We start from the raw sequence: 56,071 nt of genomic DNA, 5'->3' as shown, positions 1-56,071 counted from the left end.
GTGCTGGTCCTGAAGCCGGGCGTAGAGGACGGCCTCGACCGCCGCCACAAGACGAGCCGGCGCATCCTCCGGAACCCCAAGACGCCTGGCCGTAGCGTCGACCAACGGCCATGGGGCCAGCGCCATCAGCGCGTAGGGGTGCTCCCGGATCCGCGTGGCACCCTCTGCCCCCCAGAGCCGTACGATCCTGCCGGCAAGGCGCACGTCGAGCCGGTTCTCGACGAGCCAGACGACGATGTCGTTCCTAGCCAGGTCCTCAAGCCAGGCGGCGACGAGCGTTGAGGCAGCTCGATCACCGACGACCGGGATGAAGGGGGTCGGATCCCCTTGGGCCAGCAGGCGCGGAAGGTTCTTGCCGAACGCATCCACCAAACGCGCAGCCTTGGCATAGCCGATTCCCTCGAACGCGGCCGTCTCGGCAAGATGCCGGATGAGCGTTGCGTCCGCTGTCTCGGGACCCGCAAACCTCTTCCTATCCGATGCCGGCGGTGGCGAAGGGGCAAGCGGGATTGCCGGCTCACGAGAGGTCTCCCTCACATTCGCTGGATCCGTGGGGGTGCCATCCACGGATTGGCTCCCAGGGACGATCACTCTTCACTCTCTCCGAGCGACCGGGGAAGTGACGAGACCCATCGGCCCGTGTCCGCCATGTGTTCCTCGACGTGACGAACGCGGCGAAGGCGTTCGCGTAAGCCAACGACTTCCGCCCGTAGGGAAGCGTTTTCCTGCTCCAGCTTGTGAATGCGGCGGTCGCGCTGGTCGGTGGGGCGAACCGGAGGCTTATCATCCTCGGCTTCGGCGACCTCACGGTCCAAGCCGAGCTCGGCTTCGGCCTGCGCGAGCATCTCCTTGGCGACCGAATTCTTGTAGAGCACCTGCCGATCGAAGCCGCAGGACAGCGCAACCGCACTGACGTTCACACGCCCCTGCCTTACGGGGAGGCTCATCTGCTGGGCTGCCAAACCATCGAGGTAGGCCTTCAGACGTCTGACATTTTCCGCGCCGGCTGCGGCACCTGAGAGTATGTCCTCCATCGCTCGATTTGGCTCTCAGATGCTCTTGCGGTCAATCGGCGGCAGGGCCTTCTCCAGCTCCTCGGGCTTCAGGCCGCGGACGGCGGCATTCCGCAGCATGACGAGGAAACGCTCCTCGTAGGCGCTGAGAAGATCCTTGAGCCGGGCGATCTCTACATCCCGCTCCTGAATATCCCGTTTCAAAATGACGATGGCCGGGTCCCGGGGCACCTTCGCCTTACCCGAACCCAGCTCGCGCTTCCGTTTGTCGTAGGCTTCCGAGATCCTAGCGTTGCCGGCAAGCGACTGGCGCGTCCAGCCCCCTCGCTCCCTGCGCGCGATGTCCTCCGTCAAGGCTTCCCATGTCATCGGTTGTAAGGACCAGGACCGGATGACCTCGCAGACACGTCCGATCGCAGCGTCGTCCAGGCGCCGTCTTGGGCCTGTCCGCGGGGCCGGTGCGCCCTTGCTTCCTTTCGGGATCTGGGGCTTCCGCGCCATCCGTGCCGTTCTCACCAAGGGGACGTTTGAGCCGCCTGCGTGCTGATAGTCGCAATCCCTGGACGGCGGCAATGATCGGCCCGCGCGAACCTTGGTCAGGTTCACGTGGGCGACATGCTTACAGCGGGCGGCATCCGGCATCTTCAGCGTCGCTCCGCTAGTTAGTTGCGGGATCGACAGTGGTGCGTCGCTTTCCAGTCGGGCGTCGCTTTGCCCTTGGCGGCTCCTCCGCGCTTGCGGCCCGATTCTTCACCCGCTTTCGCGATGGGGTGCATTCGGGTGCTGACGTCACCGTCAGCGTGGACGCCGCTGCGTCGTCGAAATCTTCGACGACCGCTGCAGGATTTTCCTGGGTTCCGTCGAGATCCCCAAGCCTAGGAAGATCCATCTCCCCCTCGGCTCCCGTTTCGTTTCTCGGGTCCACGGGCGGGAGCCCTGGGGATGCCGCCGCAGGCGGCGTCCTCTGGAGGGTATCCGAAAGGATGCCCTCCATGGCTGGCTTAACGTCTTCTCCGCTTCCCTCGACCTTCGACTTGTCATGCGCGGGACCGGCGGTATCGGGCGAATTGCCGGTCGGGATCGGTCCCGCCGGGACCGTGGCTCTCGTCGTCCCAGGTTGGATTGCCTTCACCTTCACGGGCGACGGGACGGGCGGGGCATTATTCCATCCGAAATAACGGGCGATCGCGTTGAGCATCGGTGCACCTCCTTGCGTGGAGGTCCAGTGTTCCTGGTCATCCCGATGCCTCAAAATCCGACGGGATCCGAGTATCCGGACTGGCCATGGAGGTAATCCCACCTTCCGCACGGCAGACCGGGATCTGACCGCAATCGGGCGCGAATCGGTCGGTTTCGCCGAACGGATCGGGACCGTTGGCGGATAGCCGCGCGTGGCGCTCGCGGCCGTTCACATTCGGCGTGCGAACGCCCCGGCAGCACGTTCCACCTTCGCTATCGGCCCATCCGATAGGTGGAACCCAAAATTATAGTTGGCATCCCACTTGGAACAAATCGTGAACGTGCTCTCATTAACGCCAAGCTGGATTCGCCCGGCCGATTTGGAGCATCGCGATGTCACGCCCGTCCGAGAGGCTTCCTCAAGCCGGACGTCCGCATCCGGATCCGACCGCAGGGGGCGGCCAGACGCCGACAGCGGTCCCACCGCGGACCGGGCCTGCGCCCGGCCGATCGAGCAGCATGTTGTCGTTGGCGACGGCCACCCGTGACTACGCGCGCTTCGTCGAAAACATGACCTTCGACCGACTGCCGCTCTCAATCCTCGCGCGTATCAGCGAGCCGATGGGCCCCGAGATCTGGGCCTGGCAGTACGCGCTGCGTCTGACGCGGGGATCACCGTGGCGGGCCCGGCCCTTGATCGATGAACGTGTTGAGCGGGCCCTGGCCACACGCTCGATGATCGAGGGCATCGAGACATGGACCAGGGCGATGGCGGTGCTCGACGAGCGCGTCGAGCAGGCCCGCGTCTATGGCTGGCCGATGCCCCAGCCACTCGCTGTCCCGGACGAGATCCGCGCCGCCCTCCAGGCACGCGATGCAGCGGCCCTTGAGCGGATTCGGCGCAGGCGCGGCCGTACCGGCGAGGGTGAGACCGGCACTGCTGCGGTCCCGGACGATGCCGTCCATCGCCCCCCCTTTCCTGGTCGCCCGGCCTGAAGTCCCCGATCGGGGACGAATGCAACACGTTGGACGAGACGATGACTTCCCCCAGACTTTTCCCTTCCCAGAGACCTGTTCCGCCCTCCGAAAGTCGGCCCGTCGCAACCGCCCCCGGGAGGCTCGAAGGCGGGCAGCGACCGGCCAGGCGGCCACCCGGCCTGCCTCTGCGTTTCGTGACGCGGATGTCCGGCGAGCTCGGTAGCGCGATCGCCGAACACGCGCGTCGCGAGGGCATCACCGCGGGATCGTGGGTGAGGCGGGTGCTGCTGGAACGCGTTGCGATGATCTCGGCGGTCGACGCCCGAAGCGGCAGGCCCGTTCGTCGCCCGGACGAGGATGCCGCCGCGATCTCGGCCGCCGTCCGCGAACTCGCCGCCGTCAACGCGGCCCTATCAATGGCGGACGTCGCCGCCGCGCGGCAGAGTTTGACGACCGTGCGGGAGATATTGATCCCCCTCGTCATCAGGCGAGCCGCTCGATGATCTCGGGGGCGACGCGCGGGCAGGGCCTTGGCAATGCCTTGGCCAAACACCTGCTGAACGCAGAGAACGACGAAGTGTCGGTCATCCCGGCCCGTGGGCTCGGGAGCGCGACACTGGCCGGGCAGATCCAGGAGTTGGTGGCGGGGTCGCTTGGCGGCCGCACCGACAGACCGATCTATCACGTCCACATCGATCCCGATCCGGGGATCTCCGACAACCCTTCGGCCCGGGCGAGGTGGTGGGCGTTGTTCGAAAATGAATTCGACCTGGCCGGGCAAGCGTATTGCGGCGTCGAGCACCTCAAGTCGGGCAGGCTCCACGAGCACCGCGTCTACGGCCTCGTTAAGCCGTCCGGGAAGGTCGTCGACCTGGCCTGGGATTTCGCCCGCCGGGAGAAGTGCAGCCGCATCGTCGAGCACGAATTTGGGCTATCCCCGGTCGCGTCGAAGCATGCCAGATCAGTCCTGAGCCGTTTGCGGGCCGAGGGCCGTGCCGACGTCGCGGCTTGGCTGGAAGCCTCGGGCACGACGGCGTCGGAGAGGCCGATCGCCCCGCTGACGCCGCAGGAGCGCCTGATCCAGGATCGTACCGGGATCAGCCTCGACGACCTGCGGCGGGCGGCCCTGGTGGCCTGGCGGGCAAGCGATGATGCCGCCTCGTTCGTGGCCGCCCTGAACGCCTCGGGGCTCGACCTGCGAGAGGGGCGGGTCGGCGCCGTCATAGTCGATGCAGCCGGCACGGCCCATCTCGCTACACGGCTTCTGGGAGCGGCTGCACGGCGTCTCGAAGGGACCCGTATCCCGGCGGCCGTCGTGCGCGCACGCCTGGCCGGATTCGAACCTAAGGAAGCACGACATGGAAGCCGAGATCGTACGACGCCTCGACCGGCAGGACCACGTGCTGAGGGCCATCTTGGCGGCGCTGGCGCCACCGGAAGCCGAGACGGAGGGGTCGAGCTTCGACGACCTGGTGGAAATCCTAGCCGACCTGACCGTGGCGGTGGCGGACGTGACGGCCGCGATCCAGGCGCTGCGCTCGGACGGCTCCAGGCGCTTCCAGCCGGTCGAACCGTGATCCTGCACCGGCGTCTGTCCCGCCTCGACATCACGCTCCCGCGGTACGCTGCGGATGTCGGACGCGCACGATCCGCGGCACACCGGCTGGAGGCCGAACGCGCATACGAAAACCGCCGGGCATGGCTGTTGTTCGGCCTGCGGGATATCTGGGGCTTGCCGCTGACCTGACATCGTGTTTGGCCGGTACTCTTGACCGTCCGGGATCGACCCTGCTCGGTCCACCAGCCCGTCCGCAGCAGGGGGGACGCCGTAACGGAAACGTGTCGCCTGCCGCATTTAACAAGGGTTGATAGCCTCTGGCGGCCATGCCACATCGCGGCATGTCCAGCACACCCACGCGTTGCGTATCACTGACTTCGGAGTTGGAGACCTACCTTCGGGCACAGGTCGCCTCGGGGCGCTACGCCAGCGCCAGCGAGGTCGTGCGCTCGGCCCTACGGCAAATGATCGACCGCGAGGGCACCATCCTCGTGCCCCGCCCCGAGGTAGTGGGACCGAAGGCCGGGCAGAAGCAGGCCTGACGCGAGATGGCAACCAACCCGAACGCGGTGACCGACACCGCCCGCCTCGCCGCGCTTGCCGCGCACGACATCCTCGACACCCTGCCAGAGCAAGGTTTCGACGATGTCGTGCGTCTCGCGACCCGCCTCTGCGCCACGCCGGTCGCCCTCGTCAGCCTGGTGGCGATCGACCGGCAGTGGTTCAAGGCCAACGTCGGCTTCCCCCATTGCGAGACCGACCTCGACAGTTCGGTCTGCAAGTTCGCCCTCGTCGAGCCCGACCTTCTCGTCATCCCGGACCTGACCGCCGATCCGCGGACCATGGTCAACCCACTGGTCACGGGCGAGCCGCACATCCGCTTCTATGCGGGCGCGCCCCTCCGCACCCTCGAAGGACACGTGCTGGGCTCGTTGTGCGTCATCGACACCGTGCCTCGGCCGGATGGACTGACCCTGGAGCAGGCCGACGACCTCAGGGCGCTCGGACGCCAGGTGGCGAACCTGCTGGAGATGCGCCGCGCCGTCGAAGGCCGTGACCAGGTCCTGGAACGGCAGCGGGCCGAGCTGCGGCAGGCCCGGCGCATCGAGGTCCTGGCCAAGGCCTCGCAGGCCCTGCTGACCGCCGCCGATCCCGCCGCCGTCCTCGATCCCATCCTGTCCGCGAGTGCGGGCACCCTCGGGTTCGACCGCAGCTACATCTACGACATCTGGCAGGACGGCCGGCACCTGCGCCTCACCCACTCGCTCAACGCGACCGATGAGGTGCAGGCTTTCCTCCATCGGATGCCCTACGGCGCACCGCTCTGCGGCATCGTCGCCGAGCGGGGTCGGCCGCTGTTGCTAACCGATGTGCAGAACAGCGAGGAGCCCGCCTACCAGACCGCCCGCGGCATCGGGTTGAACGCCTACGCCGGCTTCCCGATCACGAGCCGCGGCGGCCTGCGCGGCGTGATCTCCTTCGCGTCGACCCAGGTGCCCTCGTTCGACGCCGACGCGCTCACCTTCTTCGAGACGCTCGCCCGCCTTATGTCGGCGGTCTACGAGCGGCTCGACGGCGAGAAGGCCCTGCGCGAGAGCGAGGTGCGTTATCGGACCCTGTTCGAGAACATCGACGCCGGCTTCTGCATCTGCGAGGTGAGGTTCGATGGGGACGGACGTGCCGTCGACCATCGCGTGCTGTCGGCGAACCCCGCCTTCGCGAAGCACACCGGCCTGACGGACGCCGTAGGGCGCTGGGCCAACGAGATCGCACCAGGCATCGAGCAGCACTGGCACGACGCCTACGGGCAGGTCGTCAGGACGAAGCTGCCGATGCGGTTCGAGGGCGAGGCGGTGCCGCTCGGGCGCTGGTACGACGCCCATCTCTTCCCGGCCGGCGATGACCGCGTGGCGATGCTCATCGCCGACATCACCGAGCGTCGACAGGCACAGGACGCCCTGCGCGAGAGCGAGGCGCTGGCTCGGGAGAACGTCGAGCGCGTGCAACTCGCGCTCGCGGCCGGCGCCATCATCGGCACCTGGCATTGGGACCTGCCCTCCGACCGCTTCACCGTCGACGAGGGCTTCGCCCGGTCCTTCGGTCTCGACCCCGCCCTTGGACGTACGGGCATCCCCCTCGCCCAGATCGTGGCGACGGTGCATCCCGATGACCAGGCGGGTTTGGCCGCCGCCATCGAGGAGGTGATCGCACGCGGCGGCGCCTACGCCCACCAGTACCGGGTGCGCCGAGCCGACGGACGCTACTACTGGATCGAGGCGAACGGACGTGTCGATCTTGCCCCGGACGGCACGGGGCTGACCTTCCCGGGCGTGCTGATCGACATCGAGCGGCGCCGCATGGAGGGCATGCTGATCGAGCTGTCCGAGAGGCTGCGCACGCTGGACTCGCCGCAGGCGATGGCCCTCGCGGCGGCCGAGACGGTCGGCCACGCGCTCAGCCTCTCGCGCGCAGCCTACGGCGACGTGGACGAGCCGGGCGAGCACATCGTCATCGCACGGGACTGGCTCGCGACCGGCCAACGCAGCGCGGCCGGATCCCACAGCTTCGCCGACTACGGCACCTTCAGCGAAGCGCTGCGGCGCGGCGAGGATGTCGTGGTCGCGGACGTCGCCGAGGACCCCCGCACCGCCGGCCAGGTCGATAGCTTCCGAGGACTCGACATCGGGTCCCTGGCCAACCTGCCGCTGATGGAGGGCGGCCATCTCAAGGTCGTGTTCTGCCTCCACCGCGACCGTGCCCAGGAGTGGTCCGCCGAGGAGTTGGCCTTCGCCCGTCGGGTGATGGACCGCACCGAGGTCGAGATCGCGCGGCGCTCGGTCTCGAAGCAGCTCCGGGAGAGCGAGACGCGCTACCGCACCCTGTTCGAGAGCATCGACGTCGGATTCTGCATCGTCGAGATGAAGTTCGACGATGCGGATCGAGCGGTCGACTACCGCATCGTGGAAGCCAATCCGGCCTTCGAACGGCAGACCGGCACCAAGGTCGCCGGTCTTTGGGTCAGCGAGTTCGCCCCGGACCTGGAGCGGCATTGGTTCGACACCTACGGGCGCGTCGCGCTCACGGGCGAACCGGCGCACTTCGAGAACAAGGCGGACGTGTTCGGGCGCTGGTTCGACGTGCGGGCGTTGCGTATCGGTGATCCGGCCGACCACCGCGTCGCGATCTTCTTCAGCGACATCAACGACCGCAAGGGCATGGAGGAAGCGCTCCGTCGGTTGAACGACACGCTCGAACAGCAGGTCCAGAAGCGCACGCAGGAACGCGATCGGCTCTGGAGCAACACGCAGGACATCCAGGTCATCGTCGACGGCAAGGGTGTCTTCCAGGCCGTCAATCCGGCCTTCACCGCGATCCTCGGTTGGACATCCGAGGATGCGGTCGGCAAACCCCTGTTCGAGTTCCTCATCCCGGACGACGAAGGCTTGACCGACCGTGCGCTCCAGCATGCCCGCGTCCAGAGCCTGCCGGTCATCGAGAACCGTTACCGCCACAAGGACGGGGGCTTCCGCTGGATCTCGTGGGTGGCTGCGCCCGATGGTGACCTGATCTACGCGAGCGGCCGACACATCACGGCGGAGAAGGAGCAGGCCGAGGCCCTGCTTACGACCGAGGAGGCCCTGCGTCAGTCGCAAAAGATGGAGGCGGTGGGCCAGCTGACCGGCGGCTTGGCCCACGACTTCAACAACCTGCTCGCAGGGATTTCCGGCTCGCTGGAGCTGATGCAGAAGCGCATCGACCAGGGACGGTTCACGGATGTCGATCGGTACATGACGGTGGCGCAGGGGGCGGCCAAGCGGGCCGCGGCGCTCACCCACCGCCTGCTTGCGTTCTCGCGCCGGCAGACGCTCGATCCGAAGCCCACGAACGTCAACCGGCTCATCACCGGCATGGAGGAGCTCGTCCGACGTACTGTGGGACCCCAGATCCACATGGAGGTGGTCGGAGCGGCAGGGATATGGCCCGCACTGATCGACCCGGGCCAGCTTGAGAACGCGCTCCTGAACCTCTGCATCAACGCCCGCGACGCGATGCCGGAAGGCGGGCGCATCACGATCGAGACGGCGAACAAATGGCTCGACGATACCGGCGCACGCCAGCACGACATGGCACCGGGCCAGTACCTCAGCGTTTGCGTGACCGACACCGGGACCGGCATGTCGCCGAGCCTCATCGCGAAGGTGTTCGAGCCGTTCTTCACGACGAAGCCGCTCGGGCAGGGCACGGGGCTCGGCCTCTCGATGGTCTACGGCTTCGCCAAGCAGTCGGGCGGGCAGGTTCGGATCTACTCCGAGGTCGGGGAGGGCTCGACAATATGCCTGTACCTGCCGCGTCACTACGGGGAGACCGACGAGGACGATCTCGCGCAGAAGATCGACGAGGCCTCGCGCGCCGAGCAGGGCGAGACGGTGCTGATCGTCGACGACGAGCCGTCGGTGCGCATGCTGGTCACCGAGGTGCTTGAGGATCTCGGCTACACCGCGATCGAGGCGGGAGACAGCGCCGCGGGGCTGAAGGTGCTCCAGTCCGACGTGCGGATCGATCTGCTCGTCACGGATGTGGGCCTGCCCGGCGGGATGAACGGCCGTCAGATGGCCGACGCGGGCCGTGAACGGCGTCCCGGCCTGAAGGTGCTGTTCATCACGGGTTACGCGGAAAACAGCGTCATCACCAATGGGCACCTCGACCCCAGCATGCAGGTGCTGACAAAGCCTTTTGCGATGGACGCCCTGGCCTTGAGGATCAAGGATCTGATCCGGACACCTTGACCACGGTGACGACCGAGAAAGTCCGCTCGAAGGACGATGAACACCGCCACGGTCCACCCGATACGGTCATGCGGATACCGTCCGTAAGAGGATGGTCTAACGAACGTTTCCGCTCACGACCCGACCTTGCCGTTCAAGCTACCCTACGCCATCCGCCGAAAGCGGTCGTTCGTCGATCCGTGATGTCGGCAGCAGCGCCACGTCTGCGGGCCTTCGCCTGCAAGCGGGAGATGGGCTGCTTCCGGTGCAGCCGTGAGCCCTGATGCAAATGGCCTCGATGGCGTCTGGTCGAAGTCGCCCACTCGTCCAAGGTCGAGATCCAGCTAGGCGGCTTCCTGCCGGGGGGCTGAAACTTCTCGGGGACCGACTCCGTATCAATAGCCGAGGATAGGATCGCGCCCAGGCCAAAAGCCTTGATTTGAGCGCGGAATATCTATTGCTAAATTATCATAGTATAGGAAAGTAATTCTTTATTTGTGAGGAACAACGATACAACCATGCTGTTGTAGTGTGGGTTGGATAAGATGTTCACCTCCACAGGAGATCCTACATGAAGAAGTTCACTCTTGCGCTGACCGCCTTGACCGCTCTCGGCGGCATCGCCCTCGCCGCCGGTTCGGCCACGGCCGCCCCGATGTCCGTCAACGGCATGCAGTCCGAGAGCGGCGTCACCCAGGTCCGCATGGACCGTGGCGAGCGGATGATGATGAAGAAGCGCATGATGCGGAAGAACATGATGAAGCGCCGCATGATGAAGAAGCGGATGATGAACCGCGGGATGTGATCCCAAGCGCCATGCGCTTTCGGAGGCCCCGGCATGGGGCCTCCACCCCGATGGCCATGACTTCAAGGAAGACCGTTTGGCCAGCACCTACCTGACCCGTTCCGCGCCCGAGACCGGCGAGGTCGAGCGCCGTCGTTGGATGTTCCGGCACCCTGCCGTCATCCGCGTCACGCACTGGGTCAACGCGGTCTGCCTGCTGGTCCTGCTGATGAGCGGCCTGCAGATCTTCAACGCCCATCCGGCTCTGTACTGGGGCAACGTCTCAACCTTCGATACGCCGCTGATGGCGATGTCCTCCACCGAGGACGACCCGCCCAAGGGCGTCACCACGATCTTCGGAACGACCTTCGACACCACCGGCTGGCTCGGCTCCTCGGTCGGTGCGAACGGCGAGCCGGCCGACCGTGGCTTCCCGGCATGGACGACCCTGCCGAGCGACCAGGACCTCACCGGCGGTCGTAGCTGGCACTTCTTCTTCGCCTGGGCCTTCGTCCTGAACGGGCTCGCCTACCTCTTCTACGGGTTGGTCAGCGGACAGCTTCGGTTCCGGGTGATCCCGTCGCGCGACCAAGTCCGGCACTTCGGCGCGTCGGTGTGGGAGCACCTGACGCTGCGCTTCCCCCAGGGCGACGAGGCCAAGCGCTACAACGTCATCCAGAAGCTCACCTACCTCGTCGTGTTGTTCGTGCTCCTGCCGGTTCAGGTGCTGGCCGGGCTCGCGATGTCGCCGGCGATGAACGCGGCCTTCCCGTTCCTGCTGACCCTGTTCGACGGGCGCCAGTCTGCCCGTACGATCCACTTCGTCGTAGCAGCGCTGCTGGTCCTGTTCGTCGTCGTGCACGTCGCACTCGTCCTGCTCTCCGGGTTCTGGAACAACATGCGCGGTATGCTCACCGGCTGGTTCGTGATCGAGCGCAAGGTCGAGCCGGTCGCCGTCGCCGCGGAGCCCCGGTCATGAACTCCCTTCCGAGCCGACGTGCTCTCCTAAGGGGAGCGTCCGCCACGGCCGCGGCGGCCATGCTCGGCGGGTGCGACCGCCTAGGCAACGCGGACTGGTTCCAGCGCACGCTCAAGACCGGCGAGGACGCCAACCTGTTCGTCCAACGCCTGCTCCTGACCGACCGGACGCTGGCGCCAGAATACGCCGAGTCCGACATCTCGCCGTGGTTCAAGCCGAACGGCACCGAGGATCCGCCGGACAAAGACTACAAGGCCCTGGCAAAGGGCAAGTTCGCCAAGTACCACCTTGAGGTCGGCGGCCTCGTGGAGGTACCCTTCCGGCTGTCCCTGGCCGAGCTTCGCACGCTTCCCGCCCGCACCCAGGTCACCCGGCACGATTGCGTCGAGGGCTGGAGCGCCATCGGCAAATGGACCGGCGTGCCGCTCGCCGACCTCCTGTCCCGCGCCAAGCTGAAGCCCGAGGCGCGCTACGTGGTGTTTCATTGCGCGGACACCATGGACCAGGGCAGTGCGCTCGAAGGCGGCGGAGACGGTGAGGATACCGACGAGGCGCCCCCCGCCGGCAATACCAACCCGGCCATGACTAAGCAGTCGGGCGGAGGGGAGAGTAGGAAGGATTCCGGCGGCCAGCAGGCGCCGGAGGACACCGCGGCCAGCGGCGGGACGCCCGTCCGGTACTATGAGAGTATCGACCTCGTGGACGCGTTCCACCCGCAGACGATCCTCGCCTACGACATGAACGGCAAGGCGCTTCCCATCGCGAACGGCGCCCCGCTGCGCCTACGGGTCGAACGCAACCTCGGCTACAAGCAGGCCAAGTACGTAATGCGCATCGAGGTGGTCGAGAGCTTCGCCCATTTTGGCGAGGGCAAGGGTGGCTACTGGGAGGACCAGGGCTACGCTTGGTATGCGGGTATCTGAGCCGCTCGCGTGCAGCCGGCTTCGAAAGGTGAACTCGATCATCATCTTACGGGCGGCGGCGGACAATGAAAACTTAGCCGATCAAAAGGTCGTTAGCCCCATTCTCCGTCCAGAAGCGGACGGGCAGAACCCCACCCAATTCGGTCGTTCCCCGCGTGTCCGGTAGACGGTCGTCCAACGGACACGCGGGCCTCGCCCACCGGGATGAAGTCCTCCCGAAGGAAGCGGTCGTCTCATAAGACCCGTACGCTGATCCTTTCAATGACGGGGGGCCAAACGTACACTCCCGAGCATGACGACGATCCTCATCGGCTACGCCCGTTGCTCAACCGACCGGCAGGACCTGACTGCACAACGGGCGGCGCTTGAAGGCCTGGGGGTCGCCCCTGACCGGATCTACACCGACCACGGGCTAACCGGCACGAACAAAGCCCGCCCCGGCCTGGCCCAAGCGCTGGCCGCCGTCCGGACCGGCGACACGCTGGTGGTCCCGAAGCTCGACCGTCTCGCCCGATCGGTCCCGGATGCCCGCGGCATCGCCGACGCCCTCGTCGCCCGAGGGATCAAGTTGGCCCTTGGGGCGAGCATCTACGATCCGACCGATCCGATGGGGCGGATGTTCTTCAACATTCTCGCGACATTCGCCGAGTTCGAAAGCGACCTGATTCGTTTGCGAACCCGCGAGGGCATGGCAATCGCCAGGTCCCGGGGTAAGCTCCGGGGCAAGCAGCCCAAGCTGTCCGACAAGCAACAGCGGGAGCTGCGGCGGATGCACGACACCGGTGAGTATGCGATCGGCGACTTGGCCGAGCTGTTCACCGTCTCGCGGCCCACCGTTTATCGCACCCTTGCACGGCAACCGACCGTCCCTACAAAATCGTCTGCCTCGCCGCCATAAGCTACCGGTTGGTCCCTGCGGCCCGCCGCGATTTGCCCTATGTTGGAAAAGGATAGGGATTGCGTGCACCCGGTCCCAGTCGAAGCGCTTTCAGGCTTCGATCCCAAATGCAGGCTCCTCAATGTCCGGGCACGTAGCCTGGCACTCCTTCCGGAACAGGATCGTGATCAGCCTCGCCATTCGCCTCAAGGAGTTGGACGACGAGGATCTGGAGGAGTTCATCGAGCTCTTCGCCGACCGCATCGGCCGCAATTACCACGGTGTCTACCGAATGGGTCAGGCCAACGACAAGGGCCGTGACGTCGTCGGGTTCATGACATCCGCGAAGCACGAGGGCCCCTGGCACCTCTACCAGTGCAAGCGAAAGACCAAGGGTAGCGCCCTCGGACTGCCCGAGGCCCTCGTCGAGCTCGGCAAGCTGTTCCACCACCACCTCGGGGGTGCCTACGCGACCTTGCCGACCGAATACATCTTCGTCGCCCCACGCGGCGTCGCCGGTCCGTTGAGGGACCTGATCCTGAACCCGTCCAAGCTCAAGGCCAAGCTGCTCGATGAATGGGATGACCACTGCCTGAAGGGCATCACGGCCCGCGGCGGCATCAAGACCCCTCTGACCCCCCAACTCAGGGCCGCCATCGAGGGCTACGACTTCGGGCAGATCGAATACCTGGCGTCGCCCGGCATCGTGAAGCACGCCGCGGCCGGGCCTGCGCTGACCAAGGTGCTCGGCGTGTTGCCCGGGGACGCCCCTGCCGGCGTGGCTCCGGTGGCGTTGCAGCCTGAGGAGATCCGATACATCGACCAGCTGCGGCGGGCTTATGGCGAGGCCCGCGGGGCGACGTTCGCGACCGTCGAGGCCGTCCTGTCCGATTCTGAGTTCGGCCCCGACCTCGGCGACCAGCGCACGCGCTTCTTCGAGGCGTCCGTCTTTAAGCGTTTCCACAGGGACAACACCCATCCGGCCGCGCTCGCGGCTTTCGAGACGGAGATCTATCATGGCGTGATAGGCCTCCATCGCCGTAGGCATCCCACCGGGTTCGAGCGGCTCTGCGCCGTGATGGACCATGCGTCGATCATGCCGGCTGCGATCGGAGGCAAGCTGGCACGGGGACCCGTGCGACAAGGCGTGTGTCACCATCTCGCCAACGAGGGAACGATGAAGTGGATGCCATGAGGCTCGACGGGTTCGGTCACCTCTATAACTCGACCTTGGAGACGGGCATCCGGGCGGTGATCGTGCTTGAGCACCTGCGTCCGGTGAGAGCCGACCTCCCCGAGATGGTGCTGTTCGACCACGTCGTCGTGCATACCGGCGATCATGGCGGGCCGCCGAGCCTCCACACCGCCGTCCCCGGCAGGATAGGCGAGCTCCTCGTTCGACGCCGCTTGGTCGAAGACAGCCTGCGGTTGATGCAGCAATGCCATCTCGTCGCTGAGGCGCACGATGCGGACGGGATCACCTACCAGGCAACCGACGAGGCGGCGGCCTACATGGAGCTGCTGGAGACGCCGTATTCCGAGCACCTCAAGCGTTGCTCTGCCTGGATCGGGGACGAGGTGTCACGACACACGAAGGTCGGCTTCAAGGAGCGCGTACGCGCACGGATCGGTGATTGGGCGGAGGCGTTCGAGGTTGCGACGGGGGCCGCTCGGCGAGCTTGAGCATGTCCCCTCCACGCTTCATCCTGCGTCGGTTGGCTCTGACCGGCCCCGACGTACCCGTCACGGATCTCGCTTTCGTTGATGGACTGAACCTAGTTTGGGGGGCCTCCAGCGCGGGCAAGTCGTTCATCCTCGCGGCCCTCGACTTCATGTTCGGAGGCGGCTCGCCCCTTCCCGAGATCCGGATGCTGGCCGGCTACGATCGCGTCTGGCTGAGCCTCGACCTGCCAACGAGTGGCCGGGTCACGATCGCCAGGCCGGTGTCCGGCGGTAACTACGTCCTGTACGAGGGCGACGTAGACCTCAGGGCTCCCGGACCGCACGTCCGTACCCTTTCTGCCGATCACAAGGCCAAGACACCCACCCTCTCGGGCTATCTTCTGAACGAGCTTGGCATCGTGGATCGACGGATCGACCGAACGCTGTTGGCGGAGAAAAGCGCCTTCACGATCCGCCACTTCGCCCCGTACGTCCTTACGGACGAGACGAGCATGATGGCCGAGTGGACCCCGATCCAGCTGGACCGGCACTCCGGCGACACACTCGACAGGAACGTCTTCAAGTTCCTCCTGACCGGGATCGATGGCTCTGCCACGGTCGCCACGGAGGACGCCAAGACACAGCGCAGGGGCAACGCCGGCAAGCTGGAGCTCATCGACGAGCTCATAGGCGAGGCGAACGTGGAGCTGCAGGCCTGGCCGGACAGCGCGGACCTCTCCGACCAGGAGGAACGGATCTCCGTGACCCTCGCCTCGGTGGGAGCCGAGGCTTCCTACCGGCAGGAGAGGATCGACGCGTTGCGGGCCAACCGTCGGATCGTCCTGGAAGAGGCGGCCGCGCTGCAGGACCGACTTTCCGAGATCGTCCTGACGCTCGGCCGCTTCGACCTGCTGGCTTCGGTCTACGATAACGACATTACGCGGCTCGCCGCCCTGGCGGAGGGCGGCGCTGCGTTACTCGCCGGCTCGAAGCGGACGTGCCCACATTGCGGCGCAGCACCGGAGGATCAACCACGGATCCATGGTCTGGAGGAGGTCGAAAAGACCTACACGGCGGTCCAGGCCGAGGTTGCCAAGGTTCGCTCGGAGCAGGCCGACCTGCAGCGGACGATCGCGACCCTGATCGAGAGGCGCGAAGACCTCGACGCGTCGATCGTCGAACTCGCGGACCGGGTCCTCAAAATAGAGGCGTCCATTGTGGCCGAGCAGCCCCTAGAGAGCTCAACCCGTGCTTCCTATGAGCGCCTCGACCAAGCGCGGGAACACATTCGGCGGGGCCTATCGGTAGTTCGGCGTATCGAGGACTTGCAATCGCGCCGGGTCGAGATCGCGGCGTTCAAGCCGACCACAGTGGCTCGCGGAAGCGTCTCGGCAGGCGTCGCCGGCCCGGTCGGAGATGAGTTCGCGGAGGACGTTCAAGCCGTGCTGCATGCCTGGCAGTTTCCGGGGGCCCCGCGGGTTTCATTCGATGCGAAGACCCACGACATCCTGCTGAACGGCGAGAACCGGCGCGGGAACGGCAAGGGCGTCCGCGCCCTGATGCATGCGGCATTCAAGATCGCCGTGTTGGTTTACTGCCGTCGGCACGGTCGGCCTCATCCCGGGATCATCGCCCTCGACAGCCCGCTTTTGAGCTTCCGCGACCCCCATACGTCCAAGCACGGTGAATTGTCGGAGGACGAGAAGGTCCTGAACGAGACCCAGCTCAAGCACCATTTCTACGAGTACCTGATCCGTACCTCCGGCGACATCCAGTACGTCATCATCGAGAACGATGCGCCCCCGATACCGCTGGGCGACGACGCGTCGATCACGGTGTTCGCCGGCGAGAGGGGCATCGGCGACCGGAAAGGATTCTTCCTCGTCTGACATCCGGCTCGGACTGGGTCCGCATCCCGGGAGCCGGGCCGGCGTACGTCCCCCTCGGGGCTGGCGGGGCCCTAAGGCCAGGGAATTGGCTGTCGGGTCCCTGTCGTGGCCGATCCAGACAGATCGAGGCAAACTCCTTCCATACGAACGAAGGGGTTCACCGATGAGCGAGACGGACACAGACCAACTCGACCGCTTGCTGACCAGCCGTGAGATCGGCGCCGTCGTAGCGGCCCTTCGCGACAATCGCGGCTGGACGCAGGAGACGCTGGCGGAGATCGCCAAGGTGACGGTCCGCACGGTGCAGCGGGTCGAACGCGGCGAACCGAGCAGTACCGATACGCGAAGGGCCCTAGCAGGCGCGTTGGAATTTCAGGTTCTGGATGCCTTTAACATGCCCTGGCCCCTGCCGAACTTCGAGCGGATCAGGGCGGAGCACGAGCGGCTTCTGCGCGAGACAGTCGAGGTCGAAATCAAGCCCATCGTCGGCGGCCGTCAGCTGCGTGAGCTCGCCGACCTGGCCGAAGGCTGGCAACATTCCCAGCTCGTCGACATGTCACCCTCCGCGGAGCAGGCACTGGCAACGCTGCGCGATTATTTCCAGGACTACGGCGACGTCCACGACTGCTACAGCGAGACCCAGAAGCTCGGCGTCAACTCCGATTTCCAGGAGCTGATCGACACCTTAGCTGCCGCGGGTATCGGCTTGTGTGCCGGAACGCGTCGCGTCCGCATCGGCGGCTCAGGCGACGATGGCGCTGTCTCGGCTACACTCATCCACCTGGTGGCGGGCTCGTTGGACGACCTGCCGAAGGCCATACGGGTTCCACGGCGCATGTCCATGCAGTGGTAGCCGCGGATGGTCCGGCGATGAGGGATAGACGGACGTCGCTGAGCCTACGCTACTGGCGCTGGCGGGACGTGAACCAAGGTCCCTTCGGGGACGGCGACGTCCGAATGAACGGCGACGATCCTCTCCAGCCCTGACACGACTCGACGTTGGGACTCGACCCACCTCGCTGCCCCATAGGTCTCGTCGGCAGCCTCTTCCTCAGCCCGTCCGAGCAGGAACTTGGTCTCGTCCAACAGACGCACCGCTGCCTCACGCTGCCTCTCATCTCCCTTGAGGACGACGTGCTCGCCGCAATCGGCGCAGGCACCATGGTTCGCACACGGTGCGAGGCTCCAGTCGTGGATGCACAGCCCGATGTCCGTGACGTGCGCCGTCGCGATTTGCGCCTCAAGGAACCGGGATCTGTCCCGGGGCGCCAGGCGCGCGTGCGCCTGCGCCAGGGGACCCTTGATCTGGCCCGCCTCGACCAGGTCCCGCAGCCGTGAGGCGAGCTGCGCACCCGAGACGTGGTCGTAGGCAGCGTTTTGCGAGACGTCCTTACGCCCCGACCAGCGGGCGATCTCAAGCTGGTTCATGCCGCCGTGCTGAGCCAGGGTGTTCAGCCAGTGGCGGAACTGGTGGCTGTTCATCCGGATCGGCTGGCCACCCGCATCCGATTTCCCGAACCGGTCGAAAACCGACCGTGTCTCGCTGTGGCCTCCGATGAAGCTCGCGATCATGCCGTCGGTTACGAACCGGACCGAGCCAGGGATCGTAGCGCGGTCGGCGTGGGTGAAGTTCGCTGGCGTCAGAAACATGTACTCCGACAGCTCCAATGGGATGTCGGCCGGTGGTGACGGGATCTCGGCCCGGATGGCGGCAGCCACGTCCCGCCGCCGCACCAAGATCGCTTTGGTGCCATGGAGCGGGATGTTCCAGGTTCGGCACCACTGGAGCCCCGCCGACCGGCCGGCGAACCCAAGCGCGGCGCCGACTTCCTGCGGGGGCATCATCGTTTCGAGGTCAGCGTCGATGAAGCCCGGGACCATGATCCGCCCGGGGTTCGCGGCCATCCAAATCACCGCATCACGAGTAGGCTGCGTGATGCGGCGAATGTCCGCCACGGCCCTGCGGGCGACGTCGACAAGCGGCGTTGGGATCCACTTCGGCAAGGGTGGGGCGCCCTTCTCGCCATAGTACCGAATGCCATAATGCACGACCGGCTGCCCGTCCGCCCCGAGGACGGGCTTCCCGTTTTCGTAGGCGGCTTCCTCCACCTCGCAGTCGGCGGGGATGCTCAGGAGCTCGTTGATCCGCCAACCGCCGCAGACCAGTAGCTCGATGGTCCGCATGCGAAGGACGTCGACATCCTCGGTTACCAGGTTGGCAATCTCGGCCAGCGCGTCGAGGGCCGCGTCGCTCGGCAGCTTGGCCGCGCGACGCGCATCAGCGTCCTTTCCGATTCGCGCGTTCGTATCGTCTATCCGCGGGTTCGGATTCCGGAAGTCGATGCGAACGCGGGCCGTATTATAGCGGTTGATCCAGTCCGCGATCTCGACCAGCTTTTTGCCGAGGGCGTAGGCCGTTGAGCCGGCGTCGGCCTTCACGGAAGCACGCGCAGCGGCATCGAAATGATCAGGGAGGAGCAGGCACGGGTCGTAGCCAATGCTCTCCATCTCGGCGTGCAGGTAACGTCCGGCACGAAGCAGGGTGGCGTGGTCATCAAGGTGCTTCGGAGCCGCATCTTCGCGCAGCCGGACGATGGCCTTCAGGAAGGCGCCAAACGGCTCCCGGAGCGGCTGGCGGTCCTCCTCGCTACGGGACCCGGCCTTGGATTCGGTGAAATAAAGTTTGTGCACCTGCGCTCGCCCGCTGGACGCGCGTTTGGTCTTAACGAGATCGACGCTCCACACCGGGGACTCGAACACGATCGAGCCGAAGGCCCCGGCTTTGCGAGCTTTCTCGATCATCCTGGTTAGGTTGGTTTGAGCGCCTGTGTGCCGAGCGGAGGTTAGTGCGTGCAACGTCATGCGACCGCCCTTCCGCTGATTGCCTCTATCCGCGTTATCACGTCCCCGATGGCGAGAATGGTCGCGTCATGCAGCGACACCATGCGTCCGTCCTGGCCCGCTGCAGCGCGGCGCTCCCTCTCGAAGAGCAGCGTCTCAAGGATCTTGTCGTGGGGGCCGTCCATCCATGGCTGGAACTGGTGACAGGTGTAGCAGGCAACCGGGGCGTAGAGGCTGCAGAACGAGTGCTGACCGCAGGTCCCGAGCCCCTCTGCCTTCCCGCTCGACCGGTCCTGAACCATGATCCGGCTGCGTGGGTCGTCGCCCCGGGCCGCCGTCGCCTCGCTGCCGACCAGCTTGCCCAGGAAGGCCTGAGCCACCGGCCCGAGCGTCAGGGCCATCGCCCTGTCGAGGGACTCGACGATGTCGCTCTTGATGTCGAAATACACCTGAACGTTTTGTAGGTCGGTGTGATCAAGGGCCTCCGCGAGGTCTCGCCTGCTGGCCCCCTCGCGGACCAAGCGCGTTGCGAAGGTGTAGCGCAATCGGCGGGTCGTCACATGCATTGCTCTGCCAGTGCGCGGCGAGATAACGCCTAAGCGCACTACCGCCGAGCTGACAAGTTTGGTAAATTCCTGCGCATAAGTATGCCATCCGTATTCTTCCAACGGGCCGTCGCTTAAACGAAGGCGTTTTCTTACAAAAACCGGTCTTCCACGTCCGTCATCGGGAAGCGCGTCTGCTTCCCGATGACGGCGGTTTTCATCGATCAAATCAAGAACGACTTTCCCGATCTCCAGGGTCAGCTTACGCGTGCGAAACTCGGCCCTTGGAGCATCCGCACCTTTCTTCATTCGAGGTATCCGAATCTGAACGAAGCGTTGCCCCTCTTCATCCGCGACTTCGATGTCTTCCTCGCGCAGCAGGGCATATTGGATTGGGTTCGCGCCTAACGCGACACAGAGCCAAAGCGCTGCTCGCTCCGCCAACGGCATTGAGTTTGCCTGTGCGCTACCTCGAAGCGCGTTAAGCAGACCGACGATTTCAAGGTCGCTAAGAGGGCCTTCATCTGGGTCAAGCGAAAAGACCGCCTGACCCTTTCGGTTGCCACCAACTACCTTTTCGGAAAGCTCAAAAGCTGTTTCAGCGGAGAACGAGGTGCAACCAAGATCCACACAGTCTCGATACCAGTGCCTTACATAATGCAGCAGATAGGACTGTTGCTTTAAAGCAAGGCGCAGTTCGCTAAAGAACTTTGACGGGATCTCCGCTCTCGCTTCGTCGGACGCAACGAAGCTCTCGGAGTTTTTCAAAAATGTGAGGGCGTGGAATGCGTTTCTGACATGGGCAGGCGAATGCGTCTTGATCAGCCTCGCGATGTGCGAGGCGGTCGCTGCGAGTGTGTCTGGCGAGCGGATTGGAATGTTGCGCCAAGCCAAGACAGAGCGTTTGCCAACATCGTTGAGACGCCATTCAATGCCGTTAGCATCAACTGGTAAGCCAGCTAGATCGAGCAGGATTCCCTGCGAAGGAAATTGTGCTTCAGGGGCAGCAGCAGCGAGTTTCAACGGTTGCGGCCCTCCACGCTCTTCTCTTGCATGCGCTGTACGACACGATCAGCGCTTTCACGGGCATGTCGATTCTTGTAGCGCTCGCCCTGCTTGGAGCCCTTCTTCCAACCGAATTTGTAGTTCCGGGCCTGTAATTCCTCAGCGTCGGACAGACCCAGCTCGGCTGCCGCTTCGGAAAACCTGTCGTTGGAGGTGTGGCGAAGGATGTGGGGATAAACCTCGGTACCCAGCTCCGGCACCTTCTCGGCTAAAAGGTCGTACATGTCGTTGACGGTCCGCACGCCAAGCGGCGTCCCCCGGCGGGAGACGAAGCAGTACGGGGTCCTCTTCGCCCCGGGATACCGATCCGCGTCCGTCCGATGGTCGACCATCCAGGTGTGGAGCGCACGAGCTAACTCCGAGCTGATCTCGTCGTCGTGGGGCTGTGTCTTCACCTTGGGCTCGATCTTCCGCGTATCCTTCCGGTCATCCGGGTCCCGGATGATGCGTACCCTCGGCTGCCCGCCAGCCAGCATCAAGTGCTCGCCCTTCAGCTTCAAGGCCTCTCCGCGACGCATCCCGGTCTCATAGTAAAGGAGGAGGAGCGCATAGTTCCGGTGGCGGTGTCGACGCTGGAACGGGTTGCGATCGCTGTCCGGCCTGATGACCTCAAGGAAGAGCGATCGGGCGGCTTTGCCGAGCCCCTCCTTGTCAGGGCTGCGTGGCTTCGGCAGGTTCGCGACCATCTCGCGCTCGAACCATTCCAGCCGCTCGCGGGCCTCAAGGATCTTAGGGTCATCCACCCGGATGCGCTGGATCGCGGCGCGGGCGAACCAGGACAGGTAATCCCGGACCATAAGGCAGCGGTTGAAGAGGGTGCCCGGCGCCACCACGACCTTCTGCGGCTTTGCGCGTCCCTTCTTCGAGGATCGCGGCTTACGCTGAACGGCGCGCAACGTGTCGCGCAGGTCGGCCACCTCAAACGGGGTGAGAAGTTCGAGCGATTGCACCCGCACTCTGAGGTCGATGCCGCGGCGCGCCGCCCAATTCAGGGCGATGATCACTGCGCGCAAGTGAGCCTCGTTCGAACTCGACGACCCCCCACGCTCTCGCAGCACGACCATGCCATAGACGTTTGGATCGTACGCCAACATGCCGGACGCCTGGGCTATGGCCGGGCAGCGCTCACCGTTCTCGAAGATGATTGTCTTTACGGTGTAGGGAGCAGTTTCCCGATCCATTCCAGCACCTTGCGCCACTTAGCGGACGTAAAATAGATACCGCATCTTTGCGCCTAAATTTCGTCTCGTTTGTACAAACGATTACGGCCCGGATTTCTCAATCCGGGCCGTATGTTAATGGCATTAGACGACAATCTATGAGTTACCGCACGTCAGAACGGGATGTCGTCGTCGAGGTCGAAGTTCGGCTTGGATCCGCCGCCACCGCCGCCGCCACCGCCCGAAGAGGGCCGGCGCTCGCCGCCGCCCGAGGAGCGGCCGCCGCCGTATTCCCCGCCGCGGTCGCCGCCGCGTCCGCCGCCACCGCCACCGCCGCCGAAATCGCCGCCACGGCTGATCTGGCCGCCGCTCTCCTCGTCCATGCCCATCTCACCGCCGCCGCTGCGGCCGTCGAGAAGAGTCAGCTCGCCACGGAAGCGCTGGAGCACCACCTCGGTGGTGTACTTCTCGGCGCCGGACTGGTCCGCCCATTTGCGGGTCTGGAGCTGGCCCTCGATGTAAACCTTCGAGCCCTTGCGCAGGTACTGCTCCGCCACGCGGGCGAGATTCTCGTTGTAGATCACCACCGAGTGCCACTCGGTCTTCTCCTTGCGCTCGCCCGACATCTTGTCCTTCCAGGACTCCGATGTGGCGATGCGCAGGTTGACCACGGGATCACCGGAGGCGAGGCGTCGTGTCTCGGGGTCGCGCCCGAGATTGCCCACCAGGATCACCTTGTTCACGCTGCCGGCCATGCCGCTCTCTCCTACCGATCGATCTCACTGCGCGCTGCGACCCCGAACCACCGGGACGCCGCCCTGTCATGGGCCTCTCGGCCCCCGGCGGCAATCGCGGTCGGCGGGATGTCCCCGTGACTCTCAGGGCAGCGTGGCGCACGTATGTTCTATCTTTGTTCTGCCATTTCAGCAAGGCACCCTTGGAGGAAGCGCCCTGCGGTCCGCTCAGCGGATCCGGACGATGAGCTTGCCGAAATTCCGGCCCTGGAGCAGGCCCGCGAAGGCGTCCGGGGCCTTCTCGAGACCGTCGACGATGTCTTCCCGATGGACCACGAGGCCCTCGCGCAGCCAGGCCCCGACGTCCTGCAGGAACGCGGATTCCTGCGCGGCGAAGTCCCAGACGATGAAGCCCTGGACGTGCAGGCGCTTCGACAGGATCGCGCGCATCAGCACCGGCACCCGGTCGGGACCGGGCGGCAGCTCGGTGGCGTTGTAGCCGGAGACGAGGCCGCAGACCGGGATACGCGCGAAGTTGTTCAGGAGCGGCAGCACCGCGTCGAAGACCGCGCCGCCGACATTCTCGAAATAGACGTCGATCCCGTCGGGGCAGGCGGCGGCCAGCGCATCCGGGAAATCCTCGGCGCGGTGGTCGACGGCCGCGTCGAAGCCGAGGGTGTCACGCAGGAAGGCGCATTTCTCGGGGCCGCCCGCGATGCCCACCGCGCGGGCGCCTTTGCGCTTGGCGATCTGTCCGACGAGGGAGCCCACCGGTCCGGTCGCGGCGGCCACCACCACGGTCTCCCCGGTCTTGGGCTGCCCGATGTTGAGGAGGCCCGTATAGGCCGTCATGCCGGGCATGCCGAGGATGCCGAGGGCGGTGGTGACCGGGGCGGCCTCGGGATCGAGGCGGCGCAGGCCGCGCCCGTCGGAGACGGCGAAGTCCTGCCAGCCGCCGAAGCCCACCACCGTCTCGCCGACACGGTAGTCGGGATGCTGGGACTCGATCACCTCCGCCACGGTGGCGCCCACCATGGTGTCGCCGATCGCCACCGGCTCGGCGTAGGATTTCGCCGCGCTCATGCGTCCGCGCATGTAGGGATCGAGGGAGAGATAGTGGTTGGCGAGCAGCACCTCGCCCGCCTTCGCCACCGGCATCCGCGTCTCTTCGAGCCGGAAATGCGAGGCGTTCGGCTCACCGTGCGGACGGGCGGCGAGGACGATGCGGCGGTTCACGTTGGTCATGCGGGGCCTCCGGGGGGGTCGCGAAGCGTTTCGCGATGGGCGACGGGTGCGCGGCGGCCGCGCCCGGTCGGGAGATCCCCCGACAGATGGGACGGAAGCGGCCGATGACAATTCCGCGCGGGTCGGGCGACGGGTCCGGGGTGCCCTCCCCGCGTTGTCCCGGGACGGGGACCGGCACGGGAGAGGTCAGGATGGCATGCGGATGGCGGATGATCGGGGCGATGCTGCTCGGCGTCACGGCGGCCCAGGCGGCCGAGAACCCGCTGGCGCGCGACCGCTGGAGGTCGCGGGTGCTGGTGATCTCCGCGCCCGAGGCCGGCGATCCGCGCGTCACGGCCCAGCGCGGCGCGCTGGAGAAAGCCCGCGCCGGCATGAAGGAGCGCGATCTCGTCATCCGCGAGGCCTTCGGCGACACGCCTGAGGCACGGCGCCTGCGGGCGGCCCTCGGACTGCCGGGAGACGGCTTTCGCGTGGTGCTGGTGGGCAAGGACGGCGAGGCCAAGCGCACCGAGACGGCGCCGATTCGGGCCGACGCGCTGTTCGAGACCATCGACGCGATGCCGATGCGCCGGGACGAGCGCCGCCACTGAGGCACGGACGGGCCGCCGACGAAAAAAAGGGGCCGCACGCGGCGGCCCCTCCGAGAACCCGATCGCGAATCAGATCGGGCGATCCGATCAGTAGCAGCGCTCGACCAGCACCCGGCGGTAGCCGTAGGGCGTCCAGCGCACGCGCGGGACCGTGTAGCAGCCGCCGCCGTAACCGTAATCGTAGGCGCCGTAACCGACCGGAGCGTAGCCGTAGCCGTAGCCGTAACCCGGGCCGTAGCCACCGTAGAGGCCACCCGCCGCCAGCCCGAGGCCGACGCCGAGACCCAGTCCGCCGAGGCCGTAGCCGTAGCCCCGTCCGTAGCCGCGACCGTAATAGCCGCCGCGGTAGCCACCGAACCCACCGCGGTAGCCGCCGAAGCCGCCGCGGTAGCCACCGAAGCCGGCATTGCGGAAGCCGCCGCCGCCGAAGCCGCCCCGGAATCCACCGAATCCGCCCCGGAAGCCACCGCCACCGAAGCCGCCGCCGTGGAACCCACCACCGTGGAAGCCACCGCCGCCGAAACCGCCGCGCGCCTCCGCCGTGGCGGGAATCATCGCGAGCGCGCCGATCATGGCCGCCGAGGCCAGAACAACTCGTTTCATCACATCGTCTCCGAAAGAAGCCGAAACGTCCCCTTGGACGCTCAAACGCCGTGGCACCCGGAAGGGTTCATGCGCGTTTTGCCTCTCCCGTCATCGTGAAGCCCGCCACGTCCACGTCAAGGGTCCTGGGTCCTGGTCGAGCGCGCGAGGTCCGGCCCCGGTGACCGCCCTTGAAATCGCCCGGGGTTTCGGGCGAGGAAGCGTGGCCGGCCGCTTCGATCCTCCGGCAGGCGCGGTCGGGGACGATGCGGGTGACCATGGTGCAGGATGTCGTGCGGGCTCGCCTTCGGATGAGCCGCTTCCCGGTTCCCGCCCTGCTGCGCGCCGCCTTGCTGCGCGCCGCCTGGCTCGGTTTCGCCCTCGGCGGTCCGGCGCTGGCCGCGCCGGCGGCTGCCCCGGCCCCGGCCTCGGCCCCTTGCCGGGCCGTCCAGGCGGAGGGCGAGGCCTACACCGTCTGCACGGTCGACCTGCGCCGCGAGCGGGTGCGGCTGTTCTGGCTCGGAGCCGACGGCCTGCCCTATTCCTCGCTCTCGACCCTGGCCGAGAAGCAGGGGGCCGGCCTGCGCTTCGCGATGAATGCCGGCATGTACGACAAGGGCCAGGCCCCGGTCGGGCTCTACATCGAGGACGGACGCGAACTGAAGGGCGTCTCCACCGCCAACGGACCGGGCAACTTTCACCTGAAGCCGAACGGCATCTTCTGGGTCAAGGGCGAGCGCGCCGGCGTGATGGAGACGGGCCGTTACCTGCGCAGCGCTCCGAAGCCGGATTTCGCCACGCAGTCGGGGCCGATGCTCGTCGTGGACGGGCATATCCACCCCAAGATCTCCGCCGACGGCCCGAGTCAGAAGATCCGCAACGGGGTCGGGGTCCGCGACGACGGTCGCACCGCCGTGTTCGCGATCTCCGAGCGCCCGGTGAGCTTCGGCGCCTTCGCGCGGCTGTTCAAGGACACCCTCGGCTGCCGCAACGCGCTCTTCCTCGACGGAAGCGTGTCGAGTCTCTACGCCCCGTCGATGAACCGTTCGGACCTCAGCCGCCCCCTCGGCCCGATGGTCGGGGCGGTGGCGCGCTGAGGACCGCCTCAGGCATCGTCCTCGCGGCCGAAGACCTCGCCCTCCTCCGCCAGCCGCGCATCGGCCTCGTCGCTCCGGAGGATCTGCAGGGCGCGATACTGCTGCAGCAGGCCGCGCAGGCGGATGTTGGCCTCGGTGCAGTCGGCGGGGTCCGGGCTGTCCACCCCGCAGCCCGCGATGGTCTCGGCAGTCTGCCGGTCCACGGCGGCCCGGTCGGCCGCGCTCAAGCCTTCGAGGTCGCCGAGGCCGAGTTCCAGCGCGATTAACTCGGCGATCTCGTGCCGCTTCTCCTCGATCTCGGACATGGTCCCTCCGGCTCCGTTCGCCCCGTCTACAGAACGGTCAGCGTCGCCAGGTCGATCCAGGCCTCTTGTTCGTCGCCGTCGACGTCGCCGTCGACGAACCAACGGCAGAGCGCCCGGTCCCCCTCCAGGGCCACCACCGTCATGGTGGCCTCGTTGTCGTCGGATGCGACGTAGTCGCCGACCTTGATCGCCACGGAATCCCTCTTCGCCTCGCTCTGGGTTGATCTCACGTGCGCTCCGCGCGCGTCCTGGTGTCGGCCGCGCTCCGCACAGGCTCTCCGTCGCGCGCGCTTCGCGCTTGTTCTTGGTCTCACGCGCGCTTGCCCCGTCTCCGTCTCATGCGCGCTTCGCGCGCTTGCCCGGTCTCCGTCTCATGCGCGCTTCGCGCGCTTGCCCGGTCTCCGTCTCACGCGCGCTTCGCGCGCTTCCCCGGCCTTAGTCTCACGCGCGCTTCGCGCGCTTGCCGAACGCCACGGACAGGCGGGCGCGCACGCCCTCCGGGATCTCCGTGCGGGACTCGATGCGGACGGACGGCATCTCGGCCCCGATGGTGCTGCCCGGGTCGAAGGCGAACTGCAGGTGGCGCAGGCCGAGTTCGAGCCGGGTGACGCCGTCCGACTGGGTCAGGTCCTCGCCGAAGACCTCGATCAGCGGCCCGTCCGGGTCGCCCTTCTCGATCTGGATGATGAAGTAGCCCGCCGGCTCCTCCTCGTCGTCGGCCCCCGAGATCAGGGTGATGCCGTTCTCGATGTCGAGGCGGACGCGCTCCACCGCGAAGGTCGTGACGTCGTCGTCGTCGTCCATGGTGCGTGTGTCTCTTCCGGAATGCCCGCCGCAGCGGGGTGGTCGATGCAGAGCGGTCGGTGACCGGGCCCGCCGTGAGGCAGGCTCAGCGCTGTCCGTGCCGGGTGTCGATGAAGAGGTCCTTGAACTGGCGCGGCTGCGAGCGCCAGTACTGCCGGGGGGCGCGCACCTGAGCCCCGAGCTCGGCGGCCGCGTGCCAGGGCCAGCGCGGATTGTAGAGCAGGGCCCGCGCCAGGGAGACCGCGTCGGCCTGGCCCTGGGCCAGGATCGATTCCGCGTGGGCGGCCTCGGTGATGAGCCCGACCGCGATGGTGGTGAGGCCGGTCTCGGCCTTGATCCGCTCGGCGAACGGAACCTGGTAGCCGGCCGAGAGGGGAATCTGCTGGCGTGTGGAGAGGCCGCCGGTGGAGACGTGGATCGCGGCCGCGCCCCGGCGCTTCAGGGCGTGGGCGAGTTCCACCGTCTCCTCCAGGGTCCAGCCCGCGTCGACCCAGTCGGTGGCCGAGACCCGCATCCAGACCGGCTTGCCCGCCGGCACGGCCTCGCGCACCGCCTCGAAGCATTCGAGCGGGAAGCGCATCCGGTTGGCGAGCGTGCCGCCATACTGGTCGGTGCGCTGGTTGGAGAGCGGCGACAGGAACTGGTGCAGCAGGTAGCCGTGTGCCCCGTGCAGCTCGAAGCCGTCGATGCCCAGGCGCAAGGCCCGGCGCGCGGTGGCGACGAAGCCGTCGCGGATGCGCTTCAGCCCTTCCGAATCGAGGGCGTTGGGCGCCGCCTCGCCCTCCCCGTGCGCCAGGGCCGAGGGCGCTTCCGTGCGCCAGCCGTCCGGCGCCTCGGGGTCGATCTGGGCACCGCCTTCCCAGGGGGCGCGGCTGGAGGCCTTGCGGCCCGCATGGTTGATCTGGATCGCGATCGGCACGGGGGCGTCGCCGCGCACCGCGTCCAGGACCCGGCCCAGCGCGCGCTCGGTCTCGTCGGAGTAGAGCCCGAGGTCGGTGGGCGAAATCCGCGCCTCCGGCGAGATCGCCGTCGCCTCCAGGGTGAGCAGCCCGGCCCCCGACATCGCCATCTGCCCGAGATGCATGAGGTGCCAGTCGCCGGCCTGGCCCGCATGGGCCGAGTACTGGCACATCGGCGCGACGATGATCCGGTTCTCGAGGGTGAGATTGTCGAGGCGCAGGGGCTCGAACAGGCGGGCGGTCATGCGGGGCTCCGGCTTGGCTGCATCCCCGCATAGGTGGCGCGTCGGCGCGCGCTTGGCTACCCGTCTCCCGCCAACCCGTCCTTTGCGATCTGTCCCCGGCGACTCGTCCGCGGCGACTCGTGCCCGGCCTCCCGTTCCTGCCTAGCCCGCGCCGATCCCCCGGTTCTTCAGGCTGACGCCGATCTCGTCGAGGACACCGGCATCGTCGATGGTCGGCGGGGTGGTCCAGGGCTCGCCGTCGGCGATGCGCTTCATGGTTCCGCGCAGGATCTTGCCCGAGCGGGTCTTCGGAAGCCGCTGCACGGTCAAGGCCAGCTTGAAGGCCGCCACGGGGCCGATCTGCTCGCGGACCAGGGCCACGAGCTCGCCCTCGATCGCCTGGGTCGGGCGATCCACCCCGGATTTCAGCACGACGAAGCCGCAGGGCTGCTCGCCCTTCAGGGCGTCGCGAATGCCGATCACCGCGCATTCGGCCACGTCGGGATGGCTCGCCAGCACCGCCTCCATGCCGCCGGTGGAGAGCCGGTGCCCGGCGACGTTGATGATGTCGTCGGTGCGGCCGAGCACGGTGACGTAGCCGTCGGTATCGACGATGCCGGCATCCGAGGTGTCGTACCAGCCCGGGAAGGTGGCGAGGTAGCTCGACCGGAAGCGTTCCTCCGAGCCCCAGAGCGTGGGCAGGCAGCCGGGCGGCAGGGGCAGCTTCAACGCGATGGTGCCCATCGTGCCCGCGGGCACCGGCTTGCCGGCCTCGTCCAGCACCGCGAGGTCGTAGCCCGGCATCGGCACGCAGGCGCTGCCGTGCTTGACCGGGAGCTGGCCGAGACCGACGGGATTGCCCGCGATGGCCCAGCCGGTCTCGGTCTGCCACCAGTGGTCGATCACGGGGCGCCCGAGGGCCCGCTCCGCCCAGGCCACCGAATCGGGGTCGGCCCGCTCGCCGGCCAGGAACAGGGAGCGGAAGCCCGACAGGTCGTAGGAGCCGACCCGCTCGGCGCGCGGATCCTCCTTCTTGATCGCCCGCAGGGCCGTCGGCGCCGTGAACAGGCAGGCGGCGCCGTACTCGGAGACCACCCGCCAGAGGGCGCCGGCATCGGGCGTGCCCACCGGCTTGCCCTCGTAGAGCACCGTGGTGCAGCCGTGCAGGAGGGGCGCGTAGACGATGTAGGAATGGCCCACCACCCAGCCGATGTCGGAGGCGCAGAAGTAGGTCTCCCCCGGCGCCACGTCGTAGAGGTTGGGCATCGACCAGGTCAGCGCGACGCAGTAGCCGCCGGTATCCCGCACCACGCCCTTGGGCTTTCCCGTCGTGCCGGAGGTATAGAGGATGTAGAGCGGGTCGGTGGCCGCGACGTCCACGCAGGCCGCCCGCCGGTCCCCGGCCTCCGCCCGCGCCACCGTCTCGGCCCAATCGTGGTCGCGCCCCGGCACGAGGTCGGCCGCCGCCTGCGGGCGCTGCAGGATCAGGCAGGCCGTCGGCTTGTGCGACGAGGCGGCGATGGCGGCGTCGAGGAGCGGCTTGTAGGCGACGACGCGGCTCGGCTCGAGGCCGCAGGAGGCGGCGAGGATCACCTTGGGCGCGGCATCCTCGATACGGATCGCGAGTTCGTTGGCGGCGAAGCCGCCGAACACCACCGAATGGACCGCGCCCAGGCGGGCGCAGGCGAGCATCCCGAACAGGGCCTCGGGCACCATCGGCATGTAGATGACGACGCGGTCGCCCCGTCCGACCCCGAGGTCGCGCAGGACCCCGGCGAGCACCGCCACCGCGCCGTGCAACGCGGCGTAGGTGATGCGCCGCTTCGTGCCGGTGACGGGCGAATCGTACAGGATCGCGGCCTGGTCGCCGCGACCGCCCGCGACGTGCCGGTCCACGGCGTTGTGGCAGGCGTTCAGGGTGGCGTCGGGAAACCAGCGGCCATAGGCGCCGGCCGCTCCGTCGAAGGCGCGGGTGGGCGGGCGGGACCAGTCGATCGCCCGGGCCGCGTCCAGCCAGAACGCCTCCGGATTGCGCAGGGACGCCGCATGGGCCTCGGCATAGCGGCCGGGCAACGGATTCGGGGCGTGGGGCGTAGCGTCCATGGCGTATCCTGCGGAACCGGTCGTGCTGCCGGTTTCTCCGCACTCTAGCCGAATTTCCGGCGACGGACTGCTGCGCCATCCGGCCGAACAGCGTGAACCGCAGACTTTTGCGCCCGCCCTCCGTGCTACGTAGCCGTCGGAAACCAAAACCGCCGCCGCGGGGCCCGGGGGCGCGAGGATGCTGAAACCAAAACCGCCGCCCTGGGGACCAGGGGCGGCGGCGAACATTCGAGAGACGATGAGGTGGGGCCGGAGCGGCCGCTAATGCAGCTGGTCGGATCCGCTTCGCAGGCGGTTCATCTCGTCCTTGAGGTGGAGCTTGCGTCTCTTGAGTTCTGCGATTCGCAGATCGTTCGCCGAGGGTCGGAGGGTGGCGTCGTGGATTTCCTGCTCGAGGGCTTCGTGCTTCCGGGCGAGCTGGGTCAGGTGCGTCTGCAGTGACATGAGCTGTGTCTCCTGTCTCGTTTCGACGCGGCCAGACTGACATATGATCAGCCGGCTGTCGAAGCCTATCGACGGCTAGGCTTGACGGATGTTTGTGCAGGCGGATGGTTGTGCAGGAGGCGCGGCGGGTTCTTGCCCAGGCCGAGCGGCTGTCGCATGGTCTGCCGCGAAAGCGTCCCGGGACATCAGGTGCGATGGCGGTCCAGTTCGATAACGATGCGTCGGTGGAACCCGCCGACGAGTTGGCACGGCTGAAGCAGGAACACCGCGACCTCGACGGCGCGATCGATGCCCTCGAGGTCGGGGTGGTGGCCGACCAGCTGCAGATCCAGCGCCTGAAGAAGCGCAAGCTCTCCCTGCGCGACCGGATCTCGTATCTCGAGGACCAGATCACCCCCGACATCATTGCCTGACCGGGCCTCCCGGCGGGCGGCGGCCCGTGCGGGACGCGCCTTGCGGGCGCGCCATCGCTTTTGTATTCGGCGTTCCAGGGGCCGCCGCGCGTCGCACGGCCCGTCCACCACATGATCGCGAAGGGATCTGACGACCATGGCGGCAGCCTCCCCGGTCGCGATCATTATGGGCAGCCAGTCGGACTGGGCGACCATGCAGCATGCCGCCGAGACGCTGGATGCGCTCGGCGTCGCCCATGACGACCGCATCGTCTCGGCCCATCGCACGCCCGACCGCCTCGTCGCCTTCGCCAAGGGTGCCAAGGCGGAGGGATTCCAGGTGGTGATCGCGGGGGCCGGCGGCGCCGCTCACCTGCCGGGCATGACGGCGGCGATGACCCCCCTCCCCGTCCTCGGCGTGCCGGTGGAATCGAAGGCCCTGTCGGGACAGGACAGCCTGCTCTCCATCGTGCAGATGCCCGCCGGCATCCCGGTGGGCACCCTGGCGATCGGCCGGGCGGGCGCGGTCAACGCCGCCCTGCTCGCCGCCGCCATCCTCGCCCTCACCGATCCCGGCCTCGCCGCGCGGCTCGAAGCCTGGCGCGCCGCGCAGACCGCGAGCGTCGCCGAGACCCCGGTGACCGACCTGCCGTAAGTTCTCCTCCGCCGTGACCTGTAACGTGTCTTGAAAAGCGAATCGCCGTGACCGCCCTCCCCGACATCCGCCCCGGCGCGACCCTCGGCATCGTGGGCGGCGGCCAGCTCGGCCGCATGATCGCCCTCGCGGCCGCCACCTACGGCCTGCGGGTCCACGTCTTCGCCCCCGATGCCGACAGCCCGGCCTTCGACGTCTCGGCCGAGGCCACCATCGCGGCCTACGACGATGTCGCGGCCCTGGCGCGCTTCGCGGCGAGCGTCGACGTGGTCACCTACGAGTTCGAGAACATCCCGGCCCAGGCTGCCGAGGCCCTGGCCGCGAAGGCGCCGCTGCACCCGAACGCCGCGGCGCTCGCCACGACGCAGGACCGGCTGACCGAGAAGCGCTTCATCAACGACCTCGGCATCGAGACCGCGCCGTTCCGTGCCGTGGACACGGCCGAGGACCTCGCCCGGGCACTCTCCGAGATCGGCCGCCCGGCGGTGCTCAAGACCCGCCGCTTCGGCTACGACGGCAAGGGCCAGCGCATGATCCGGGCCGAGGGCGCGGTCGATCCCGCCGCGATCCTGGCCGAGTTCAACGGTGCACCCTGCATCCTGGAGGGCTTCGTGCCCTTCGAGGCGGAGGTCTCGGTGGTCGCTGCCCGCGGGACCGACGGGGCCTTCGCGGCCTACGACCCCTGCGCCAACGAGCATCGCGACCACATCCTGGCCGTCACCCGCGTCCCCGCCCCCGGCATCGCGCCGCAGACCGAGGCGGCCGCCATCGGCATCGCCCGTCGCATCGCCGAGGCGCTCGACTATGTCGGCGTGCTCGCCGTCGAGATGTTCCTGGTGCCGCAAGGTGACGGGCCCGCCCGGGTCGTGGTCAACGAGATCGCCCCGCGGGTCCACAATTCCGGCCACTGGACCATCGAGGGCGCGACGACCTCGCAGTTCGCCCAGCACGTCCGGGCGGTCTGCGGCTGGCCGTTGGGCGATTCGGCCCGGGTCGGCGGCATGGCGGTGGAGATGCACAACCTGATCGGCGCCGACGTCGACGACTGGGCCGCGATCCTCGCCCGGCCGGGGGCGCAACTCCACCTCTACGGCAAGGGCGAGGCCCGGTCGGGCCGCAAGATGGGCCACGTCACCCAGCTGCTGCCGAGACCCTGAGACGCTGCCCGAACCGTCGCCCGAACCGCGGCCCGATTGTGACACCGACCCGGCAACCGACGGTCCCGCCGGCCGTTTCGGCGCGGCGGGTCGGGCGGGTCATACCTTCGCCACATCCGACCGCTTGAGCGGAACCCGTCGCCGACTTTAAGCGCGCATTCACCGCGATGCGGGATGGTGCCGGCGCAACCGGCCCCCTTCATGCGGGGACCGGCACGGGACGCAATCGAATCGGGGGCGGTGTCGCGCGCGACGCCGGGGGGAGCGAGGACCATGACGGTTTTGAAGCTGCGGGCATCGAAGGCGGGGCTGATCGGGGCCACGGCGCTCGTGGCGGCCGCGTTGGCCGGTTGCGAGACCTATGGCGGCGGTGCCACCGCGTCGCGCCAGTTCGCCGTGCTCGAATCCGACCAGACGGGCGCCACCACGGTCAACATCGCCTCGCTCTCCGACGTGATCCAGCGCAATCCCAACGACGCGGCGGCCTACGTGACCCGCGGCGCCGCCTATGCCCGCGCCGGCCAGTTTAACGACGCCATCGGCGACTTCACCAAGGCGGTGCAGATCGACCCGAATTCGGCCTCGGCCTACAACAACCGCGCCCTGGCCAACCGCCAGATCGGCCGCAACGATGCCGCGCTGCAGGACTTCTCGAAGTCGATCTCGGCGGATCCGAACTACGCTCCGGCCTATATCGGCCGCGCCAACGTGCTGCGCGCCCAGGGTGATCTCGAGGGCGCCACCTCCGACCTCAACCAGGCGATCCGCCTGGCGCCGGAATCGGCCGAGGCCTACCACGCGCGCGGCCTCGTCCGTCAGAAGCAGGGCCAGAACACCCAGGCCATCGCGGATTTCGACGCCGCCATCGACCGTAACCCCTTCGTGGCGGCGCCCTACGCGGCCCGCGGCCAGAGCCTGATCGCCACCAACCAGTACGACAAGGCGATCGAGGACTACAACGCGGCGCTCAACGTCAACAACAAGGACGCGACTTCCTGGGCCTATCGCGGCCTCGCCTACGAGAAGTCCAACCGCAAGAAGGAGGCGGTGGAGAGCTACCAGCGCGCCGCGCAGATCGAGCCCGGCAACGCGGTGGCCAAGCAGGGCCTCGGCCGCGTCCAGGGCGGCGTCGGCTCGCTGTTCAACTGACCGAGCCCGCGCGGGGGCTCGGCGTCGCCCCCGCATCCGTCGTGCCGCCGCCTGCTCAGTTCGGCGGCGGAACGGCCGTCGGCGCACGCAGCTGCGTCTCGAGCCCGGCCGCCAGGGCGTCGTAGTCGCGCAGGTGCACGCCGTCCGGCGGCACCGCCTGCGTGGTCAGGCCCGGTGGCCCGTCGCGCAGATCCGCGAAGGGGTCGAAGACCCGGCAGCCCTGCCGCGCGCAGAGCCCGCGCAGGATCGCCGTGTAGGCCGCCACCGCCGCCGGATCGCGCTCCGCCTCGGCCCCCGGCCCGATCGGCGGTACCGCCGCCACCAGCACCCGATCCGCATGCGTCCCCAGCCACGTGAGGAGGCGCGCCGTCGCCGCCGCGAACCCGCCCGCGGTGCGCGCCGACAGAGGGTCGGCCCGCCGCAGGATGTCGTTCGTACCGACGAACAGCACCGCTGCTCCGGCCCGGACGGGGACGCTCAGGCCTTCGATCTCGCCCGCGTAGCGACGGGCCGAGGTGCCGCCGATCCCGCCATTCACCACGTCGGCCCGGCCGGCCAGGGCGTTCCCGAGGAGCTCGGCGTGCGAGTTGCCCGCCAGGAACAGGAAGCCCGGCCGCGCCGCCGCCAGCGCCGCCCGGATCGCCGGCAGGCGCGCGGCGAGGTGGGCATCGGCGATCTGGCGATTGCGCCGAACCGCGTCCTCAGTCCCGGGGATGCGTCCGGCCCCCGGCACTCCGTGTCCCAGCAGCCCGGTCCCCAGCAGCCCGGCCCCCAGCAACAGAGCGCCGAGCGCTGCCGCGCCGAGGCCTTTGATGAGCAGGCGGCGCCGGGGCCCGGATCGCGGGCGGGTGTCGTCGGAACCGCTCATCCGTTCTCCCGATGCCGGCCCCGGCATCCGGGGCGTCCGGCATCAGCCCCGAAAGCCGACCGTCGGGCAAGCCCGCTCAGGCGGCCTGGACGGTGGCGAGGAAGCCCGAAACCTCGGCGCTGAGCTGTTCGGACTGGCGCGCGAGGTCGGACGCGGCGGCCAGGACCTGGGACGAGGCCGCTCCGGTCTCGCCGGCGGCCTGGGTCACGCTGCCGATGCTGACGGTCACCGACTGCGTGCCCTGGGCGGCCTGGGTCACGTTGCGGACGATCTCCTGGGTGGCCGCCCCCTGTTCCTCCATCGCCGCCGCGACACCGATCGCGATGCTGCGCAGCTCGACGATGGTCGCGCCGATGGTCCGGATCGACGTGACCGCCTGGCGGGTCTCGCCCTGGATCGTCGTGATCTGGTCCGAAATCGTCGCCGTGGCCCGAGCGGTCTGGGAGGCCAGCTCCTTGACCTCGCCCGCGACCACCGCGAATCCCCGGCCCGCTTCGCCGGCGCGGGCCGCCTCAATGGTGGCGTTCAGCGCCAGCAGGTTCGTCTGGGCCGCGATGCCCGAGATGAGCCCCACCACAGTGCCGATCCGCTCGGCCCCCGCGGCGAGGCCGAGGATGATCGTGTCGGTGGCGGCCGCGTTCTCGGAGGCCCGCTCCGCCATCGCCGCCGAGCGGGCGACCTGGGCGGCGATCTCGCCGATCGACGCGGCCATCTCCTCGCTCGCGGCCGCCACCGTCTGGACATTGGCCGAAGTCTGCTCGGCGGCCGAGGCGACGCTGAGGGATTGCCCGGCTGTCTGGTCGGCGGTGCGGCTCATCGCCCGCGCCGTGGCCTCCATCTCGGTGGCGGCGGAGGACAGGCCGTGGGTCAGGCGCGAGACCTGCGCCTGGAACGCCCGCGTCGCGGCGTCCAGGATCTCGGCCCGGCGCATCTTCGCGGCGCTCTCGATCGCGGCGGCGGCGTCGGCGTCGCGCTTGGCGATCATGGCGTCCTTGAAGACCTGGACCGCCCGGGCCATCGCGCCGATCTCGTCCCGGCGCTGCGCGCCCGCCACGTCGGTCGTGACGTCGCCGTCGGCCAGCTTGGCCATGGTGCCGGTCATGCCGCCGAGCGGGCGCACGACCAGGGCCAGCACGGTGTAGAGGCCGAAGCCGATGGCGGCGGTGGCCAGGGCGACGAGGGCCAGCAGCGCCAGGCGCGACTGGCCCGAGTGGGTCTCGGCGCGGTCGAACTCGGTCTGCGCCTCCCGGACCTGCAGCGCGGTGAGCTTGCTCAGGACGGCGTTGGCCTCCTCCAGGCCCTTAACCAGAGCCGCGTGGGTCGCGTCGAAGTCGGGCGTGCCGCCGGAGGCGAGGCGGTGCAGGATGTCGGCCGCGATCGCGGCATTGTGGTCGATCCGACGCTGCATCTCGGCGGCGAGGCCCTTCTCCTCCGGGGTGAGGTAGGTCGCCAGGTAGGCCGACCACTGGGTCCCGAGACTGGTGAGGTCCGCCTCGATCTTCGCGCGGGCCTGGCCGGCCTCCCCTTGCCGGTTTCGCAGCGCGCGCGACGTCGCCAGCAGATCGTCATAGGCATCGCGGATCAGGCTGAACTGCCGCAGCGGGACGATGCGGTCGCCGAAGACGGTGTTGAAGCTCTGGTGATTCGCCGACAGGGCGAAATTGCCGATCCCCGAGGCGAGGAGCAGCAGAAAACCCATCACGCCAAGCAGCGTGACCAGGCGGCCTTTGATGGTGGTGAGCATGCGGTGATCTGCCGGAAAGACGGTCGGGTATCCGGTCCCCCGTCGGTTCGACGGACGGCTCCGGTTTCATGGACCAACCTTGTCTGCCGAAGTGATGAAGGCCGCTTTATTTCCGGATCGATAGCTTTGGCGTGCCCATAAACATTTTCGTGATGATCGTCCGGGCGGATTTCAGCATTCATTCGGAGTATTGCGTTGTGTTCTATCGATAACCTGGTGCGATCAATGTTCGATACGATGAAATTTCGTGTTCGGCAGTCCGTCGGTGCCGACGATCCATGGTTTGTCGAGCGGAGGACTTGGACATCGCAAGTCCAGAATAGAGGAACATGGAATCCGCAGTAGCCTGTACCGAGAGCGACAGATCCCGGCGTCAGCCGGGCTGCCCGACTCGGATGTCGTCCGCAGGACGGCGGCGCCGATTCTCGGCCGAATCTGTCGGGCCGGCGATCCTCGGAGGGGCAACCTTTCGTCCGCTCTCGCACGGAACCGGCGTGACTGTACGCGATCTTGCGGCGGTCGTGCCGAGCTCTGGGGGCCTGGGCCGAGACAGCGCCTTCGCCGGTCCGAGCCCGGATCTTTCCCGCTCAGGCGTCGCCCAGCAGGCGGTGCTCGCAGAGCATGCGCCGGACGGTGCCGCTGGCCGAGCGATAGACCACGGTCTCGGTCTCGATCAGGCCGGGCCGGAAACGGACGCCCTTCAGCAGGGCGCCGTCGGTGACGCCGGTGGCGGCGACGATGACGTCGCCCCGGGCCATGTCGTGCAGCTCGTACTTCCGGTTCGGATCGCTGATGCCCATCTGGGCGGCCCGCTCGCGCTTGTCGTAGCTGTCGAGGATCAGGCGGCCCTGCATGTGGCCGCCGATGCAGCGGAGCACGCCGGCGGCGATGACACCTTCGGGGGCCGCCCCGATGCCGAGGTAGATGTCCGCCCCGGTCGCGTCGGCATTGGCGGTGTGGATGATGCCCGCGATGTCGCCGTCCGAGATCAGGCGGATGCCGGCCCCCGTCGCCCGCACGGCGGCGACGAGCTGCATGTGCCGGGGTCGGTCGAGAATGATGGCGGTGATCTGCGCCGGGTCGACGCCCTTGTGACGGGCCAGCGCGCCGATGTTGTCGGCCGGGCTGGCGTCGAGATCGACGAGGCCGGCCGGGTAGCCGGGGCCGATGGCGATCTTCTGCATGTAGACGTCGGGGGCGGCGAGCAGGGAGCCGGCCTCAGCCAGAGCGGTCACCGCGATGGCGCCGGGCATGTCCTTGGCGCAGAGGGTGGTGCCTTCCAGGGGATCGACGGCGATGTCGACCTTCGGGCCGTCGCCGGTGCCCAGGCGCTCGCCGATATAGAGCATCGGGGCGTTGTCGCGCTCGCCCTCCCCGATCACCACGGTACCGTCGATGGGCAGCAGGTTGAGCTCGAGGCGCATCGCATCGACGGCGGCCTGGTCGGCCTCCTTCTCGCGGCCCTGTCCGCGCAGGCGGGCGGCGGCGATCGCGGCCCGCTCCGTCACCCGCGCCAGCTCCAGCGTCAGGGACCGGGCCACCGGCGCGCGCGATTCCAAATTGCCACCAGACATGTGAGCCTCGCGCCCCTGCGCCTCTCTCGGGCGCTCCTTATGAACTAAAATGCGCGTGAGGCACTAAGTTTCGACCATGACGCGCATTTTTCTTCGTTCACCCCGGATCGTACGATGTCGGACGCACGGGGGCTATTCGCGCTCGATCCGGATCAGCTGGGGCGCCTCGGCGAGCAGGCCGTCGGCCGCGATGGCGTCCAGGGCGTCCCGGATCGTGCCCTCGGTGGCGGCGTAGGTGATCAGCACCAGGGGGACCGGCTGGCCGGAGCGGCCATGCGGGTCCTTCGAGGCCGCGCTCTCGGAACGGCGCTGCAGGATGCTCTCGATGGAGATCTCGCGCTCGGCCATGCGGGTGGCGACGCCCGCGGCGACGCCGGGGCGGTCGTGCACGGTGAGGCGGATGTAGTAGCCGCCCTCGTGCCGCTGCATGGCGACGCGCTGGGACGGGCTCAGGGCGGCGGCGGGACGCCCGAAGGTCGGGCGGCGGGTGCCGGCGGCGATGTCGGTGATGTCGGAGACCACGGCCGAGGCGGTGGCCTCGCCGCCGGCGCCGGGGCCGATCAGGGTGAGTTCGCCCACCGCGTCCGCGTCGATGGTGACCGCGTTGGTCACGCCCATGACCTGGGCGATGGCGGAGGATTTCGGCACCATGGTCGGATGGACCCGCTGCTCGATGCCGCCGGCCGCCGCCTGGGCGACGCCCAGGAGCTTGATCCGGTAGCCCAGCTCCTCGGCCATGGTCAGGTCGAGGGGCTGGATCGCCGCGATGCCCTCGACGGAGACGCCCTCGGCGTCGACCTCGGTGCCGAAGGCGAGGCTCGTCAGGATCGCGAGCTTGTGGGCGGTGTCGAAGCCCTCGACGTCGAAGGTCGGGTCGGCCTCGGCGTAGCCCAGGGCCTGGGCGTCCTTGAGGCAGGCCTCGAAGGTCAGGCCCTCGCGCTCCATCCGGGTCAGGATGTAGTTGCAGGTGCCGTTCATGATTCCGTAGACGCGCGACACGGCATTGCCGGTCAGGCCCTCCCGCAGGGCCTTGATCACCGGGATGCCGCCGGCGACGGAGGCTTCGTAGGCCAGGGCCACGCCCGCCGCCTCGGCCTGCCGGGCGAGCGCCGCGCCGTGCTTGGCGAGCAGGGCCTTGTTGGCGGTGACCACGTGCTTGCCGGCGGCCAGGGCCGCCTCCACCGTCTGCCGGGCCGGTCCTTCGGCGCCGCCGATGAGTTCGACCACGCAATCGACCTCCCCGGAGGCCGCCAGGGCGACGGGATCGTCGAACCAGGTCACGCCGGCGAGGTCGAGGCCGCGGTCGCGGCCCCGGTCACGCGAGGAGACGGCGGTGACGCGAATCGCCTGTCCGCTGGTCTGGCCGAGGGCCTCGGCCCGGCGGGCGACCATCCGGACGACGGCGGCGCCGACGGTGCCGAGGCCGGCAACGCCGAGGCGAAGGCTCTGTGTCATGGGTGTGTTCCGTCACTCTGTCGCGCCGTGGACCTGTCGCGTCCGGGACCTGCCGCGTCCGGCGGCGCTGCGGGCTCGGCGTCGATCGTCGGAGGCGAATGCCGCGCTCGACGCCGCCCGATCTTCTGCAACGATTTGCCGGGGGGCGCAACAAAACGGCCGGCCGTCCTGGAGCCCCGGCGTTACGATCGGTGCCGACGGTATCGGACCGCGACGGCGATGAGCCCGTAGAGCACCCCGGCATTGAGCAGGTGCCAGACGGCGTGGGTGCCCAGGGGCCAGACCGGGCAGACCGCCCGGTCGAGGGTGCGGAAGCCGAGCGAGACGGCAAACAGCGCGGCCACCCCCAGGAGGCCGAGCCCGGCCTCGCGCCTAGCCGGATCGAGGAGGCCGAGCCCGGCCTCGCGTTTGGCTAGAGTGAGGAGGCCGAGCCCGGCCTCGCGCTTAGCCGTATCGAGGAGGCCGAGGCCGGCGTCTGGCCGGGCCGGGCCGAGGGGGCCCCGCGGCGTCAGCAGGCCGGCGGCGACGCCCGCCAGCGCCAGGATCGCGGGGGCGTAGGCGAGGGAGCCGTTGGTCAGCGCGTCCGTCGACCGGCCCGTGAGCCCGTCGAGGGCGGGCTCCAGGCCGAGGTTGAACGCCGCGAAGGCCAGGGTGGCGGCGAGCGCCGCCCCGATCCCGAGGTCGAAGTAGCGCCGCATCGCCAGCAGAAAGTAGGCGTAGATGAAGAGCGCGATCGGGATGACGTCGGCGAGCAGCGACCAGCGCACCGCCAGGGTGTGGAACAGGAACGAGCCGACCCCCACCACCGCCACCAGGGCGCTGAGCAGGAGGGCCGGCGCATCGCCCGTCCGGGCACGGCGCACGCGCGCCGTCGCCAGGGCGGCGGCGACCAGGAAGGCGCCGTTCGACAGGGCGTTGACCGGCTCCGCCCAGAAGCCGGGATCGCCGCGCTCGCAATAGGCGCAGATCGGCGCCAGCCAGTCACCTTCCATCGGGACCTCGCCTTCGTCTCGCGTCACGCCTTGCCAGCCCGCGGCGAAGGCCCGATGACGGACACCCACGCGCCCCAGCTCCCAGAGACCCCCTGCCCATGCGGATCGCCACCTGGAACGTCAATTCGATCAAGCAGCGCGTCGGTCACCTCGTCGGCTTCCTCGACGAGGCCAAGCCCGACGTGGTCTGCCTGCAGGAGCTGAAATGCCAGGACGAGGGGTTTCCGCGGGCGGAGATCGAGGCCGCGGGCTACGCCGTCGAGACCCTCGGGCAGAAGGCCTATAACGGCGTCGCCCTGCTGGTGCGCGCGCCCCTGGCGATGTCCGAGATCCGCCGCGGCCTCCCCGGCGACGACAGCGACGAGCAGGCCCGCTACATCGAGGCGCTGGTTTCCGGCGAGGGGGTGCGCCCCGTGCGCGTCGCCTCGATCTACCTGCCCAACGGCAATCCCGTCGACAGCCCGAAATACCCCTACAAGCTCGGCTTCCTGGAGCGGCTGCGGCGCCATGCGCAGGGCCTGCGCGAGGGCGAGGAGGCGGTGGTGCTGGCCGGCGACTACAACGTCATTCCCGAGCCGGACGATGCCGCCGACCCCGAGGCCTGGCGCGCGGACGCGTTGTTCCTGCCCCAGAGCCGGGCGGCGTTCCGGGCGCTCCTCGCCGAGGGCTACACCGATGCCCTGCGGGCCTGCGACCCGCGGTCCGGCCTCTACACCTTCTGGGACTATCAGGCGGGAGCCTGGAACCGGAATGCCGGGATCCGGATCGACCACCTCCTGCTCTCGCCGCAGGCCGCCGACCGGCTGACCGCGGCCTCGGTGCAGAAGCACCTGCGAGGCCTGGAAAAGCCCTCCGACCACGTGCCGGTGACGGCCGACCTCACCGACGCGTGAGCGAACGATCCGCGCGCCCGGGGGTTAAGCTCCACCGATCCCCCCAACATGGAGCACCCCCAAACGTGAAACTCTACGGCACCGGCTATTCGCCCTACGTCCGCAAGGTCCTCGTCGCCCTGGCCGAGAAGGGCCAGGCGGTGGAGCACATCCCGCTGTTCTTCCACGCCGAGGATGCGGCGTTCCAGGCGGCGAGCCCCCTCGGCAAGATTCCCGCCTTCGACGATGACGGCTTCCTGCTGGCCGATTCCTCGGCGATCCTGACCTACCTGGAGGCGAAGGTCCCGAGCCCGGCGCTGTACCCGTCCGAGGCCAAGGCCCGCGGCCGCGCGATCTGGTTCGACAAGTACGGCGACACCGAGATGTTCGACGCGATCATCGCCCCCTTCGCCAATCGTGTGGTGAAGCCCAAGATGCTCGGGCAGCCCGGCGACGAGGGCGCCGTCGCCAAGGCCCTCAACGAGGACCTGCCGAAGATCTACGATTACCTCGAAGGGCAGATCGACGGGCCCTACCTCGTCGGGGACGCCTTCAGCGTCGCGGACATCTCCGTGGCCACGGGCTTCCACAACCTGCATCTGGCCGGTGAAGCCGTCGATGCCGGGCGCTGGCCGAAGCTCGCCGGCTACGTCAGCGCCACCCTGGCGCGCCCGTCCTTCGTGACGGCGCTCGCGGCCCGGACGTCGCCGAACTGATCGGCCGAACGGATTGCCCGAACTGGGCGTCCCCGGGCGGCGCGACCGTCGGACCTCAGCGCCGGCGGCGCGCCGATCCGGTGACCTGGGCGGTGGTCTGGGAGGCCTGCGCCATCGCGGCGGCGCGGTCCTCCTCGCTGGCCGTGGCCCAGGCCTTCTCGTAGAGGGCGACGATCCAGTCGTCCTTGCGCCCCTGGGCGGCTTCCCGGGCCATGGAGAGCCACATCAGGCCGCGGGCGCGCTGGGCCGGCACGCCCTGGCCGTTGACGAGGAGCTGCCCGAGCAGGGCCTGGGCCGGGGCATGGCCCTTCTCGGCGGCGAGGTTGAACCAGCGCGCGGCCTGGCGCGCGTCAGTGTCGACTCCGGTGCCGTCGAGGTAGAGCCGGCCGAGATTGTACTGCGCGTTCGGGTCGCCGAAATACGAGGCGGCGTAGTTGAACATGTCGTAGGCGCGCTCGGGATTCGGGCGCACGTAGGTGCCCTTGATCCCGTCGAGGAAGTAGGTCCCGAGTGCCGTGAAGGCGCTCGCGACCACGCCCGAGTTCTGGGCGTCCGGCCCCTCGTCGGTGGTGTCGTCGGCGATGCGCGAGAAGAACTCGAACGCCTTCAGGTCGTCGTGGGGCACGCCGTCGCCCTCCGCATACATGCGGCCGAGCTTCCACAGCGCCAGGGCATGGCCCTGCTCGGCGGCGTATTCCAGGGCGCGGGCGGCCCCTTCCTTGTCGCCGGCATTGTAGTCGCGCACGCCCATGCGCAGGGCCTCGCGGGCGCTGCGGTAGTTGCCGCTGGGCACCGGTGTCCGGGCGGTGGCGTCGAGGGCCGCCGCCGGCAGGGCGCCGAGGAACACGAGCCCGACCGCCGCGGCGAGCCGCCGGCCTATCGAGGCCGGCGGCCGATCCCGGGCGGCCCGTGCCGGCCGCGTGACGCGGCCGTGGGCTGTCCTAGATGTCCGCATAGGTGTGCGTCTCCTCGGCGCCGCCGGGATGGGTCACCGCGCCATTCACCGCCGGACCGACGGTCTGCTGGTACTTCCACAGGTAGCCGGAGGTGGCCGAGTTGGTGCGCGGGCTCCAGGCGGCGCGGCGCTGGGCGAACTCCGCGTCGGAGACCGCCACGTCGAGGGTGCCCTTGATGGCGTCGAGGGTGATCATGTCGCCGTCACGGATCAGGCCGATCGGACCGCCGACGGCGGCCTCGGGCCCGACATGGCCGACGCAGAAGCCGCGGGTGGCGCCCGAGAAGCGCCCGTCAGTGATGAGCGCGACCTTGTCGCCCATGCCCTGGCCGTAGAGGGCCGCGGTGGTGGAGAGCATCTCGCGCATGCCGGGGCCGCCCTTCGGGCCCTCGTAGCGGATGACGAGGACCTCGCCCTCCTTGTAGGTGCGCTTCTGGACGGCCTCGAAGCAGGCCTCCTCGCCGTCGAAGACGCGGGCCGGACCGGTGAAGACCTGCTTTTCCTCCGACATGCCCGCCACCTTCACGATGGCGCCCTCGGGGGCGAGGTTGCCGCGCAGGCCGACGACGCCGCCGGTGGGGGTCAGGGGCGTACCGGCGGAGCGAACCACGTCCTGGTCGGGGTTCCAGTGCACCCGCTCCATGTTCTCCGCCATGGTGCGGCCGGTGACCGTCATGCAGTCGCCGTGCAGGAAGCCGTGGTCGAGGAGCGTCTTGAGCAGCAGCGGGATGCCGCCGACCTCGAACATGTCCTTGGCGACGTAGCGCCCGCCCGGCTTCAGGTCGGCGATGTAGGGCGTCCGCTTGAACACCTCGGCGACGTCGAACAGGTCGAACTTGATGCCGCACTCGTGGGCGATGGCCGGCAGGTGCAGGGCCGCGTTGGTGGAGCCGCCCGAGGCCGCGACGGCGGCCGCCGCGTTCTCGAGGCTCTTGCGGGTGACGATGTCGCGCGGGCGGATGTTCTTGGCGATGAGTTCCATCACCTTCTCGCCCGCGGTCATGCAGAATCTGTCGCGGATCTCGTAGGGCGCCGGCGCGCCGGCCGAGTAGGGCAGCGCGAGGCCGATGGCTTCGGAAACGGTGGCCATGGTGTTGGCGGTGAACTGCGCGCCGCAGGCGCCGGCCGACGGGCAGGCGACCTGCTCCAGCTCGTCGAGGTCCTCGAGGGACATGTCGCCCACCGCGACCTTGCCCACGGCCTCGAACAGGTCCTGCACCGTCACCGGCCGGCCGCGGAACGAGCCGGGCAGGATCGAGCCGCCGTAGATGAAGATCGACGGCACGTTGAGGCGCACCATCGACATCATCATGCCGGGCAGGGACTTGTCGCAGCCGGCCAGGCCCACGAGGGCGTCGTAGGCGTGGCCACGCATGGTCAGCTCGACCGAGTCGGCGATGACCTCGCGGGAGGGCAGCGAGGCGCGCATGCCGGCATGGCCCATGGCGATGCCGTCCGTCACCGTGATGGTGCAGAACTCGCGCGGGGTGCCGTTGGCGGCCGAGACGCCCTTCTTCACCGCCTGCGCCTGGCGCATCAGCGAGATGTTGCAGGGGGCGGCCTCGTTCCAGCAGGAGGCGACGCCCACCAGCGGCTGGTGAATCTGCTCGCGGGTCAGGCCCATGGCATAGAGGTACGAGCGGTGGGGAGCGCGCTCAGGCCCCTCCGTGACATGGCGGCTCGGAAGCTTCGACTTGTCGGTTTTGCTCGCGTCCATCGTTCGTCTCACCGCCCCGGCCTGATACGCATGTGTGGGTTCGGCGCGACCGCGAACAGATGGGTGCGTTCCGTGGGGACCCACGGCGCGCGGCCCCACCGGACCGTTTCTCGGAAAGCGTCTGAACTCCGCGGTAAAGCGTTGGGGGAACTATCGTTTACCGCGCTTGCTGAGGTGGTCCCGGTTTATGGCGGGATCGCGGCGGCGAGAGGCGTCTCCCAAGGCAAAGTCGGGATGCTTTCGGGGTGTTGCGACCTCGCCACAGCCACGCTTTCGGGCGGGATTTCTTCCGAACAACCTGAAGCGACGGCCATTTTCGTCTCCCGGCCGCGCGCGAAGGCTTCAGGAGCCTTGAAGCCTCAGGAGCCTCGGGCCGACTCCGATCCGTCGCCCAGCAGGGTCGGGCCCGGGGCCGCCGCGAGGGCGGGCCCGCTGTCGTCCTTGAGGTTCACGCCGGAGATCCCGAGGGCGAAGGCCTGGGTCAGGAGCCAGTCGAGCTTGAACGCGGCCAGATCGTGCGAGAGCCCGGCCGGGCGCACGTTCGAGATGCAGTTGCGCTCGGCATCCGAGCGCCCCACCCGGGGGTCGAGGGTAAGGTAGAGCCCCAGGCTGTCCGGCGAGGACAGGCCGGGCCGCTCACCGATGATCACCACCACGGCGCGGGCCCTGAGCGCCGCGCCGACGCCGTCGCCCAGGGCGACCCGTGCCTGCGTCGCCACCACCACGGGCGCCACGCGCCAGCCGGCCCGGTCGAGATGCGGCTTGAAGGCGGCGAGGAAGCCCGCCGCCCCCTCGTGCACGGCCCGGGCCGAGAGGCCGTCGGCGACCACGAGGGCGAGATCCACGGGGCCGTCGCCGCCGGCGGCGAGCGCCGCCGCAGCCCCGTCCCCGAGGGCGCGGCCGAGATCGGGCCGGCGCAGGTAGGTCGCCCGGTCCGGGGCGGCGGAGGCCACCGTGAGGGTCTCGAAGCCGAGTCCGGCGATGCCGGCGCTCACCGCCCCGGCGTCGAGGGGCGTGTGCACGGCGTCCCGGGCCTGGGCGTGGGCGAGGCCGAAGCGCAGGACCTCCCGGGTCGGCAGGCCGGAGCCGGCCCGGCCGAGGCCGATGCGGGCGGGGGTGAGCCGGGCGAGCCGGGCCCAAGGATCAATCATGGGATCAATCGTGGGATCGTTCGTGGGGTCGGCGTCCGGACCGGTGGCGCCCGTACGGCGGTCGGCGCTCATGCGGCGAGGCCCGAATCCGCGAGGCCGGAGGTCGCGAGACCCGGCGCCGCCGCGAGCAGGCGGGCGCTCGGCCCCTGCGGCAGCAGGGCGCCGTCCGCGTCGGTGAGCCCGATCCGCTCCAGCCAGGCCTCGAATTCCGGGGCGCGCTTCAGGCCGAGCACCTCGCGCAGGTAGAGGGAATCGTGGAACGAGGTGGACTGGTAGTTCAGCATCACGTCATCGGCGCCGGGGATGCCCATGATGAAGTTGCAGCCGGCCGCCCCCAGCAGGGTCAGCAGGGTGTCCATGTCGTTCTGGTCGGCCTCGGCGTGGTTGGTGTAGCAGACGTCCACTCCCAGGGGCACGCCCATGAGCTTGCCGCAGAAATGGTCCTCCAGCCCGGCCCGGATGATCTCCTTGCCGTCGTAGAGGTATTCCGGCCCGATGAAGCCCACCACCGTGTTGACCAGAAGGGGCCGGAACGGCCGCGCCACCGCGTAGGCCCGCGCCTCCAGGGTCTGCTGGTCGATGCCGTGGTGCTGGCCGGCCGAGAGGGCCGAGCCCTGCCCGGTCTCGAAATACATGCAGTTGTCGCCCACCGTGCCGCGCTTGAGGGCGAGGGCCGCCTCGTGCGCCTCCCGGAGGATCGGCAGGGTGACGCCGAAGCTGGCATTGGCCCCCTGCGTGCCCGCGATCGACTGGAACACCAGGTCGACGGGCAGGCCCCGGTTCATCGCCGCGATCGTGGTGGTCACGTGAGTGAGGATGCACCCTTGCGTCGGAATCTCCAGGCGCCGGATCAGGTCGTCGAAGAGGTGGAGCAGGCCGCTCAGGGTCGAGACGGAATCGGAGGCGGGGTTGAGGCCGATCACCGCGTCGCCGCAGCCGTAGGACAGGCCGTCGAGGATCGAGGCGGTGATGCCGGCGGCATCGTCGGTGGGGTGGTTGGGCTGCAGGCGCACGGCCAGGCGCCCCGGCAGCCCGATGGTGTTGCGGAAGCGGGTGACCACCCGGCACTTCCGCGCCACCAGGATCAGGTCCTGGTTGCGCATGATCTTGGAGACCGCCGCGGCGATCTCGGGCGTCACGCCGGGGGCGATCCGGGCCAGGGTCCCCGGCGCGGCGGTGAGCAGGAACTCGCGGAAATCGCCGACGGTGAGATGGGCGATCTCGGCGAAGGCCCCCGCATCGTGGGTGTCGAGGATGAGGCGCGTGACGTCGTCGGCCTCGTAGGCGATCAGGGGACGCGCCAGGATCTCGCGCAGCGGCACCTCGGCGAGGCACCAGCGCGCCGCCATCTCCTCCTCGGCGGATTCGGAAGCGATGCCGGCGAGCCGGTCGCCCGACCGCACCGGCGTCGCCTTCGCCATCAGGGTTGCGAGATCGGCGAAGACGTGGGTCCGCGGACCGACGACGTGACGATAGGCCATGGCGCGATGCCCTCCGTGAACTGTCCAGATCGCGCCCCGGCCCGCTTCGGCAAGACCGGACGGCAAGACCGGCGCGGCAAGACCGAACGCCAAGACCGGCGCAGCGAGCCCGACGCGGCGCGCCTGCCGAAGCGCGTGCGTCGGGGCGTGTGTCCGCCGACCCTCAGGCCGCGCCGGCGTGCGGGGCCGGCTCCTCGGTGGAGATCGCGTCGACGGTGCGCTGGGCCGGGCTGCCCTGCCCGTCCGCCCGCACGATGCGGATCTGCTGGTTGACCGGCTGCATGTTGCCCCAGGGCGTCGAGAAGGCGATCTCGGCGGCATCGCGGCCGACGCCGATGCGCACGAGCCCGTCGAGGTCGGCCTGGCGCGTGGCGTCGAACAGCCACCAGCGCCCGTCGAGATAGGCCTCGAACACCGCGTGGAAGTCGCTCGGCACGAGGCCGTGGGCGTAGCAGCTGACGAAGCGGGCCGGGATGCCGAGCGCCCGGCAGAAGGCGGTGCCGATATGCGCGAAGTCCCGGCAGACCCCGGCCCGCTTGAGCAGGCTCTCATCCGCGGTGGTCTCGCCGTCGCTGGTGCCGGGCTGGTAGGTCAGGTGGTCGTGGATCCAGTTGCAGATCGCGTTGACGCGCTGATGGCCCTTCGGCAGGGCACCGAACTCGGCCAGCGCGAAGGGCGTCAGCCGGTCGGAGGAGACGAAGCGGCTCGGCAGCAGGAAGGGCAGGATGTCGAGGGGCAGCTTCGCGATCGGCGTCTCGTTGATCGTCGCCGGGTCGGCCCGGTGCACGGTGAGCTCGACCTCGGCACTGTATTCCAGCGAGAACTGCCCGACCGGCACGTTGACGCCGAGATACCGGTTCTGCAGGTCGGGCGTGATGTAGATGTCGCGCTTCAAGTTCGGCGACAACACCAGGCTTTCATGGAGGATCTCGACGCTGCGCAGGCGCGCGACTTCGAGATTGAAGATGAACGTCGTGTCCGAGAGGATGTTGTAGGATAAATTGCAGCCCAGTTGATAGCGCACCATCCGCTCCTTGCCGGCAGGTTCGGGTCGTCACCCTAGCAGAGATGACCGCAGCGAGGACGACGTGATCGGGGACGACCATAGCAAGGATCGCGCCTCGCGGCGTGCCATCGCGACGTGCGAGCCTCCCCGCGGGGCCGGTCCCGCGAGGGTCTGGGTTGACGCAGCGTGTCCGCCCGCAACGCCTGTCGCGCCCGCGGCCCCGGAACAGCAGACGGCAAAAATAAATCTGAGGTTGCTTTTCTCACGCGAGAAATGCCACCTAGACGTGCCTGTCCGGCGATTCGGATGACCTTCCTTCATCTCAGGCGTGGAGGCCTCGTCACGCTGCATCGGCAGCGGCTTGGCGCGCTTTACTGATGCCGCAGGGACTACGCCATGACCGTCAACTTCAGCGTCGTTGGAATATTTTATCGTTACGCGGTCGACTTCACCCAGGTCCCAGGACGCACGGTCCTCGACGTGATGAATTACGTCACAAAGGTCGACAAGAACTTCACCTTCACGGAATTGACCTTCCAGGGAAACCGGATCGTCAATTCCCTGGGTTACGTCCACCCGGCGGACTTCACAGGTCGAACCGGGATCACCTACCCGCAGGGGATGTACCAGCTGGCCCAATCCTTCACCGACCCGACGCCCAATCCCTACTCGGTCTGGCAGTATTACCTGTTCGACCAGAACGGGATCCGGCAACCGGCGCAGGCGGATTTCTCCTAAACCCAAGCCAAGGTGGCGGATGGCTGGTCCATCGTCTGGCGGCTGGTCACCATCTGCAACGCCCCGACCGCGGTGGCCAAGCGGCTGCGTTCGCTCGTTCCGCCGGAGCAGCAGGACGCGCTGCGGATCAGCTGAGGGCCCGGCACGAGCCCGGTCAGGTCCGGGGCGCCAGGATCACGGTGAGCGAGCGCACGCCCTGCGCGCCGTGGATCAGCACGCCCTCGATGTCGGCGGTGGCCGAGGGGCCGGTGTGCAGCACGGCGTAGGCGGCGTGGGCGAAGTCCGGGCGGCGGTAGGCCGCCTGAATGTTCACCAGGATGTCGGCCGGGTCGAGGAGCACCACGAGGTGCTGGGCGAGATAGGCGACGGCGTTCACCTTCAACTCGGCCTGCGTGAACAGCACCGAGCCGGTCTCGGCCACGCCGAACACCGCCCGCACGATAGCGACGTCGACGTCGGCGAGGTCCTGCGGCCGGGCGACGGCGCCGAGATCGCGGTTGCCCGCGATCTCCGGCACGGCGGAGGCGATGACCGCCGTGCCGTCTAGGCGCTCGCGCACGCTGGCGAAGAGGTCCCCTTCGGGCGGCGCCTCGGCGAGCCGCCCGCCCATGCGCTTCAGGCGCTCGCCGAACTCGGCCACGCGGTCGTCGCCGACCAGCGGCGCGAAGAGCGGCACCTCCGGCAGCGGGTGCTCGCCGGCCGGGCGGTTCTGGCGGATGCGTGCCAGGGTGGCTTCGCGGACGCTCACTTGATGCCCCCGGACTTGTTGCCGTCGCTCGTGTTGCCGTCGCTCTTCTTGCCGTCGATCTTCTTACCGTCGATCTTCTTGCCCCCCGCCTTCGCCAGGCGGTTCTGCTTGTACCAGGCGTGGAAGGTCTGGCGCGGGGCTTCGGGCATCTCGCGGCCCTTCCCCCAGGTGTTGAGCGGGTTGTAGACGGCGAAGCGCGGCAGCACCTTCAGGGCGGAATCGGCCGCCCCGATGGCGGCCCGGTAGGTGGCTGGGCGGCTCAGCACTTGGCCCGCCGCCTTCATCATGCCCTGCTTGAGGAGCGGGATCTGGTGCTCCTCCGCCAGGACCTTCCGCCAAGCGAAGATCTGCTCGTGGATGTTGATCTTCACCGGGCAGACGTTGGTGCAGGAGCCGTTCATCGTCGAGGAGAACGGCAGGGTCGAGTATTTCCGCTTGTTGAAGGTCGGGTCGATGATCAGCCCGATCGGGCCCGAATAGGTGGCGCCGTAGGAGAGGCCCCCCGAGCGCCGGTAGACCGGGCAGGTGTTCATGCAGGCGCCGCAGCGGATGCACTTCAGCGAGGTCCAGAACTCCTCCATGCCGAGGCGCTCGGAGCGGCCGTTATCCACCAGCACCATGTGCATCTCGGTGCCCGCGCGGGGCGCCCGAAAGTGCGAGGTGTACTGGGTGATGGGCGAGCCCAGCGCCGAGCGCGAGAGCAGGCGCAGGAACACGCCGAGATGCTCGATGCGCGGGATCAGCTTCTCGATGCCGATGGAGTGGATCTGGAGCTTGGGCACGTTGCCCGAGAGGTCGGCATTGCCCTCGTTGGTGCAGGTCACCACCGTGCCGGTCTCCGCGATGGCGAAGTTGCAGCCGGTCAGGCCCGCATCCGCCTCCAGGATGAGCGGGCGCGTGTGCATGCGCTGGCTCTCGGCCAGGTAGTGGGCGTCGTCGTTCTCCGGGTCGGTCCCCATGGTGCGGGAGAAGACCTCGGCCACGTCGAAGCGGGTCTTGTGCACGGCCGGCACCACCACGTGGCTCGGCTCCTCGTTGTCGAGCTGCTGGATGCGCTCGCCGAGATCCGTCTCGATCACCTCGATGCCGGTGCCGGCCATGTAGTGCCGGAAGCCGCATTCCTCGGTGAGCATCGACTTCGACTTGATCAGCGATCTCGCGCCGTGATCCTTGAGGATGCCGTGGACGATGCGGTTGTGCTCGGCCCCGTCGGCGGCCCAGTGCACGTGGACGCCGTTGGCCTTGGCCTGCGCCTCGAACTGCTCGAGGTAGCGGTCGAGGTTGGCCAGGGTGTGCGTCTTGATCTGCGAGGCGAGCTCGCGCAGCTCCTCCCATTCGGGGATGCCGAAGGCGGCGGTGTCGCGCTTGGAGCGCAGGTCCCAGAGCCGGGCGTCGTGCGCCTTCTGGTGCATCGGCGCGGCCAGGAAGCGCTCGGCGGCCTCGGCCTGGTCGATGGGGCGGTCGCCGCGGATCTTGGCGCCGCGCGGCTGCGGCTCCCGGGGCGCCTTCGGCGAGATGGCCTTGGCCGAGATCGGCCGCGAGGCGCCCTCGGCGTGCTGCAGGCGCTGGCCGTCCTGGCCGCGCTCGCTCTCGTCGTTGCCGGCCAGCACCTCGGGGTGGATCACGCCGTCGCGGCGGGCATCGTCCTGCGGACGCTGTTCGCCGCGGGGGTGAAGGTCTTCGGAGGCGCTCATGCGGTCGCTCCATTGAGGATGCGGGCGATGTGGATGAACTTCAGCGGCACGCCGATCCGGTCGGCGCAGCCCTTCTGGTGCATCATGCAGGAGGAATCGGCCGAGACGACGTATTCGGCGCCCGCCTGGGCGTGATCGGAGACCTTGTCGTAGCCCATCTTGGCCGAGACCGCGGGTTCGAACACCGAGAAGGTGCCGCCGAAGCCGCAGCACTCGTCGGGCCGGGCGGGGGCGACGATCTCGATGCCCTTGACCTTCTTCAGCAGGTCGAGGGGCTTGGAGAAGAACGGCGCGTTCAGCTCGGACGGTCGGGCATGGTGGATGCCCCGGAGGGCGTTGCAATTGCCGTGGTAGCCGACCCGGTGCGGGAACTCCGCCCAGGGAAATTCCTCGACCTTGAGGATGTCGTGCAGGAATTCGACCAGCTCGAAGGTCTTGGCCCGCACCGCCTTGACCTCGTCCGTCTGCGGGATCGCCGTGAGGTGCTCGCGCACCTGATGCACGCAGGAGCCGGACGGGGCCACGACGTAGTCGAAGGGGGCGAAGTTCTTGACGAACAGCGCCTCGGTGGCGGCCGCCTCGGCGTGGCAGCCGGTGTTGGTCATCGGCTGGCCGCAGCAGGTCTGGTCGAAGGGGTAGTCCACGTCGAGCCCGAAGCGCTCCAGCAGCTCCAGCGTGGCGACCCCCACCTCCGGCTCGAAGGCGTCGACGTAGCACGGCACGAACAGTCCGATGCGCATGGCGTTCCCTGGTCCCGCGCCCATCGGGACACCCCGCCGGCCGCCTTTGGAAATGTTCTACTCTGGGGCCGGGTTTAGAGCATCGGGCCGGAAAGGGGAAACCGGTTTCTCGCGCGCAGGGGTGCGGAAGGGATGTGGATTGGGGTGCGGGATGGTGTCCGGGGGCGCAACGCGGCCGGCCGTTGGGTTCAATGGGGGGATCGTCAGACTCCGCTGGCACCGGCGGCGCGGGTTGCACGCCGAACGCGCGCGCGAGGTATTGGAATCATTCGCGATATATAACGGAGTCTTGATATTATCGGATGGGCTCGGAATTGATCCTATCGCGCGATCCTATCGATCAATCAAAATTCGAAATCGTCCAGTATCTTTATCATATGCGTATCGTTGAGCTTCAATGCGCGTTGCCTTGCCGTATCACGGTGGATCCGGGCATCGTCTGTGCGACCCAGATCCACGAGCAGCCGAGCCAAGCTTGCATCAACATACATATGCAAATGGGGCGATGTTTTTTCATCGAACAGCAGATGCTGCTCAGTGAGAACGTCATAGGCAAAAACAATAAGATCTCGATCCGTCGCTCTCCCCTGCATCCTTGAGATGTTGATCTCGTCGTTTGCGATCATGAGGCCGATCAGGGTTTTCTTCGGCTGGTTGTCTGAAAACGCATGTCGAATGAGATTTTCAGCGAATGGTTTTGCACGGTTTGTGTCGTGCTGAATGAGTAAACCGAGCTTGTCCAGGCCGCGTTTTTGAATCAACGCGGGATGCTTCCGGAAGGCGGCTTCGTAGAGCTCTATTGCCCCGGCTGTATCCTTACAATTCGTCTTCTGCGTCACGCTGACGTCGAGGGCGGATAAGAGATCGGTTTCGTCATCCGTCGGCAGCATGTTGTTGCGCTCAGTTTCATCTCGAGGGGAGACTATGCGGGCTTGGCGCGCATAGGTCTGAACCGAAGCCTCTGGCCGAGTCCCTCAAGGTGACGTCTCGAGCAGCCACGGCGTGTCAAGTTTACGTTCTTGACCCAAATCTCTGGCGTCTTCCAAAATGTGCTGAGGACGCTTTATTCGACATCACCTTAGGTTTGTGTTCGCTTGTGTCAATCTGGATCCCATTCCTATTTCAAAGATCGATGATGATATCAGTATCACCCGGAACGGGTGTGCCGGGTATCTCGGCCGGATGGCGGTCATCAGAGGCGCCCCCATCCTAAGGTGCTGAAACGACAGTCCTACGCGGCGGCGAGGTGAGAGCATCGGGCCCGAAAGAGCGAGCCGGTTTCGCGCACGGGCGGCCGTCCGGGATGGGGTCCGAGGCGCAGGCCCGTGCGCCATCGGATTTTCGACGCGGAAACGGTGAGCGTTCGCTGGCCTCCGCGCTGCGGATTGCTTGCCGACGCGCTGCGATGTCCATCTCGATCCGGATCGTTGGCTCGGCCTCGATCGGATCGCGCCGGCGACTCGCGCAGACATCTCTCCGGCGGATCGCCCGGTCCAACCCCGGTGCGGCAAACCCGACCGGTCCCGTCCCCGCGCGGGCGACGCGCCGGCTCAGGCGGCCAGCCGCACGGACAGGCAGACCACGGCCACCGCCAGGACGAGCGAGACCAGCTTCCAGAACAGCACCGGATCGCGCTCCAGCAGCGCCGCTCGCCGGAGGCCGGGCAGCGACGGGTTGGGGTGGCGCAGGTCGTGGAGGAACGCCGAGAGAACCTCGTAGCGCTGGGCCGGATTGGGGTGCACCGCTTTCCGCAGGGCCGCATCGACGTAGGCCGGCAGGCCCGCGCGCGCCGCCGCGAGGGAGACGTAATGCAGGCGCCGGGCCCGGGCTTCGCTGAAGGCCTGGGCCGCGCGCGCGCCGTAGGGCAGGCGTCCGGTGAGCATCTGATAGGCGATCACGCCCAGCGCGAAGATGTCCGATTGCGGCGTGGCGGGGCGTCCCGCGAGGCATTCCGGCGCGGTGTACTGCACGGTGCCCAGCACCGTGTCGTCGACGGACGCATCGTCCTCCGCGAGCCCGCCGATCCGGGTCGAGCCGAAATCGATGATCCGGACGGTGCCCGCGGCGTCGACCAGGATGTTGTGGGGGCGCAGGTCGCGGTGGACCATCTCACGGCGGTGGAAGGCGCGCAGGCCGACCGCGATCTGCTCGACGAGGCGCCGCACCTCCTCAAGGTCCGGCTCCGGGGTGTCGCTCAGCCACTGGGCGAGCGTCCGGCCCTCGACGTAGTCCATGACCGTGTAGAGGTGGCTGCGCCGCCGGGTCTGGGGCGGCGCGCTCAACACGTGCGGATTGTCGATCCGCCGGGCGATCCACTCTTCCATCATCAGCCGCTGCAGGCCGGCCGGGTCGGTCTGCAACTCCGTCGACGGCACCTTGAGGGCGACGTTGCGCCCGCTCTCCGCATCGATCGCCAGGTAGACGTGGCTGCGGTGGCTCGCATGCAACGTTCGCAGCACGCGGTAGCCGTCGAACGTGGTCGGCGGAGCGAGGAGCGGCGCCGGAGGCAGGGCGTCGATCCGGCCCGAGAGTTCGTCCAGCGCGCCGTCGGGCACGGCTTCGACGCGCACGATCTGGACGGTGAGATTGTCGCCGCTGCCGTTGTCGTAGGCCTGGCGGACGATCTCCCGGGCGGCCCGGTCGAGATCGCCGGCATGTGTCGCGATCGCGGCGACGATCGCCTCCGGCCGCACGTGCTCGTGCACGCCGTCCGTCGTCAGGACGAAGACGTCTCCGCCCTCGATCGCCACCGCGTGGTGGTCGATCTCGACATGGGCGGCGGCACCGAGCGCCCGGCCGAGATAGGGTTCGTCGGCGGAGAGGACGACGCGGTGGTCCTCGGTCAGGACTTCGAGCGAGCGCTGCCCCACGCGTGCGATGCGGGCATCGCCCACGTGGAAGATGTGGGCGGTGCGCGACCGCAGCACGAGGGCGCTGAAGGTGGTGACGTAGCCCCGATCG

Annotated in this window: 53 protein-coding genes (2 of these 53 cut by a window edge); 23 read left to right on the top strand and 30 right to left on the bottom strand. The window is 68.3% G+C overall.

Annotated features, from left to right (window positions below; genetic code table 11):
• The 3 genes in view from ASF58_RS08080 to ASF58_RS08070 are tightly spaced (at most 20 nt apart) and all read right to left on the bottom strand, a layout consistent with a single transcriptional unit that may run on beyond the window.
• Positions 1-567 carry the 5' portion of an AAA family ATPase gene (locus ASF58_RS08080; protein WP_162242035.1) on the bottom strand. The gene continues 1,416 nt to the left of window position 1, outside the view, so 567 of the gene's 1,983 nt are visible here — the first part of the coding sequence; the start codon lies at positions 565-567; its stop codon lies beyond the left edge, outside the window.
• Between the two features lie 20 nt (positions 568-587).
• A complete protein-coding gene (locus ASF58_RS08075; protein WP_055950039.1) occupies positions 588-1,034 on the bottom strand; it encodes a hypothetical protein in 447 nt (148 codons plus the stop codon).
• Positions 1,035-1,049: 15 nt separating this feature from the next.
• The gene (locus ASF58_RS08070) at positions 1,050-1,367 is read right to left on the bottom strand and encodes a hypothetical protein (protein WP_156375583.1); all 318 of its coding nucleotides are present in this window, start codon (positions 1,365-1,367) and stop codon (positions 1,050-1,052) included.
• Between the two features lie 1,344 nt (positions 1,368-2,711).
• Here ASF58_RS08070 and ASF58_RS08065 point away from each other — a divergent pair.
• The 13 genes from ASF58_RS08065 (at position 2,712) to ASF58_RS08000 (ending at position 17,461) form a co-directional block, all read left to right on the top strand.
• Positions 2,712-3,188 carry a hypothetical protein gene (locus tag ASF58_RS08065; RefSeq protein ID WP_055950035.1) on the top strand — a complete coding sequence of 159 codons (477 nt, stop codon included), beginning with the start codon at positions 2,712-2,714 and terminating at the stop codon, positions 3,186-3,188.
• 185 nt (positions 3,189-3,373) lie between these two features.
• Positions 3,374-3,673, top strand: a complete 300-nt coding sequence (locus ASF58_RS08060) for a hypothetical protein (RefSeq protein ID WP_055950032.1) — start codon at positions 3,374-3,376, stop codon at positions 3,671-3,673.
• Positions 3,670-4,917, top strand: a complete 1,248-nt coding sequence (locus ASF58_RS24830) for a hypothetical protein (RefSeq protein ID WP_082512918.1) — start codon at positions 3,670-3,672, stop codon at positions 4,915-4,917. Before ASF58_RS08060 ends, ASF58_RS24830 begins: the two co-directional genes overlap by 4 nt.
• 137 nt (positions 4,918-5,054) lie before the next feature.
• Positions 5,055-5,270 (top strand): type II toxin-antitoxin system ParD family antitoxin, encoded by a 216-nt coding sequence (locus ASF58_RS08045; protein ID WP_348271573.1) that lies wholly within the window; start codon positions 5,055-5,057, stop codon positions 5,268-5,270.
• A gap of 6 nt (positions 5,271-5,276) precedes the next feature.
• Positions 5,277-9,515: a GAF domain-containing protein gene (locus ASF58_RS27005; protein WP_082512917.1), complete on the top strand. Its 4,239-nt coding sequence runs from the start codon at positions 5,277-5,279 to the stop codon at positions 9,513-9,515.
• A 550-nt stretch (positions 9,516-10,065) separates the two neighbouring features.
• A complete protein-coding gene (locus ASF58_RS08035) occupies positions 10,066-10,299 on the top strand; it encodes a hypothetical protein (RefSeq protein ID WP_018041746.1) in 234 nt (77 codons plus the stop codon).
• Between the two features lie 76 nt (positions 10,300-10,375).
• A complete protein-coding gene (locus tag ASF58_RS08030; RefSeq protein ID WP_244477222.1) occupies positions 10,376-11,257 on the top strand; it encodes a cytochrome b/b6 domain-containing protein in 882 nt (293 codons plus the stop codon).
• The gene (locus ASF58_RS08025; RefSeq protein WP_055950021.1) at positions 11,254-12,180 is read left to right on the top strand and encodes a molybdopterin-binding protein; all 927 of its coding nucleotides are present in this window, start codon (positions 11,254-11,256) and stop codon (positions 12,178-12,180) included. The genes ASF58_RS08030 and ASF58_RS08025 overlap by 4 nt, the downstream gene beginning before the upstream one ends.
• A 292-nt stretch (positions 12,181-12,472) precedes the next feature.
• Positions 12,473-13,078 carry a recombinase family protein gene (locus ASF58_RS08020; protein ID WP_055950018.1) on the top strand — a complete coding sequence of 202 codons (606 nt, stop codon included), beginning with the start codon at positions 12,473-12,475 and terminating at the stop codon, positions 13,076-13,078.
• Between the two features lie 163 nt (positions 13,079-13,241).
• Entirely contained in the window at positions 13,242-14,252 is a 1,011-nt protein-coding gene (locus ASF58_RS08015; RefSeq protein WP_055950016.1) for an ABC-three component system protein, read from the top strand.
• Positions 14,249-14,740, top strand: a complete 492-nt coding sequence (locus ASF58_RS08010) for an ABC-three component system middle component 2 (RefSeq protein ID WP_055950013.1) — start codon at positions 14,249-14,251, stop codon at positions 14,738-14,740. The genes ASF58_RS08015 and ASF58_RS08010 overlap by 4 nt, the downstream gene beginning before the upstream one ends.
• 185 nt (positions 14,741-14,925) lie before the next feature.
• Positions 14,926-16,608, top strand: coding sequence for a hypothetical protein (locus ASF58_RS08005; protein WP_156375582.1), 1,683 nt, complete (start codon positions 14,926-14,928; stop codon positions 16,606-16,608).
• A gap of 163 nt (positions 16,609-16,771) precedes the next feature.
• The gene (locus ASF58_RS08000) at positions 16,772-17,461 is read left to right on the top strand and encodes a helix-turn-helix domain-containing protein (protein WP_055950007.1); all 690 of its coding nucleotides are present in this window, start codon (positions 16,772-16,774) and stop codon (positions 17,459-17,461) included.
• 44 nt (positions 17,462-17,505) lie between these two features.
• Here the strand turns inward: ASF58_RS08000 and ASF58_RS07995 are convergent, their stop codons facing one another.
• The 5 genes from ASF58_RS07995 to ASF58_RS07970 all read right to left on the bottom strand — a co-directional run bounded on the left by ASF58_RS07995 (position 17,506) and on the right by ASF58_RS07970 (position 24,198).
• Positions 17,506-19,410: a hypothetical protein gene (locus tag ASF58_RS07995; RefSeq protein ID WP_156375581.1), complete on the bottom strand. Its 1,905-nt coding sequence runs from the start codon at positions 19,408-19,410 to the stop codon at positions 17,506-17,508.
• Positions 19,411-19,466: 56 nt separating this feature from the next.
• Positions 19,467-21,017 (bottom strand): site-specific integrase, encoded by a 1,551-nt coding sequence (locus ASF58_RS25665; protein WP_156375580.1) that lies wholly within the window; start codon positions 21,015-21,017, stop codon positions 19,467-19,469.
• On the bottom strand, positions 21,014-22,240 hold the full coding sequence (locus ASF58_RS07980) for a site-specific integrase (protein WP_055949994.1): 1,227 nt from the start codon (positions 22,238-22,240) through the stop codon (positions 21,014-21,016). The genes ASF58_RS25665 and ASF58_RS07980 overlap by 4 nt, the downstream gene beginning before the upstream one ends.
• A gap of 152 nt (positions 22,241-22,392) precedes the next feature.
• Positions 22,393-22,974, bottom strand: a complete 582-nt coding sequence (gene ssb, locus ASF58_RS07975) for a single-stranded DNA-binding protein (RefSeq protein WP_055949992.1) — start codon at positions 22,972-22,974, stop codon at positions 22,393-22,395.
• Between the two features lie 207 nt (positions 22,975-23,181).
• Positions 23,182-24,198 (bottom strand): NADP-dependent oxidoreductase, encoded by a 1,017-nt coding sequence (locus ASF58_RS07970; protein WP_055949990.1) that lies wholly within the window; start codon positions 24,196-24,198, stop codon positions 23,182-23,184.
• A gap of 191 nt (positions 24,199-24,389) precedes the next feature.
• Here ASF58_RS07970 and ASF58_RS07965 point away from each other — a divergent pair, with 191 nt between their 5' ends.
• The gene (locus ASF58_RS07965) at positions 24,390-24,788 is read left to right on the top strand and encodes a DUF4174 domain-containing protein (protein ID WP_055949987.1); all 399 of its coding nucleotides are present in this window, start codon (positions 24,390-24,392) and stop codon (positions 24,786-24,788) included.
• A gap of 87 nt (positions 24,789-24,875) precedes the next feature.
• Here the strand turns inward: ASF58_RS07965 and ASF58_RS07960 are convergent, their stop codons facing one another.
• Entirely contained in the window at positions 24,876-25,391 is a 516-nt protein-coding gene (locus ASF58_RS07960; RefSeq protein ID WP_055949984.1) for a hypothetical protein, read from the bottom strand.
• Between the two features lie 290 nt (positions 25,392-25,681).
• Between ASF58_RS07960 and ASF58_RS07955 the strand changes: the two genes are divergently transcribed.
• A complete protein-coding gene (locus tag ASF58_RS07955; protein ID WP_055950120.1) occupies positions 25,682-26,467 on the top strand; it encodes a phosphodiester glycosidase family protein in 786 nt (261 codons plus the stop codon).
• Positions 26,468-26,475: 8 nt separating this feature from the next.
• On the opposite strand, the gene ASF58_RS07950 is transcribed toward ASF58_RS07955, so the two are convergent.
• The 6 genes from ASF58_RS07950 to ASF58_RS07930 all read right to left on the bottom strand — a co-directional run bounded on the left by ASF58_RS07950 (position 26,476) and on the right by ASF58_RS07930 (position 31,306).
• Positions 26,476-26,772, bottom strand: a complete 297-nt coding sequence (locus ASF58_RS07950; RefSeq protein ID WP_055949980.1) for a hypothetical protein — start codon at positions 26,770-26,772, stop codon at positions 26,476-26,478.
• 26 nt (positions 26,773-26,798) lie between these two features.
• A complete protein-coding gene (locus tag ASF58_RS25660) occupies positions 26,799-27,002 on the bottom strand; it encodes a hypothetical protein (protein WP_156375579.1) in 204 nt (67 codons plus the stop codon).
• A gap of 211 nt (positions 27,003-27,213) precedes the next feature.
• Positions 27,214-27,576 carry a hypothetical protein gene (locus ASF58_RS07945; protein WP_055949978.1) on the bottom strand — a complete coding sequence of 121 codons (363 nt, stop codon included), beginning with the start codon at positions 27,574-27,576 and terminating at the stop codon, positions 27,214-27,216.
• Positions 27,577-27,661: 85 nt separating this feature from the next.
• Positions 27,662-28,780 carry an NADH:flavin oxidoreductase/NADH oxidase gene (locus ASF58_RS07940; protein ID WP_055949976.1) on the bottom strand — a complete coding sequence of 373 codons (1,119 nt, stop codon included), beginning with the start codon at positions 28,778-28,780 and terminating at the stop codon, positions 27,662-27,664.
• 141 nt (positions 28,781-28,921) lie between these two features.
• The gene (locus ASF58_RS07935) at positions 28,922-30,862 is read right to left on the bottom strand and encodes a propionyl-CoA synthetase (protein WP_055949974.1); all 1,941 of its coding nucleotides are present in this window, start codon (positions 30,860-30,862) and stop codon (positions 28,922-28,924) included.
• Between the two features lie 261 nt (positions 30,863-31,123).
• Positions 31,124-31,306, bottom strand: a complete 183-nt coding sequence (locus ASF58_RS07930; protein WP_055949971.1) for a DUF465 domain-containing protein — start codon at positions 31,304-31,306, stop codon at positions 31,124-31,126.
• A gap of 194 nt (positions 31,307-31,500) precedes the next feature.
• Between ASF58_RS07930 and ASF58_RS07925 the strand changes: the two genes are divergently transcribed.
• The 4 genes from ASF58_RS07925 (at position 31,501) to ASF58_RS07910 (ending at position 34,659) form a co-directional block, all read left to right on the top strand.
• On the top strand, positions 31,501-31,719 hold the full coding sequence (locus ASF58_RS07925; protein WP_055949968.1) for a DUF465 domain-containing protein: 219 nt from the start codon (positions 31,501-31,503) through the stop codon (positions 31,717-31,719).
• 136 nt (positions 31,720-31,855) lie between these two features.
• On the top strand, positions 31,856-32,353 hold the full coding sequence (gene purE / locus ASF58_RS07920) for a 5-(carboxyamino)imidazole ribonucleotide mutase (RefSeq protein WP_055949965.1): 498 nt from the start codon (positions 31,856-31,858) through the stop codon (positions 32,351-32,353).
• Between the two features lie 47 nt (positions 32,354-32,400).
• Positions 32,401-33,510: a 5-(carboxyamino)imidazole ribonucleotide synthase gene (locus ASF58_RS07915; RefSeq protein WP_082512913.1), complete on the top strand. Its 1,110-nt coding sequence runs from the start codon at positions 32,401-32,403 to the stop codon at positions 33,508-33,510.
• A gap of 273 nt (positions 33,511-33,783) precedes the next feature.
• Positions 33,784-34,659 (top strand): tetratricopeptide repeat protein, encoded by an 876-nt coding sequence (locus ASF58_RS07910; RefSeq protein ID WP_055949958.1) that lies wholly within the window; start codon positions 33,784-33,786, stop codon positions 34,657-34,659.
• Positions 34,660-34,714: 55 nt separating this feature from the next.
• On the opposite strand, the gene ASF58_RS07905 is transcribed toward ASF58_RS07910, so the two are convergent.
• The 5 genes from ASF58_RS07905 to ASF58_RS07885 form a co-directional block, all read right to left on the bottom strand.
• Positions 34,715-35,527, bottom strand: a complete 813-nt coding sequence (locus ASF58_RS07905; RefSeq protein ID WP_055949955.1) for an SGNH/GDSL hydrolase family protein — start codon at positions 35,525-35,527, stop codon at positions 34,715-34,717.
• 76 nt (positions 35,528-35,603) lie between these two features.
• Positions 35,604-37,271 (bottom strand): methyl-accepting chemotaxis protein, encoded by a 1,668-nt coding sequence (locus ASF58_RS07900; RefSeq protein WP_055949952.1) that lies wholly within the window; start codon positions 37,269-37,271, stop codon positions 35,604-35,606.
• A gap of 587 nt (positions 37,272-37,858) precedes the next feature.
• Positions 37,859-38,845 carry a class II fructose-bisphosphatase gene (glpX, locus tag ASF58_RS07895; RefSeq protein WP_055949950.1) on the bottom strand — a complete coding sequence of 329 codons (987 nt, stop codon included), beginning with the start codon at positions 38,843-38,845 and terminating at the stop codon, positions 37,859-37,861.
• A 132-nt stretch (positions 38,846-38,977) separates the two neighbouring features.
• Entirely contained in the window at positions 38,978-40,300 is a 1,323-nt protein-coding gene (locus ASF58_RS07890) for a homoserine dehydrogenase (RefSeq protein WP_055949947.1), read from the bottom strand.
• Between the two features lie 182 nt (positions 40,301-40,482).
• Entirely contained in the window at positions 40,483-41,292 is an 810-nt protein-coding gene (locus tag ASF58_RS07885) for a ceramidase domain-containing protein (protein WP_055949944.1), read from the bottom strand.
• Between the two features lie 98 nt (positions 41,293-41,390).
• Between ASF58_RS07885 and xth the strand changes: the two genes are divergently transcribed.
• Complete coding sequence (gene xth, locus ASF58_RS07880; protein ID WP_055949940.1) at positions 41,391-42,185, top strand: exodeoxyribonuclease III; 795 nt, start codon at positions 41,391-41,393, stop codon at positions 42,183-42,185.
• A 65-nt stretch (positions 42,186-42,250) separates the two neighbouring features.
• Positions 42,251-42,880, top strand: a complete 630-nt coding sequence (locus ASF58_RS07875) for a glutathione S-transferase family protein (RefSeq protein WP_055949937.1) — start codon at positions 42,251-42,253, stop codon at positions 42,878-42,880.
• Between the two features lie 55 nt (positions 42,881-42,935).
• Here ASF58_RS07875 and ASF58_RS07870 read toward each other — a convergent pair whose 3' ends face one another.
• The 5 genes from ASF58_RS07870 to ASF58_RS07850 form a co-directional block, all read right to left on the bottom strand.
• Positions 42,936-43,835, bottom strand: a complete 900-nt coding sequence (locus ASF58_RS07870) for a tetratricopeptide repeat protein (RefSeq protein WP_055949934.1) — start codon at positions 43,833-43,835, stop codon at positions 42,936-42,938.
• Entirely contained in the window at positions 43,822-45,552 is a 1,731-nt protein-coding gene (gene ilvD, locus ASF58_RS07865; RefSeq protein ID WP_055949931.1) for a dihydroxy-acid dehydratase, read from the bottom strand. Before ilvD ends, ASF58_RS07870 begins: the two co-directional genes overlap by 14 nt.
• Before the next feature lie 359 nt (positions 45,553-45,911).
• Positions 45,912-46,703 (bottom strand): ethanolamine ammonia-lyase subunit EutC, encoded by a 792-nt coding sequence (gene eutC, locus ASF58_RS07860; RefSeq protein WP_156375578.1) that lies wholly within the window; start codon positions 46,701-46,703, stop codon positions 45,912-45,914.
• A gap of 68 nt (positions 46,704-46,771) precedes the next feature.
• Complete coding sequence (locus ASF58_RS07855) at positions 46,772-48,184, bottom strand: ethanolamine ammonia-lyase subunit EutB (protein WP_055949925.1); 1,413 nt, start codon at positions 48,182-48,184, stop codon at positions 46,772-46,774.
• A 163-nt stretch (positions 48,185-48,347) separates the two neighbouring features.
• Entirely contained in the window at positions 48,348-49,208 is an 861-nt protein-coding gene (locus ASF58_RS07850) for a transglutaminase family protein (protein WP_055950117.1), read from the bottom strand.
• 378 nt (positions 49,209-49,586) lie between these two features.
• Between ASF58_RS07850 and ASF58_RS07845 the strand changes: the two genes are divergently transcribed.
• A complete protein-coding gene (locus tag ASF58_RS07845) occupies positions 49,587-49,928 on the top strand; it encodes a hypothetical protein (protein WP_055949922.1) in 342 nt (113 codons plus the stop codon).
• Positions 49,929-49,940: 12 nt separating this feature from the next.
• The gene (locus ASF58_RS27430) at positions 49,941-50,063 is read left to right on the top strand and encodes a hypothetical protein (protein WP_280137532.1); all 123 of its coding nucleotides are present in this window, start codon (positions 49,941-49,943) and stop codon (positions 50,061-50,063) included.
• A 19-nt stretch (positions 50,064-50,082) separates the two neighbouring features.
• On the opposite strand, the gene ASF58_RS07840 is transcribed toward ASF58_RS27430, so the two are convergent.
• From ASF58_RS07840 to ASF58_RS07820, 5 genes are all read right to left on the bottom strand, one after another.
• The gene (locus ASF58_RS07840; RefSeq protein ID WP_055949919.1) at positions 50,083-50,676 is read right to left on the bottom strand and encodes an LUD domain-containing protein; all 594 of its coding nucleotides are present in this window, start codon (positions 50,674-50,676) and stop codon (positions 50,083-50,085) included.
• Positions 50,673-52,370, bottom strand: coding sequence for a lactate utilization protein B (locus ASF58_RS07835; protein WP_244477221.1), 1,698 nt, complete (start codon positions 52,368-52,370; stop codon positions 50,673-50,675). Before ASF58_RS07835 ends, ASF58_RS07840 begins: the two co-directional genes overlap by 4 nt.
• On the bottom strand, positions 52,367-53,110 hold the full coding sequence (locus tag ASF58_RS07830; RefSeq protein WP_055949917.1) for a (Fe-S)-binding protein: 744 nt from the start codon (positions 53,108-53,110) through the stop codon (positions 52,367-52,369). The genes ASF58_RS07835 and ASF58_RS07830 overlap by 4 nt, the downstream gene beginning before the upstream one ends.
• Positions 53,111-53,454: 344 nt before the next feature.
• Positions 53,455-54,000: a hypothetical protein gene (locus ASF58_RS07825; protein WP_055949915.1), complete on the bottom strand. Its 546-nt coding sequence runs from the start codon at positions 53,998-54,000 to the stop codon at positions 53,455-53,457.
• A gap of 660 nt (positions 54,001-54,660) precedes the next feature.
• Positions 54,661-56,071: the 3' portion of a bifunctional protein-serine/threonine kinase/phosphatase gene (locus tag ASF58_RS07820; RefSeq protein ID WP_055949912.1), read on the bottom strand. Its footprint extends 329 nt past the window's final position; the window shows 1,411 of its 1,740 coding nt (coding positions 330-1,740); its start codon lies beyond the right edge, outside the window; the stop codon is at positions 54,661-54,663.

It is taken from the genome of Methylobacterium sp. Leaf125, from assembly GCF_001423085.1.
Lineage (GTDB): Bacteria > Pseudomonadota > Alphaproteobacteria > Rhizobiales > Beijerinckiaceae > Methylobacterium.
Note: the sequence above shows the minus strand (reverse complement) of the source record. Positions and strands in the feature narration are given on the sequence as shown.

Excerpts from the sequence above, each read along its gene's own strand:
- ASF58_RS08075 (WP_055950039.1), bottom strand. The coding sequence starts at position 1,034 with ATGGAGGACATACTCTCAGGTGCCGCAGCCGGCGCGGAAAATGTCAGA.
- ASF58_RS08065 (WP_055950035.1), top strand. The coding sequence starts at position 2,712 with ATGTTGTCGTTGGCGACGGCCACCCGTGACTACGCGCGCTTCGTCGAA.
- ASF58_RS08060 (WP_055950032.1), top strand. The coding sequence starts at position 3,374 with ATGTCCGGCGAGCTCGGTAGCGCGATCGCCGAACACGCGCGTCGCGAG.
- ASF58_RS24830 (WP_082512918.1), top strand. The coding sequence starts at position 3,670 with ATGATCTCGGGGGCGACGCGCGGGCAGGGCCTTGGCAATGCCTTGGCC.
- ASF58_RS08045 (WP_348271573.1), top strand. The coding sequence starts at position 5,055 with ATGCCACATCGCGGCATGTCCAGCACACCCACGCGTTGCGTATCACTG.
- ASF58_RS27005 (WP_082512917.1), top strand. The coding sequence starts at position 5,277 with ATGGCAACCAACCCGAACGCGGTGACCGACACCGCCCGCCTCGCCGCG.
- ASF58_RS08035 (WP_018041746.1), top strand. The coding sequence starts at position 10,066 with ATGAAGAAGTTCACTCTTGCGCTGACCGCCTTGACCGCTCTCGGCGGC.
- ASF58_RS08025 (WP_055950021.1), top strand. The coding sequence starts at position 11,254 with ATGAACTCCCTTCCGAGCCGACGTGCTCTCCTAAGGGGAGCGTCCGCC.
- ASF58_RS08020 (WP_055950018.1), top strand. The coding sequence starts at position 12,473 with ATGACGACGATCCTCATCGGCTACGCCCGTTGCTCAACCGACCGGCAG.
- ASF58_RS08010 (WP_055950013.1), top strand. The coding sequence starts at position 14,249 with ATGAGGCTCGACGGGTTCGGTCACCTCTATAACTCGACCTTGGAGACG.
- ASF58_RS08005 (WP_156375582.1), top strand. The coding sequence starts at position 14,926 with ATGCTGGCCGGCTACGATCGCGTCTGGCTGAGCCTCGACCTGCCAACG.
- ASF58_RS08000 (WP_055950007.1), top strand. The coding sequence starts at position 16,772 with ATGAGCGAGACGGACACAGACCAACTCGACCGCTTGCTGACCAGCCGT.
- ASF58_RS07995 (WP_156375581.1), bottom strand. The coding sequence starts at position 19,410 with ATGATCGAGAAAGCTCGCAAAGCCGGGGCCTTCGGCTCGATCGTGTTC.
- ASF58_RS07980 (WP_055949994.1), bottom strand. The coding sequence starts at position 22,240 with ATGGATCGGGAAACTGCTCCCTACACCGTAAAGACAATCATCTTCGAG.
- ssb (WP_055949992.1), bottom strand. The coding sequence starts at position 22,974 with ATGGCCGGCAGCGTGAACAAGGTGATCCTGGTGGGCAATCTCGGGCGC.
- ASF58_RS07970 (WP_055949990.1), bottom strand. The coding sequence starts at position 24,198 with ATGACCAACGTGAACCGCCGCATCGTCCTCGCCGCCCGTCCGCACGGT.
- ASF58_RS07965 (WP_055949987.1), top strand. The coding sequence starts at position 24,390 with ATGGCATGCGGATGGCGGATGATCGGGGCGATGCTGCTCGGCGTCACG.
- ASF58_RS07960 (WP_055949984.1), bottom strand. The coding sequence starts at position 25,391 with ATGAAACGAGTTGTTCTGGCCTCGGCGGCCATGATCGGCGCGCTCGCG.
- ASF58_RS07955 (WP_055950120.1), top strand. The coding sequence starts at position 25,682 with ATGAGCCGCTTCCCGGTTCCCGCCCTGCTGCGCGCCGCCTTGCTGCGC.
- ASF58_RS07950 (WP_055949980.1), bottom strand. The coding sequence starts at position 26,772 with ATGTCCGAGATCGAGGAGAAGCGGCACGAGATCGCCGAGTTAATCGCG.
- ASF58_RS07945 (WP_055949978.1), bottom strand. The coding sequence starts at position 27,576 with ATGGACGACGACGACGACGTCACGACCTTCGCGGTGGAGCGCGTCCGC.
- ASF58_RS07940 (WP_055949976.1), bottom strand. The coding sequence starts at position 28,780 with ATGACCGCCCGCCTGTTCGAGCCCCTGCGCCTCGACAATCTCACCCTC.
- ASF58_RS07935 (WP_055949974.1), bottom strand. The coding sequence starts at position 30,862 with ATGGACGCTACGCCCCACGCCCCGAATCCGTTGCCCGGCCGCTATGCC.
- ASF58_RS07930 (WP_055949971.1), bottom strand. The coding sequence starts at position 31,306 with ATGTCACTGCAGACGCACCTGACCCAGCTCGCCCGGAAGCACGAAGCC.
- ASF58_RS07925 (WP_055949968.1), top strand. The coding sequence starts at position 31,501 with ATGGCGGTCCAGTTCGATAACGATGCGTCGGTGGAACCCGCCGACGAG.
- purE (WP_055949965.1), top strand. The coding sequence starts at position 31,856 with ATGGCGGCAGCCTCCCCGGTCGCGATCATTATGGGCAGCCAGTCGGAC.
- ASF58_RS07910 (WP_055949958.1), top strand. The coding sequence starts at position 33,784 with ATGACGGTTTTGAAGCTGCGGGCATCGAAGGCGGGGCTGATCGGGGCC.
- ASF58_RS07905 (WP_055949955.1), bottom strand. The coding sequence starts at position 35,527 with ATGAGCGGTTCCGACGACACCCGCCCGCGATCCGGGCCCCGGCGCCGC.
- ASF58_RS07900 (WP_055949952.1), bottom strand. The coding sequence starts at position 37,271 with ATGCTCACCACCATCAAAGGCCGCCTGGTCACGCTGCTTGGCGTGATG.
- glpX (WP_055949950.1), bottom strand. The coding sequence starts at position 38,845 with ATGTCTGGTGGCAATTTGGAATCGCGCGCGCCGGTGGCCCGGTCCCTG.
- ASF58_RS07890 (WP_055949947.1), bottom strand. The coding sequence starts at position 40,300 with ATGACACAGAGCCTTCGCCTCGGCGTTGCCGGCCTCGGCACCGTCGGC.
- ASF58_RS07885 (WP_055949944.1), bottom strand. The coding sequence starts at position 41,292 with ATGGAAGGTGACTGGCTGGCGCCGATCTGCGCCTATTGCGAGCGCGGC.
- xth (WP_055949940.1), top strand. The coding sequence starts at position 41,391 with ATGCGGATCGCCACCTGGAACGTCAATTCGATCAAGCAGCGCGTCGGT.
- ASF58_RS07870 (WP_055949934.1), bottom strand. The coding sequence starts at position 43,835 with ATGCGGACATCTAGGACAGCCCACGGCCGCGTCACGCGGCCGGCACGG.
- ilvD (WP_055949931.1), bottom strand. The coding sequence starts at position 45,552 with ATGGACGCGAGCAAAACCGACAAGTCGAAGCTTCCGAGCCGCCATGTC.
- eutC (WP_156375578.1), bottom strand. The coding sequence starts at position 46,703 with ATGATTGATCCTTGGGCCCGGCTCGCCCGGCTCACCCCCGCCCGCATC.
- ASF58_RS07855 (WP_055949925.1), bottom strand. The coding sequence starts at position 48,184 with ATGGCCTATCGTCACGTCGTCGGTCCGCGGACCCACGTCTTCGCCGAT.
- ASF58_RS07845 (WP_055949922.1), top strand. The coding sequence starts at position 49,587 with ATGACCGTCAACTTCAGCGTCGTTGGAATATTTTATCGTTACGCGGTC.
- ASF58_RS07835 (WP_244477221.1), bottom strand. The coding sequence starts at position 52,370 with ATGAGCGCCTCCGAAGACCTTCACCCCCGCGGCGAACAGCGTCCGCAG.
- ASF58_RS07830 (WP_055949917.1), bottom strand. The coding sequence starts at position 53,110 with ATGCGCATCGGACTGTTCGTGCCGTGCTACGTCGACGCCTTCGAGCCG.
- ASF58_RS07825 (WP_055949915.1), bottom strand. The coding sequence starts at position 54,000 with ATGCTGCCGACGGATGACGAAACCGATCTCTTATCCGCCCTCGACGTC.